The sequence below is a fragment of the Pseudomonas sp. NFACC43 genome (assembly GCF_900119645.1).
GTDB lineage: Bacteria > Pseudomonadota > Gammaproteobacteria > Pseudomonadales > Pseudomonadaceae > Aquipseudomonas.
On record NZ_FPKK01000004.1, the window covers coordinates 228,641 to 284,345 of the forward strand.

Annotated in this window: 59 protein-coding genes (2 of these 59 cut by a window edge); 28 read left to right on the forward strand and 31 right to left on the reverse strand. The window is 61.8% G+C overall.

Annotated features, from left to right (window positions below):
- Positions 1-309, reverse strand: partial view of a fumarylacetoacetase gene (gene fahA / locus BT179_RS09720; protein WP_072430782.1) — the beginning only. The gene continues 996 nt to the left of window position 1, outside the view; 309 of the gene's 1,305 nt are visible here — the first part of the coding sequence; its start codon is at positions 307-309; its stop codon lies off the left edge, out of view.
- Positions 310-312: 3 nt separating this feature from the next.
- Complete coding sequence (hmgA, locus tag BT179_RS09725; protein ID WP_072430781.1) at positions 313-1,617, reverse strand: homogentisate 1,2-dioxygenase; 1,305 nt, start codon at positions 1,615-1,617, stop codon at positions 313-315.
- A gap of 115 nt (positions 1,618-1,732) precedes the next feature.
- Between hmgA and BT179_RS09730 the strand changes: the two genes are divergently transcribed.
- Positions 1,733-2,518, forward strand: coding sequence for an IclR family transcriptional regulator (locus BT179_RS09730; RefSeq protein ID WP_072388291.1), 786 nt, complete (start codon positions 1,733-1,735; stop codon positions 2,516-2,518).
- Positions 2,519-2,706: 188 nt separating this feature from the next.
- On the opposite strand, the gene BT179_RS09735 is transcribed toward BT179_RS09730, so the two are convergent.
- From BT179_RS09735 to BT179_RS09745, 3 genes are all read right to left on the reverse strand, one after another.
- Positions 2,707-5,259, reverse strand: coding sequence for a helix-turn-helix transcriptional regulator (locus BT179_RS09735; protein ID WP_072430780.1), 2,553 nt, complete (start codon positions 5,257-5,259; stop codon positions 2,707-2,709).
- Positions 5,260-5,398: 139 nt separating this feature from the next.
- Positions 5,399-6,766 (reverse strand): DUF1329 domain-containing protein, encoded by a 1,368-nt coding sequence (locus BT179_RS09740; RefSeq protein ID WP_072430779.1) that lies wholly within the window; start codon positions 6,764-6,766, stop codon positions 5,399-5,401.
- A gap of 22 nt (positions 6,767-6,788) precedes the next feature.
- Positions 6,789-8,582, reverse strand: a complete 1,794-nt coding sequence (locus BT179_RS09745) for a DUF1302 domain-containing protein (protein WP_072388297.1) — start codon at positions 8,580-8,582, stop codon at positions 6,789-6,791.
- Between the two features lie 888 nt (positions 8,583-9,470).
- Between BT179_RS09745 and BT179_RS09750 the strand changes: the two genes are divergently transcribed.
- Positions 9,471-10,238 (forward strand): N-acetylmuramoyl-L-alanine amidase, encoded by a 768-nt coding sequence (locus BT179_RS09750; protein ID WP_072388299.1) that lies wholly within the window; start codon positions 9,471-9,473, stop codon positions 10,236-10,238.
- A 41-nt stretch (positions 10,239-10,279) separates the two neighbouring features.
- Here BT179_RS09750 and BT179_RS09755 read toward each other — a convergent pair whose 3' ends face one another.
- From BT179_RS09755 to BT179_RS09770, 4 genes are all read right to left on the reverse strand, one after another.
- The gene (locus BT179_RS09755; protein WP_072388301.1) at positions 10,280-11,191 is read right to left on the reverse strand and encodes an SDR family oxidoreductase; all 912 of its coding nucleotides are present in this window, start codon (positions 11,189-11,191) and stop codon (positions 10,280-10,282) included.
- Between the two features lie 179 nt (positions 11,192-11,370).
- Positions 11,371-12,273, reverse strand: a complete 903-nt coding sequence (locus BT179_RS09760; protein ID WP_072430778.1) for an alpha/beta fold hydrolase — start codon at positions 12,271-12,273, stop codon at positions 11,371-11,373.
- On the reverse strand, positions 12,273-13,055 hold the full coding sequence (locus tag BT179_RS09765; RefSeq protein WP_072430777.1) for a class II aldolase/adducin family protein: 783 nt from the start codon (positions 13,053-13,055) through the stop codon (positions 12,273-12,275). Before BT179_RS09765 ends, BT179_RS09760 begins: the two co-directional genes overlap by 1 nt.
- Positions 13,056-13,208: 153 nt before the next feature.
- Positions 13,209-13,664, reverse strand: coding sequence for a flavodoxin (locus BT179_RS09770; protein ID WP_072388308.1), 456 nt, complete (start codon positions 13,662-13,664; stop codon positions 13,209-13,211).
- Between the two features lie 155 nt (positions 13,665-13,819).
- Between BT179_RS09770 and BT179_RS09775 the strand changes: the two genes are divergently transcribed.
- Together BT179_RS09775 and BT179_RS09780 are read left to right on the forward strand one after the other, a co-directional pair.
- A complete protein-coding gene (locus tag BT179_RS09775; RefSeq protein ID WP_072388310.1) occupies positions 13,820-14,296 on the forward strand; it encodes a PAS domain-containing protein in 477 nt (158 codons plus the stop codon).
- A 54-nt stretch (positions 14,297-14,350) separates the two neighbouring features.
- Positions 14,351-14,956 carry a hypothetical protein gene (locus tag BT179_RS09780; RefSeq protein WP_072430776.1) on the forward strand — a complete coding sequence of 202 codons (606 nt, stop codon included), beginning with the start codon at positions 14,351-14,353 and terminating at the stop codon, positions 14,954-14,956.
- Between the two features lie 99 nt (positions 14,957-15,055).
- Here BT179_RS09780 and BT179_RS09785 read toward each other — a convergent pair whose 3' ends face one another.
- Entirely contained in the window at positions 15,056-16,015 is a 960-nt protein-coding gene (locus BT179_RS09785) for a MerR family transcriptional regulator (RefSeq protein WP_072388314.1), read from the reverse strand.
- Between the two features lie 175 nt (positions 16,016-16,190).
- Between BT179_RS09785 and folM the strand changes: the two genes are divergently transcribed.
- The 6 genes from folM to BT179_RS09815 all read left to right on the forward strand — a co-directional run bounded on the left by folM (position 16,191) and on the right by BT179_RS09815 (position 20,032).
- Positions 16,191-16,901 carry a dihydromonapterin reductase gene (gene folM, locus BT179_RS09790; protein WP_072430775.1) on the forward strand — a complete coding sequence of 237 codons (711 nt, stop codon included), beginning with the start codon at positions 16,191-16,193 and terminating at the stop codon, positions 16,899-16,901.
- A 19-nt stretch (positions 16,902-16,920) separates the two neighbouring features.
- Entirely contained in the window at positions 16,921-17,481 is a 561-nt protein-coding gene (gene folE / locus BT179_RS09795) for a GTP cyclohydrolase I FolE (protein WP_072388318.1), read from the forward strand.
- Positions 17,482-17,862, forward strand: coding sequence for a dihydroneopterin triphosphate 2'-epimerase (gene folX / locus BT179_RS09800; protein ID WP_072388320.1), 381 nt, complete (start codon positions 17,482-17,484; stop codon positions 17,860-17,862).
- 99 nt (positions 17,863-17,961) lie between these two features.
- Positions 17,962-18,258, forward strand: a complete 297-nt coding sequence (locus BT179_RS09805) for a DUF1244 domain-containing protein (RefSeq protein WP_072388322.1) — start codon at positions 17,962-17,964, stop codon at positions 18,256-18,258.
- The gene (locus tag BT179_RS09810; RefSeq protein WP_072388324.1) at positions 18,251-18,589 is read left to right on the forward strand and encodes a HopJ type III effector protein; all 339 of its coding nucleotides are present in this window, start codon (positions 18,251-18,253) and stop codon (positions 18,587-18,589) included. Before BT179_RS09805 ends, BT179_RS09810 begins: the two co-directional genes overlap by 8 nt.
- A gap of 192 nt (positions 18,590-18,781) precedes the next feature.
- Positions 18,782-20,032, forward strand: coding sequence for a 2-aminoadipate transaminase (locus BT179_RS09815; protein ID WP_072430774.1), 1,251 nt, complete (start codon positions 18,782-18,784; stop codon positions 20,030-20,032).
- A gap of 187 nt (positions 20,033-20,219) precedes the next feature.
- On the opposite strand, the gene trxB is transcribed toward BT179_RS09815, so the two are convergent.
- Positions 20,220-21,182, reverse strand: coding sequence for a thioredoxin-disulfide reductase (trxB, locus tag BT179_RS09820; RefSeq protein WP_003205459.1), 963 nt, complete (start codon positions 21,180-21,182; stop codon positions 20,220-20,222).
- A gap of 309 nt (positions 21,183-21,491) precedes the next feature.
- Between trxB and cysZ the strand changes: the two genes are divergently transcribed.
- Both cysZ and BT179_RS09835 read left to right on the forward strand, forming a co-directional pair.
- A complete protein-coding gene (gene cysZ / locus BT179_RS09830; protein ID WP_072430773.1) occupies positions 21,492-22,247 on the forward strand; it encodes a sulfate transporter CysZ in 756 nt (251 codons plus the stop codon).
- 40 nt (positions 22,248-22,287) lie between these two features.
- The gene (locus tag BT179_RS09835) at positions 22,288-23,487 is read left to right on the forward strand and encodes a glycosyltransferase family 4 protein (protein WP_072388331.1); all 1,200 of its coding nucleotides are present in this window, start codon (positions 22,288-22,290) and stop codon (positions 23,485-23,487) included.
- Positions 23,488-23,624: 137 nt separating this feature from the next.
- On the opposite strand, the gene BT179_RS09840 is transcribed toward BT179_RS09835, so the two are convergent.
- The 3 genes from BT179_RS09840 to BT179_RS09850 all read right to left on the reverse strand — a co-directional run bounded on the left by BT179_RS09840 (position 23,625) and on the right by BT179_RS09850 (position 26,014).
- A complete protein-coding gene (locus BT179_RS09840) occupies positions 23,625-24,728 on the reverse strand; it encodes an NADH:flavin oxidoreductase (protein WP_072388333.1) in 1,104 nt (367 codons plus the stop codon).
- Positions 24,729-24,938: 210 nt separating this feature from the next.
- The gene (locus tag BT179_RS09845) at positions 24,939-25,421 is read right to left on the reverse strand and encodes a glutathione peroxidase (protein ID WP_072388335.1); all 483 of its coding nucleotides are present in this window, start codon (positions 25,419-25,421) and stop codon (positions 24,939-24,941) included.
- A gap of 107 nt (positions 25,422-25,528) precedes the next feature.
- Complete coding sequence (locus BT179_RS09850; RefSeq protein ID WP_072388337.1) at positions 25,529-26,014, reverse strand: FKBP-type peptidyl-prolyl cis-trans isomerase; 486 nt, start codon at positions 26,012-26,014, stop codon at positions 25,529-25,531.
- On the opposite strand from BT179_RS09850, the gene BT179_RS09855 reads away from it, so the two are divergent.
- From BT179_RS09855 to BT179_RS09865, 3 genes are read left to right on the forward strand one after another with little or no spacing between them, the layout of a single operon-like run.
- The gene (locus BT179_RS09855; protein ID WP_072430772.1) at positions 25,983-26,321 is read left to right on the forward strand and encodes a DUF3565 domain-containing protein; all 339 of its coding nucleotides are present in this window, start codon (positions 25,983-25,985) and stop codon (positions 26,319-26,321) included. The genes BT179_RS09850 and BT179_RS09855 overlap by 32 nt on opposite strands.
- 53 nt (positions 26,322-26,374) lie before the next feature.
- Positions 26,375-28,474 carry a phosphate acetyltransferase gene (pta, locus tag BT179_RS09860; RefSeq protein ID WP_072388339.1) on the forward strand — a complete coding sequence of 700 codons (2,100 nt, stop codon included), beginning with the start codon at positions 26,375-26,377 and terminating at the stop codon, positions 28,472-28,474.
- Positions 28,475-29,383 carry an acyltransferase gene (locus tag BT179_RS09865; RefSeq protein WP_072430771.1) on the forward strand — a complete coding sequence of 303 codons (909 nt, stop codon included), beginning with the start codon at positions 28,475-28,477 and terminating at the stop codon, positions 29,381-29,383.
- A gap of 201 nt (positions 29,384-29,584) precedes the next feature.
- On the opposite strand, the gene cysN is transcribed toward BT179_RS09865, so the two are convergent.
- The 3 genes from cysN to BT179_RS09880 form a co-directional block, all read right to left on the reverse strand.
- A complete protein-coding gene (gene cysN, locus BT179_RS09870) occupies positions 29,585-31,483 on the reverse strand; it encodes a sulfate adenylyltransferase subunit CysN (protein ID WP_072388344.1) in 1,899 nt (632 codons plus the stop codon).
- 9 nt (positions 31,484-31,492) lie between these two features.
- A complete protein-coding gene (gene cysD, locus BT179_RS09875; protein WP_072388346.1) occupies positions 31,493-32,410 on the reverse strand; it encodes a sulfate adenylyltransferase subunit CysD in 918 nt (305 codons plus the stop codon).
- Positions 32,411-32,658: 248 nt separating this feature from the next.
- Positions 32,659-33,417, reverse strand: coding sequence for a Nif3-like dinuclear metal center hexameric protein (locus BT179_RS09880; RefSeq protein ID WP_072430770.1), 759 nt, complete (start codon positions 33,415-33,417; stop codon positions 32,659-32,661).
- A 104-nt stretch (positions 33,418-33,521) separates the two neighbouring features.
- Between BT179_RS09880 and algW the strand changes: the two genes are divergently transcribed.
- The 3 genes from algW (at position 33,522) to BT179_RS09895 (ending at position 37,804) form a co-directional block, all read left to right on the forward strand.
- Entirely contained in the window at positions 33,522-34,682 is a 1,161-nt protein-coding gene (algW, locus tag BT179_RS09885; protein ID WP_072388350.1) for a Do family serine endopeptidase AlgW, read from the forward strand.
- Positions 34,683-34,965: 283 nt separating this feature from the next.
- A complete protein-coding gene (locus tag BT179_RS09890) occupies positions 34,966-37,071 on the forward strand; it encodes a TonB-dependent siderophore receptor (RefSeq protein WP_072430769.1) in 2,106 nt (701 codons plus the stop codon).
- A gap of 13 nt (positions 37,072-37,084) precedes the next feature.
- Positions 37,085-37,804 (forward strand): DUF4198 domain-containing protein, encoded by a 720-nt coding sequence (locus BT179_RS09895; protein ID WP_072388354.1) that lies wholly within the window; start codon positions 37,085-37,087, stop codon positions 37,802-37,804.
- Positions 37,805-37,888: 84 nt separating this feature from the next.
- Here BT179_RS09895 and hisC read toward each other — a convergent pair whose 3' ends face one another.
- From hisC to BT179_RS09945, 10 genes are all read right to left on the reverse strand, one after another.
- The gene (gene hisC, locus BT179_RS09900; protein ID WP_072388357.1) at positions 37,889-38,941 is read right to left on the reverse strand and encodes a histidinol-phosphate transaminase; all 1,053 of its coding nucleotides are present in this window, start codon (positions 38,939-38,941) and stop codon (positions 37,889-37,891) included.
- A 2-nt stretch (positions 38,942-38,943) separates the two neighbouring features.
- Positions 38,944-40,281, reverse strand: coding sequence for a histidinol dehydrogenase (gene hisD / locus BT179_RS09905; protein ID WP_072430768.1), 1,338 nt, complete (start codon positions 40,279-40,281; stop codon positions 38,944-38,946).
- A gap of 122 nt (positions 40,282-40,403) precedes the next feature.
- Positions 40,404-41,039, reverse strand: a complete 636-nt coding sequence (gene hisG / locus BT179_RS09910; protein WP_047228656.1) for an ATP phosphoribosyltransferase — start codon at positions 41,037-41,039, stop codon at positions 40,404-40,406.
- Positions 41,040-41,294: 255 nt separating this feature from the next.
- The gene (murA, locus tag BT179_RS09915; protein WP_072388363.1) at positions 41,295-42,560 is read right to left on the reverse strand and encodes a UDP-N-acetylglucosamine 1-carboxyvinyltransferase; all 1,266 of its coding nucleotides are present in this window, start codon (positions 42,558-42,560) and stop codon (positions 41,295-41,297) included.
- Positions 42,561-42,586: 26 nt separating this feature from the next.
- The gene (locus BT179_RS09920) at positions 42,587-42,826 is read right to left on the reverse strand and encodes a BolA family protein (protein WP_072388365.1); all 240 of its coding nucleotides are present in this window, start codon (positions 42,824-42,826) and stop codon (positions 42,587-42,589) included.
- Between the two features lie 115 nt (positions 42,827-42,941).
- Positions 42,942-43,247 (reverse strand): STAS domain-containing protein, encoded by a 306-nt coding sequence (locus tag BT179_RS09925; RefSeq protein ID WP_072388751.1) that lies wholly within the window; start codon positions 43,245-43,247, stop codon positions 42,942-42,944.
- An 8-nt stretch (positions 43,248-43,255) separates the two neighbouring features.
- Positions 43,256-43,909, reverse strand: a complete 654-nt coding sequence (locus tag BT179_RS09930; RefSeq protein ID WP_072430767.1) for an MlaC/ttg2D family ABC transporter substrate-binding protein — start codon at positions 43,907-43,909, stop codon at positions 43,256-43,258.
- Positions 43,910-43,919: 10 nt separating this feature from the next.
- Complete coding sequence (mlaD, locus tag BT179_RS09935; RefSeq protein WP_072388369.1) at positions 43,920-44,387, reverse strand: outer membrane lipid asymmetry maintenance protein MlaD; 468 nt, start codon at positions 44,385-44,387, stop codon at positions 43,920-43,922.
- Positions 44,387-45,184 (reverse strand): lipid asymmetry maintenance ABC transporter permease subunit MlaE, encoded by a 798-nt coding sequence (gene mlaE / locus BT179_RS09940; protein ID WP_072388371.1) that lies wholly within the window; start codon positions 45,182-45,184, stop codon positions 44,387-44,389. The genes mlaD and mlaE overlap by 1 nt, the downstream gene beginning before the upstream one ends.
- Positions 45,184-45,993: an ATP-binding cassette domain-containing protein gene (locus BT179_RS09945; RefSeq protein ID WP_072388373.1), complete on the reverse strand. Its 810-nt coding sequence runs from the start codon at positions 45,991-45,993 to the stop codon at positions 45,184-45,186. Before BT179_RS09945 ends, mlaE begins: the two co-directional genes overlap by 1 nt.
- Positions 45,994-46,269: 276 nt before the next feature.
- On the opposite strand from BT179_RS09945, the gene BT179_RS09950 reads away from it, so the two are divergent.
- From BT179_RS09950 to BT179_RS09995, 10 genes are all read left to right on the forward strand, one after another.
- Complete coding sequence (locus tag BT179_RS09950; RefSeq protein ID WP_072388375.1) at positions 46,270-47,244, forward strand: KpsF/GutQ family sugar-phosphate isomerase; 975 nt, start codon at positions 46,270-46,272, stop codon at positions 47,242-47,244.
- A complete protein-coding gene (locus BT179_RS09955) occupies positions 47,244-47,768 on the forward strand; it encodes a KdsC family phosphatase (RefSeq protein ID WP_072388377.1) in 525 nt (174 codons plus the stop codon). The genes BT179_RS09950 and BT179_RS09955 overlap by 1 nt, the downstream gene beginning before the upstream one ends.
- Positions 47,769-47,775: 7 nt before the next feature.
- Positions 47,776-48,345: an LPS export ABC transporter periplasmic protein LptC gene (gene lptC, locus BT179_RS09960; RefSeq protein WP_072388379.1), complete on the forward strand. Its 570-nt coding sequence runs from the start codon at positions 47,776-47,778 to the stop codon at positions 48,343-48,345.
- Entirely contained in the window at positions 48,332-48,877 is a 546-nt protein-coding gene (gene lptA / locus BT179_RS09965) for a lipopolysaccharide transport periplasmic protein LptA (protein ID WP_072388381.1), read from the forward strand. Before lptC ends, lptA begins: the two co-directional genes overlap by 14 nt.
- Positions 48,877-49,602 carry an LPS export ABC transporter ATP-binding protein gene (gene lptB / locus BT179_RS09970; RefSeq protein ID WP_072388383.1) on the forward strand — a complete coding sequence of 242 codons (726 nt, stop codon included), beginning with the start codon at positions 48,877-48,879 and terminating at the stop codon, positions 49,600-49,602. Before lptA ends, lptB begins: the two co-directional genes overlap by 1 nt.
- Positions 49,603-49,757: 155 nt before the next feature.
- Complete coding sequence (locus BT179_RS09975; RefSeq protein WP_072430766.1) at positions 49,758-51,254, forward strand: RNA polymerase factor sigma-54; 1,497 nt, start codon at positions 49,758-49,760, stop codon at positions 51,252-51,254.
- Positions 51,255-51,330: 76 nt separating this feature from the next.
- Positions 51,331-51,639 (forward strand): ribosome hibernation-promoting factor, HPF/YfiA family, encoded by a 309-nt coding sequence (gene hpf, locus BT179_RS09980; protein ID WP_072388387.1) that lies wholly within the window; start codon positions 51,331-51,333, stop codon positions 51,637-51,639.
- A 12-nt stretch (positions 51,640-51,651) separates the two neighbouring features.
- Positions 51,652-52,116, forward strand: a complete 465-nt coding sequence (ptsN, locus tag BT179_RS09985) for a PTS IIA-like nitrogen regulatory protein PtsN (RefSeq protein WP_072430765.1) — start codon at positions 51,652-51,654, stop codon at positions 52,114-52,116.
- A gap of 2 nt (positions 52,117-52,118) precedes the next feature.
- On the forward strand, positions 52,119-52,976 hold the full coding sequence (rapZ, locus tag BT179_RS09990; RefSeq protein WP_072430764.1) for an RNase adapter RapZ: 858 nt from the start codon (positions 52,119-52,121) through the stop codon (positions 52,974-52,976).
- A gap of 15 nt (positions 52,977-52,991) precedes the next feature.
- Positions 52,992-53,267 (forward strand): HPr family phosphocarrier protein, encoded by a 276-nt coding sequence (locus BT179_RS09995; RefSeq protein WP_072430763.1) that lies wholly within the window; start codon positions 52,992-52,994, stop codon positions 53,265-53,267.
- A 230-nt stretch (positions 53,268-53,497) separates the two neighbouring features.
- On the opposite strand, the gene BT179_RS10000 is transcribed toward BT179_RS09995, so the two are convergent.
- The 4 genes in view from BT179_RS10000 to BT179_RS10015 are tightly spaced (at most 27 nt apart) and all read right to left on the reverse strand, a layout consistent with a single transcriptional unit that may run on beyond the window.
- Positions 53,498-54,388, reverse strand: coding sequence for a ZIP family metal transporter (locus tag BT179_RS10000; RefSeq protein ID WP_072430762.1), 891 nt, complete (start codon positions 54,386-54,388; stop codon positions 53,498-53,500).
- Positions 54,389-54,407: 19 nt separating this feature from the next.
- Positions 54,408-55,031 (reverse strand): superoxide dismutase, encoded by a 624-nt coding sequence (locus BT179_RS10005; RefSeq protein WP_072388397.1) that lies wholly within the window; start codon positions 55,029-55,031, stop codon positions 54,408-54,410.
- A 2-nt stretch (positions 55,032-55,033) separates the two neighbouring features.
- Positions 55,034-55,474, reverse strand: a complete 441-nt coding sequence (locus BT179_RS10010; protein WP_072430761.1) for a hypothetical protein — start codon at positions 55,472-55,474, stop codon at positions 55,034-55,036.
- A 27-nt stretch (positions 55,475-55,501) separates the two neighbouring features.
- Positions 55,502-55,705, reverse strand: partial view of a class II fumarate hydratase gene (locus BT179_RS10015; protein WP_072430760.1) — the 3' end only. It continues 1,173 nt past the right edge of the window; only the last 204 of its 1,377 coding nucleotides appear in the window; the start codon falls outside the window, past its right edge; it ends in the stop codon at positions 55,502-55,504.

The window sequence follows — 55,705 nt, forward strand, 5'->3', positions numbered from 1 at the left end:
CTGCGGGCTGTCTTCGCCCAACAGCACCAGCAGCCGCTCGCGCAAGGCCACCCGGGCGCCGCGCCCCAGTTCGAAGAAGGCATTCAACTGGCCCTCGCCCATGGCCTCGACCGCTTCGCGGGCCGCGCCCTCGAACAGGCCCGCCTCAAGGGCGGCCTGCAGGTCCAGGATATGATCGCCGATGGCGACGCCGCTGCGCGGGCCGCCATTGCCGGTGCTGAAGATTCCCAATGGCAGGTTCTGCAGGGGAAAATCGGCATGGCCGTTGGCGGAGGCCACCCAGCTACGGGCAGGGGAAACGTGAGTCATGGGTTATCTCCGGGTCGGGTCGAACGTGACGGGCAGCGAGGCCCAGCAGGCATCGTAGTCGGTTTGCAGTTGCGGGCAGTCCAGGGCGAACCGGCTCGGGCGCAGCACCTGGCTGGTCTCGAACATGAAGGCCATGGTGTTGTCGATCTTCGTCGGCTCGAGCGTGGCATTGATCGCCTTGGTGCAGGTCTCGCCATCCGGGCCATGGGCGCTCATACAGCTATGCAACGAGGCGCCACCCGGCAGGAAACCTTCGGCCTTGGCATCGTAGGCGCCCTGGATCAAGCCCATGAACTCGTTCATCAGGTTGCGGTGGAACCACGGCGGACGGAAGGTCTTTTCCGCCACCATCCAACGCGGCGGGAAGATCACGAAGTCGAGGTTGGCCAGGCCGTGGACACTGGTCGGCGACGTCAAAACGGTGAAGATGGAAGGATCCGGGTGATCGAAGCTGACCGTGCCGATGGTGTTGAAGCGTCGCAGGTCATATTTGTACGGCACGTTGTTGCCATGCCAGGCCACCACATCCAGGGGCGAGTGATCCAGTTCGCACGCCCACAACTCACCGAGGAATTTCTGTACCAGGGTGGTGGGTTGCGCCAGGTTCTCGTAATGGGCCACCGGCGCCAGGAAATCACGCGGGTTGGCCAGGCCGTTGCTGCCGATGGGGCCCAGGTCCGGCAGGCGCAGCGGCGCACCGTGGTTTTCGGCGAGGTAGCCCCGGGCCTGTGGGTCGAGCAATTCGACCCGGAATTTAAGCCCACGAGGCAACACGGCGATTTCCAGCGGAGCCAGCTCCAGCACACCCAGTTCGGTGGCGATTCGCAGTCGTCCCAGTTGCGGCACGACCAGCCATTCACCGTCGGCGTTGAAGAACACCCGCTCCATGGAGCGGTTGGCACGGTAGTGATAAAGGCTGATGCCGGCGGGTTTGTCCTGGCTGGCATTGGCCGCCATGCGCACCAGCCCGTCGATGAAGTCGGTGGGCTCGGCAGGAATGTCCAGCGGGCTCCAGCGCAGGCGATTGGGAGTGATGTCCCCCAGCGGCCCACCGGCCAGCTGACGCTCCAGGCGGGTAAAGGCCGGATGATTGGCCGACGGCCGGATGCGGTACATCCAGGTGCGTCGCGCTTCGCTGCGAGCCATGGTGAAGGCGGTGCCGGAGAATAGCTCGGCGTAGAGACCGTATGGGGCTTTCTGCGGGGAATTCTGGCCGACGGGTAACGCGCCTGGCAGTGCTTCACTGGCAAATTCGTTGCCGAAGCCCGATTGATAGGCCAGGTCCGATGCCGTGGGATCGAGGTTCATGGAGCCTCCTGAACATCTGTTATTTTTATCGTAATCCAATTACGCATAACGTAATTTGCCCGATAGCAACCGTCAAGCTATAAAGACGCCCATTCGCCCCCCAGATCAGGCCTCCATGGAAAACCCGCTCAGTAACGGCAAACAGAAAGTCCGCTCGGCCGAAGTCGGTACCGACATTCTCAAGGCCCTGGCCGAACTCTCTCCGTCCACCTCCCTGTCGCGCCTGGCCGAACACGTGCAGATGCCGGCGAGCAAGGTCCATCGCTACCTGCAAGCCTTGATCGCCAGCGGTTTCGCCGAGCAGAACGCCGCGACCAACCATTACGGCCTGGGCCGCGAAGCGCTGCGGGTGGGCCTCGCAGCGTTGAATGGCATGGATGTGCTGCAGGTGGCCGCCCTGCCCCTGGCAGAGCTGCGGGACGACCTCAATGAAACCTGCTTCCTGGCGGTATGGGGCAATCACGGCGCAACCGTGGTGCGGATCGAACCCGCCGTGCGGGCGGTGACCGTGGTGACGCAACTGGGGTCGGTACTGCCGTTGCTCAGTTCATCCACCGGCCTGGTGTTCAGCGCCTATCTGCCGGAGCGCGAGACAATCGAGTTGCGCCAGCAGGAAGTGAAGAGCAGCCAGGCGCACGCCCTGGCCGACGACCACGCCTATGCCAGCCTGTGCGAGCAGATTCGCAGTCGCGGCCTGCACCATGTGCACGGTTTGCTGATGCCGGGCGTGGACGCCTTGTCCGCCCCGGTCTTCAACGCTGTCGGCCAGGTGGCCGCCGTCATGACCATCGTTGGCCCGACATCGCTGTTCCATGCCGACGAACACGGCCCGGCGGCGCAACGGCTGTTGGCGGCCACCCGGGCCGTGAGCTGGCGGATGGGCTACGAAGGCTCTGTCTGAAAAGCCCTTACTCGGTGAGGCTGCGTTGAAACCGGCTCGTGCGCGAGCCCCATCGCCATGCTCATTCACTCCAGTAAAGTCGCGCGCGACCCCGGCCGTTCCTCGCCTTGCCTGACCCTCGTCTCAGACTTTTCAAACAGAGCCTGAGGCAGGCCCGCCGGAAGCTTGCAAGAAAGCCACGCGCCGTCCTAACTCATGACCCCCATGCCCTTGGCTTTCGCCACCGCTTGAGTCCGTCGCTGCACGCCAAGTTTGCTGTGGATCCGACGGGCGTGGGTTTTCACGGTGTGCAGCGAGATGAACAACTGTTCGGCGATCTGCTGGTTTGAATGCCCTTGTGCGATCAACCCCAGCACTTCCAGTTCACGCTGGCTTAACAAGGTCTCTTCGGCCGCGGTTGCAGGCGGCTCGATAGGGGCCGCCGCCTGCACCCAGCGCAATAGCTGGGGCTGGCGCAGGCGCAATTCACTCAGGGCGTGTTCCGCTCGCCAGCAGGCGACGCGTTCGAATCCCTCCTCCATGAGCGAACGCGCCAGGGCATGGTCGGCGGACAGCCACGCCACTTCGGCCAGGGCCAGGTGCAACTCGGTCTCCTGCCCATGCATGCCACAGCGCTGAGCCTGCTCGATCATTGCCTTGAGCCGTGCCTGTGGCTCCTGCGCCCGCTGCAGGTAGACCTCGGTGAGCACCAGCAAGTATTCGAGCCTGGGGATCAACTCCAGGGTCGCCGGTGGCGCATGCTTGGCCTGGGGCCCATGGAAATGCCGCAGGACCCTGGTAAGGGCTTCATGGGCCAGCTCCGGACGCCCTTGCTGCAACCAGAACTGGCAGCTGGTTTGCAGCAAAACGCCACGGTAGACCGTGTCGGGAATGTGCCGTTGCTGCATGATCCGCTCGGCATCGCGCAGTTGCATGAAAGCTGCGCCGTAATCCCCCAGGTTGACAGCCAGGCTGGCCTTGCCGAGAAACCCGTAGAGCACCTGTTTATCCTGGTAGCGCAAAGCCGTGTCCAGGCCCCGCTGGAATTGCTCGGCGGCCTGGTCGTCAAAGCCCATGCGCAACGCCAGGCGTCCACGACGCAGGGCGATACGCCCCAGCAGCGCGGAAAAATCCTGGCCCGGCTTGTCCAGCAATACTTGCACCGCCCTGAGCAGATCGTCGGCTCGATGGGGCGCGCCGCGCTGTTCCAGGATCTGGGCATGGTCCAGCTCCAGCAACCCTTCGAACACCAGCGAACCCTGGGCCCGGGCCAGGCACAGCGCCTGGCGGCTGGTCCACTGGGCCGAGGCCAGTTCGCCCTTGAGCAATGCCTGCTGCGTCAATCCCGACAGGCACAGCAACTGCAAGGACCAGGCTTGCGGATCCAGGCCGGCCTGGGCCTGGAGGAAGTGCTCGCGTGCCTGTTCGCCGTCGCCCGACAGATGCAGCAGCCACCCCCGCAGGACCTGCCAGCGAGCCACCAGTTGCCGCTGCTGGCAAGCCTGGGGTTGCGGTGCGAACCGGGTCAGTTGCTCGATGCAGGCCGAGGCCTGATCGAAGCGTCCGGCGAACAGCAGCGCGGCAGTGACCAACCCCACCGATTGCGGCGTGCTCAGGGTCAGTGCCTCGCCTTGCTGGTCATGCAGGTCCAGCAACAGCAGTACATTGTCGCGCTGCAAGACGTGCTCGAAACTCAGGTGGCGCAGGAAACTGATGGCCGCTTCGAACTCCTCGGCCTGGATGGCCTGCTCGAACGCCATTTGCCAGTCCTGTTCGGCGGCGAACCACTGGCACGCCCGTCGATGCCAGGAGCGTCCCTGGGGCCAGGGTTCATCACGCACCAGCCGAGCCAGCGGCGGGAAAATCTGCAGCCAGTCCGAGGACTGCTCCCAAGGTTCGATGAAGCATCCCAGCTCCAGCAGCAAGGGCAGGCACTCCGCCCCCACGGTGTCACCGAACAGATGCTCGCAAAGTCGGGCGTTGAAGCGCGGCAGATGCGCCAGCACGCGCCACGCCTGGGCCAGGTCCGCGGTCAACGTGCTGAACAACTCGTACTCGAGGTAGTCCAGCAAGGTGCCGGGCCGCCCTGGCGAGGCGTGACGGCGCGCCCATTCGCACTGTTCGAGCAAGGCGATGCGCACGCCGGCGCACCAGCCGCCACTGCGCTGTATCACCTCCCGGGCGGTTCGGGTTGCCTGGGGCGGGGTCAGATGACCGAGCAAGGGCAGGATATCGTCGGGCGTGAAGACCAGCGCCTTGGCATCGAACTCGTACAGCTCGTCGTCGAGCAGCAGGCGCGTCCAGTTGCAATGCGGACGCCGACGGCCGTTGAGCCACAGATGCAGCAGCGGGCTGCTGGCATTGAGCAGACGGTCGAGCCAGTGGTCCAGGCCGGGGTTCGACACCCGGCAGTAATCATCCAGGAACAGCCAGGTGGGGGTTTGCAGACGGGCCAGATGATTCAGCAGCCCCGCCTCGTCCATCATCGGCAGGCCCAGGGCCTGGGCCAGGCGCTCGCACATCTGCGTCGCATCCAACACGCTGCCTGCCAGGGGCAACCAGTGCACTCGACAATCTTTGGGGGCTTGCAGGAAACACTCGGCGAACAAGGCGCTCTTGCCGCTGCCCGCGGGCGCGCACAGCAACTTCACCCGAGCCCCCGAGGCCAGCAGGGGCTCGCTCAGGGACCTGCGCGGCACATGCGTCGAAGACAGGCGAGGCAGCAATCCAGGACGGTCCGGGCACGGGGACATGGCGGTCATGCGGGCAGGTCCTTTTTATTGTTCTCCCTCCACCCTAGCCCTGTGTCACCCACCTTTGGAGAAGTATTCAGCGCGCTGATCGCAGCCCATAAAAAAAGAGACCGATCGGTCTCTTTTTTCGTAGCGACGGCAGTGGGTGTTACCGAACCCCACTCGACCGCAGCGCCGCCGGGGTGTAGTCGGCCGCACGGGCCTCGAAACCATACACGTAGCTGTGCTTCTCCTCGTTCTTCATGCCCAGGGCGATATAGCGGCCGGCGATGAGGTCGTAGAGTGCCTCGAGGGTGTAGCCCGGGTTCTGGTGATCGTAATAGAACTGGGCATGCCCTTCGGCCACGCGCCACAGTTGCCCACGACCGTCGTAGTGGTCCACCAGCGCGGCCTGCCAACTGTCCTCGTCGATGTACATGTGGCGCTTGGCATAGATATGACGCTCGTTGGGCTTGACCGTGCCGATCACTTCCCAGACGCGATGCAACTCGTAGCGGGTCAGGTCCTGGTTGATGTGACCGGCCTTGATCACGTCGTCGTACTTGAGGTTGGGCGAGTCGAGCTTGTAACTGTTGTACGGGATGTACATTTCCTTCTTGCCCACCAGCTTCCAGTCGTAGCGATCCGGTGCGCCGGAAAACAGGTCGAAGTTGTCGGAGGTACGCAACCCGTCGGCGGCAGTGCCCGGACCGTCGTAGGCCACCTGAGGCGCGCGGCGTACACGCCGCTGGCCAGCGTTGTAGATCCAGGCCAGGCGTGGTTCCTTCACCTGGTCGAGGGTTTCATGCACCAGCAATACGTTGCCGGCCAGACGCGCCGGAGCGGTGACCTCCTGCTTGAAGTAGGTGAGCACGTTGCTGGCCTTTTCTGGATCGGCGTCCTTGATCAGGAACGGCACGGCAATTTCTTCTTCGAAGCGGATCGGCGTGAAACTGCCGTTGGTCTGCGGCGTGGCCTGGGTGATGATGCGCCGCAGGTTGCCACCGTGGTAACGAGTGACGTGGTTCCACAGCACCTCCACGCCGTTCTTGGGAATCGGGAACGCGTAGTAGCGGTTACCGGTGAAATTGGACAGGCCGTTGCCATCGTTGATCGCCGTGACGTTGAGCGCGCTGCGCTTGATCGACTCGTAGATCTCGGGGGGTAGCGACACACTGCGATGGGTCGGATAGACCGGGATCCGGTAGGTTTCCGGGTAGCGCTTGAACATCGCGACCTGGCCTTCGGAAAGCTTGTCTTTGTATTTGTCCACGGTGGCGGCGGTGATGGTGAACAGCGGTTTTTCACTGGCAAACGGATCAGCCAGGAAACCTTTGCTGTCCACCGCCCCGGCATTCTTGGGAATGCCGCCGGTCCAGGCCGGAATCGAGCCATCGGCGTTGCCCGCCTTTTCCGCGCCCACCGGCGTCAGGCTGGTGCCCAGTTTGTTCGCTTCCTCCGGCGAAACCGCCGCCATCACGTTCGCGGCCAGCAGGCTCAGGGCCAGGGCACCGCATTGCAGAATCATCTTGCGCATTGGGTTTTCCTTGTCAGCCAGATCAGAAGTTCACGCCGAAGCTCAGGGCGAGGAAGTCGCGGTCTTCGAGGACGTTGTAGTCGCCGCCGAAAAAGTCGGTGTAGCTCAGGCTGGCGGTGTAGGTGTTGCGGTAGTCGGCGTCGACGCCAACGCTGACAGCCTTCGCGCCCTCGTTGAACAGGCCGTTGGGGCCGTAGCCTGACACGTCGTGAGACCAGGACAGGTTGGGTTTGAAGTTGACGCCGGCGACGACGTTGGAATAGTCGAGAATGGCCCGCGCGCGGTAGCCCCATGAGGTCGAGGTGACGAAACCGTCGGTGTCACCGTTGAAGCCGTACTGGCCGTAGACCGAGTCGCGGCCATAACGCAGCTGGTCCTTGGACTCCAGCCCCCCCACATGCACCACCGCCGCCTCGCCCACCAGGGTCAGCCGATCGGCCCCCAGCACCTGGTCGAAGAAGTGCGTCATGGTGCTCTGGATCTGGGTGATTTCCTTGCGCCGGTAGCCGGTGTTGTCGGCACCCGGCGCGGTCGCGATGGGCGATGCCGCGCCACCGGCAATCGGGTTGACCAGGGCCAGGGTCAGGTCGTTGGTATTGACCTGCACCGGTGCGTTGGGACGGTAGCTGATCTCGCCGGTCCAGGCGGTGCCGGTGGGTAACGTCGTGGAGAAACTGGCGCCGTACAGGCGGATATCTTCCGGGTATTCAAGGTAGTACCCACCACGGCCCAGCATCACGCTTTGCGCAAGGCCCGCACCGCTGCCAGGGACCAGGCCGTTGGCGATCGCGACCATTCCCGGCAACGCCGCCAGCGTCGAAAGCCCCGCCGTGGTGGTCCCGACGGTAGGCGTACGGCTGTGGTAATTCATGAAGTACAGGCCGTACTCGGTATCATCGCCAAGCCAGCGCAACGCCGTGCCCCACTGGCCGGAGTCGCGGGCGTCGCGGTCGCCGCCACGGGGAATGATCACCCCTTCGCTGGACACCTGGATCTCCTGGCCGAATGCCTGGGTCAGGGGCACGAACGGCGCAATCGCCGGACTGCCCACGGTGTAGCCACTGGTGCAACCATCGGCCACCACGTCGTTGCCGAAGAACGTGCCGCAGTTATCCACCACGGTCTGATCCCACTCCAACTGGTAGAAACCTTCGATGGTGAGCTTGTCGGTCAGGCCCTGGGAGGCGAACAGCATGTTCACCGGAATCAGGCCTTCCTTGATTTCCGCACCGGGGCGACGGAAGGCGGACACGTCCACCGGGTTGATGCTGTTGATGGAGTTGCCGATGAAGGTGCTTTCCCCCCAACTGACCACCTGCTTGCCGGCGCGCACAGTGCCCGGCAGATCGGCGATGGAATAGTTGTGATAGACGAAGGCATCGAGAATCTGTGCCCCTGAGGACTTGGCGCCTTCCTTGCGATTGCTGTCGCTGATGTCCTTGAACTCGCGGCCCTCATCCTTGAGCTCGAAGTCATACCAGTACTTGCCACGCACGAACACACCGGTGTCGCCGTACTTGAGTTCGAGGTCGTGCAGTCCTTTGAAGATCTTCGAAAAGGTCTCGCCTTTCTTGAAGTTCAAGCGCCCATCGTCACCGGTGGAAGATTGCCCCCGGCCACCGTTGACCGTCCCCACCAGATCCCTGTCGGCGTCGCGCATGCCCCAGCTCGCGCCAACGGACAGCGAGGAGTCGAACTGGCCTTCGATCTCGCCAATGTTGAATGAAACGGCCTGCGCCTGGGCACAGCAACCCAAGGCCACCGCGACGGCCAGCGCCTGCGGCTTGAAGATGGCGCGCATTGTTATTGTTGTCATGCGTCTTCCCCGGTGAGTGACAGAGACTTCACCCTACTGCCGCCCGGAGCGGGCGATAAGCGCACCAAGGAGGTATTCGCGCTGTCGCTCGAAAGGATTACAGCCTTTGCGAGACGGGCCTTTGCACGACGCATGGATGGACTGGATGACCCATCATCAACGCCACGCATATCCATCGCGGCCATGACACTGTTGCGCGCACTGCAACAGTGCATGTCCGGATCCGGGCTGTTTCCCGACGCGGTCGATCCTTATGCTGGCCGGGCTTGCAGGGTAACGGGCCTGCCAGCAGCCGCCACGGCATCCCTCACGCCTGGCGCACCGTCATTCGGATGGACTGGCGTCATCGGTTCATCATCCCGTGCTTGCGACGTTGATTTGTAGCTCCTTTGCAACGTCATCTTCAGGCCGCTGCTTTTTGCAGCGGCCTTTTTTATTTGGTTTATTCCCAGATGAAATTCTCGACGCTTACATCAATATCGGAAATATCCAACAGCCCGGCCACCTGCTCCAGCGCATTGCTTTCTTTCATTTCCATTGAGTACAACTACGTCAATTGCAATGAACGATGACAAGTGCTCAACATACCGCCATATCACTGATATACCGGCATCCGATATATGCATGGGAAGAACACCCAGGGACTCTTAAACCAACGTAGACCGGAAGCAGCGGCAAAATAGAAACAGGGCACAAGCAAGCCTGAATACCTTACCGGTGACACCAGTTAAGAGCGGCAACTGCCGTACCTCTAACGCCCTGAAGACCAGACGCCAATTCCCACACGAAACCAAGACCTTCACTACATGCCGAACCCACAGTCATTGTTAGCCTGATTTACGTCGAAGCCTGTTGCATCGACCTTCTTCAGTTATCAGTGAGTTTCTTATGTACGCGATCAACTCCACAAGTTACCGATCAAGATATGGCTATAACAATCGGGTTCGTTTCCTCGTCTTTCACTATACCGCCGCCAACTTTTCGTCCTCTGTCAATACATTGACCGGCGCCTCGGTCAGCGCTCATTACCTGATTCCGGATTTCAACGACCCGAGTTATCTGAAGGCTGGGTTCAATGAGCCGCAGATCTTCAACCTGGTGGACGAGAACCAGCGCGCCTGGCACGCAGGGGTGAGCAGCTGGGGAGGCAGGAATAACCTGAACGACACTTCGATTGGCGTCGAAATCGTCAATCTCGCCACGGATAACCAGGGACAATTCACCTTTCCTCCTTATGACCCCCGGCAAATCGAGGCAATCCAATACCTGGCCTCGAACCTGCTCCAGCGCTATCCGGACATCAGCCCGGTCAACGTGGTGGGGCATTCGGACATCGCCGCCGGCAGGAAAAGCGATCCCGGCCCGATGTTCCCGTGGCAGGCGCTATACGCCAAGGGCATCGGTGCCTGGTTCGATGAGTCCACCCAAAGGGCCTGCATGCACGCCTACGAATGCGCCGGCTTGCCTACCCGCGAACAATTGCTCGGGCTGTTCAAGAAATATGGCTATGACACTTCGGCTGCCACGACCAGTATGGGCTTCCAGCGCCTGGTGCGCGCCTTCCAGCTTCACTTTCGCCCGGCCCGGTATGACGGTGTGATGGACATCGAGACCGCCGCGAACCTGGCGGCACTGGTGAAGAAGTATTGTCCGTGACCGACGTTGCCGTCATCGACGGCAACCGGTCTGGCGGCGAGTCAAACGGCGTAGCGTTGCAGATTCGCCATCATCTCCTTCAATGCTTCCAGGTTGTCGTTCGGGTGGACTGCGTCCTTGAAATCACAGATCTGCTGCCAATGGGCGGCGACGTCTTCGGGGGAAAAACCCTTGTTCGGATCGAATCCGGCACCGAGGCTGCGTTCCCAGCGCACCTTGCCCATCCAGCCGCCACCCACCTCGAACAACCCGGAAGTTTCCTGGCAGGCTTCGCTGGCCAGGTACACCACCAGCGGGCTGACCAGTTCGGGCTTGAGCTGTTCGAACACCTGCGGCGGCATCAGGCCTTCGGTCATGCGGGTGCCGCCAGTAGGCGCGATGGCATTGACCAGGATGTTGTTCTTGCGACCTTCAATGGCCAAAGTGCGCGTCAGGCCATACAGGCCGAGCTTGGCCATGCCGTAGTTGGACTGGCCGAAATTGCCATAGATCCCCGAGGTCGAGGCCGTGAAGATCACCCGGCCATAATTCTGCTCGCGCAGGTGCGGCCATGCGGCACGGGTGACTTTGTAGGCGCCCTCGACATGGACGCGATAGACCAGGTCCCAATCGGCATCGTCCATCTTGTGGAAGGTCTTGTCCCGCAGGATACCGGCGTTGTTCACCACCACATCGACCCGGCCGAACACGTCGAGGGCATTCTGTACCAGTTTGTCGCCATCAGTGACCGAGTCGTGGTTTGCCTCGGCAATACCGCCGGCCTCGCGAATCTCAGCCACCACCCGATCCGCCGCCGAGGCGTTGGCCCCCTCGCCCTGGGCGGAACCACCAAGATCGTTGACCACTACCCGGGCGCCTTGCCTGGCGAACAGCAGGGCATGGGCCCGCCCCAGGCCACCGCCAGCTCCGGTGACGATCACCACTTTATCTTCGAAGCGCACAGATTCACTCATGGGCAGAACTCCAGCAGGCCGAATGGATTGCAAAGCCCGAGTGTCGGGCACAGGGAGCATGATCCACAATCAACACGGCTGAGAGTGAATGGTGGGCGATAAGGCGAGGGGATGATGCGTTGGCGCATGACAGGACGCGAATCCGAGCCTGGCTCAACCCGATCCCAAGGCAACAGGCGTCACGAGTACACCACCTGCCGCACCGGCCCAGGGATGCCCGCACGGAACGCCAGGTAATGCTTGAGCACCTGCACCGGTGCCTCCGCCTGCGGATAGTGGCCGATGTCGGGCAGCAGCACCGTATCCGCATTGGGAATCAGCGCCTCGTAGCGCGCTACCATGTGCGCACCGGAAATCGGATCGAACCCACCATCGATGACCCGCATGGGCACTTCGCCGCGCTGCATCGCGTGCACCCAGCGATCGCGCCGCACACGGCGTTCGGGAATGTAGCGGATGAGTTTGTGCATGATCCGTGGGCCGCCGTTGCTGTGCACCAGGCTCCAGTAATCGTCCAGTTCGCTTTCGCTGGGGCCGGTCCATGGCCCGAAGATCCGCCGAAAACTCTTGGCCAGGCCCTCGCGGGAAAAGGCCCGGGCCACCAGCCAGCCCAAAGGACCGAGCAACAACCTTTGCACCAGCACCGGACGATGGGTCTCCGGAAACAGGCCGCCGTTGAGGAACACGCAACTGGCGATGTCGATACGTGCCTCGCAATGACGAGCGATCAGTTCCTGGGCCACGCTGTCCCCATAATCGTGGGCCAACAGGTGAACCGCTTGCCTGACATTCAGGTGCTCCAACAGCGCCTGCTGCAGATCGGCCTGCTCCAGCAGGCTGTAGATGTGATCCACCGGCTTGGCGGAATCACCAAACCCGAGCATGTCGCAGGCAATCACCCGATAGCGCTGGGCCAGGGGTTGCCACAGGTAGTGCCAATCCCAACTGGCGGTGGGGAACCCGTGGATCAGCAGCAACGGTTCACCGTGCCCCGCCGCCCAGTACCGGATGGCATGCCCCCGGAACATGAAGGTCTGGCCGCGCTGGCGCCAGATGCGCAGGGGAACCTGCACCATAGGCATCAGCTTCTATAACCCTGGTCTTGTTGATCGAGCTTGCGCAGCAACGCAGGCCACGCCAGCGCGCCCCCCATGCCCTGGGCACTCCTGGTGACTGCGGCGATCATCGCCTTGGCACCGGCCAGTATCGGCGTATCGATGGCAATCAGCTCGACCCCGCCATTTTGTGCCAGTACCTGGATCTCACAGGCCCGCTGAAAGGTGAACATCATCAGGAAGGTATCGGCGATAGTCCCGCCGCAGGTCAGCAGTCCATGGTTGTGCAGCAACAGGAAGTTGCTGTCGCCCAGGTCTGCCTGCAGACGGGCCTTCTCTTCGTGATTGAGGGCAACGCCCTCATAAGGGTGACAGGCCAGGCTCGACAGCACGAACAGGGATTGCTGGCTGATGGGCAGCACCCCTTGCTTCTGGGCCGATACGGCGACGCCGGCAGCGGTGTGGGTATGCAACACACAGGCTACATCGTGGCGCACTTCGTGCACTGCGCTGTGAATGGTGTAGCCGGCCGGATTGATCTCGTAGGGGCTGTCCATGAGCTTGTTGCCGGCCTGATCGACCTTGACCAGGCTGGACGCGGTGATCTCGTGGAACATCATCCCGAACGGGTTGATCAGGAAGTCCTCGGTGCCGGGAATCTTGGCGGAGATATGCGTGAAGATCAGGTCATCCCAGCCATGCAACGCCACCAGTCGGTAACAGGCGGCAAGATCGACGCGGGTTTGCCATTCGGCGGTGCTGACCTGGTCCTTGATGCTGAGTGTCGATTGGATGGGCGCTACGCTCACGGCTCTGACCTCTGGCTTATCGTTATAAGGTGCAACGGCACGCCGTGCACAAGAGGATGAGTCTAGTCAGCCCTGGCGAGGGCGCTAGTTGCCTTGGCAGCCAGCTTAATGACCGAGCGGGTCACGCCGCCCGTTGCGCCGACGCCCGCTCGATCAACGACGCAGGGCCTCGATCAACTCTCCCAGCCAAGGCTGCGCATCGGTTTCCGGCGTGACGCTTTCGCTGGCATCCAGGCGCAGCATAGGCAGCACCTCGGCCACCCCAAGTTCGGCGAACAATTCGCGCATCTGCTCGCCACCGCCGCAGAAAGTGTCGCCGTAGCTGGCATCTCCCAGGCCGATCACGGCACCTGGCAAACCGCGAAAGAAGGCGGGCAACTGGTCGCGAATGGCCGAATACAAGGGCATCAGGTTATCCGGCAGTTCTCCCATGCCGGTGGTGGACGTCACGGCCAGCAAGGCTTGCGGGGCGAATGCCTGGATGTCCGCCAGGGTCGCCCGGGGGTTGCACAGGGTTTCGAAACCGGCCTCGCCGAGCAGGGTGGCGGCATGGTGGGCGACTTCTTCGGCGGTGCCGTATACCGAACCGCAAAGGATGGCGATTTTCATCTATCTGGTCCTGAACCTGAATAAAAGACTCGGGATAGTAGCAGGCAGAGCCGCCAGTTTGCGATTGGCTCCCAACAACCAGTGATGGCCAGTGGACAGCCCTGCAGATTCTTCTAAAATGCTGTATTTACAGGGATTTGAAAAGGAAGCGGTCCATGATCAATGCGCAGCTGATGCAACTGGTGATAAACGCTTCCAACGACGGAATCGTCATCGCCGAAAAGGAAGGCGACGAGGACAACATCCTCATCTATGTGAACCCGGCCTTCGAGCGGCTGACCGGCTATAGCCGGGACGAGATCCTCTATCAGGACTGTCGTTTCCTGCAATCGGGCGATCGCGACCAGCCCTCGCTCGAGCACATACGCGAGACGTTGAAGCAGGGCGGTGCCTGCCGGGAAGTGCTGCGCAACTATCGCAAGGATGGCACGCCGTTCTGGAACGAATTGTCACTGTCGACGGTTAAGAACGCAGCTGACGGCCACACGTACTTCGTGGGCGTGCAGAAAGACGTGACGGTCCAGGTCAGGGCACAGAACCGCATCGCGCAGCTGGAAAAGGAACTGGCGGACGCCCGGGCCACGATTGCTCGTCTTGAAGCGACGAATGGCACAAACAAAACGGCGAATTAACGGTCAGTCACTACAATCACCAGTGAACACGTAAGAAATCATCTCGAGCACACCATGCAGCGCGACGCCCTTCTGACCCAGGATGAGCTGGATTTCATCCGGACAATGCAGCACAACCCGCAATTGAACGAGCGGGATGTCACGTCGAGCCTGCTGGTCAATGGCGGGTCGCAGATCCGTGACCTGCTGACGCGCCTGGCGGCGAACGAGCAGGTCACGCTGCAAGCCAGTTTCGAAAATCAGCAGATGACGTTCCCGCTGCACCTGGTGGAAGACGAATTTCACGCGATGCACCTGCGCCTGGGCGTACCGAGCATCTACGAGGACGGGCCCAAGGTGCGTCCCTGGCGCTTGGCCCTCGAAGAACCGGTGGCCCTGGAGAACGCCAAGGGCCAGCCAGGGCCTTTGTGGGTTCACGAGGTATCCTGCAAGGGCGTGCTGCTGGAAAACCGCAGCCGCATCAAGCCCCCCAAGCAGTTCGCCTTGTGGTTCAGCCCGTCAGGGTACGAGAGGATTTCGTTGCGCGGCGCCTTCGAACGGGAAACCGATCGGGGCCTGTATGCCTACCATCTGAGCCAGAATGACGAGGACGAGACCGAGCGCCTGCGTCAGTACATCCTTCAACAACATCGGCTGACCCATCCGGCGATGCATCTGTAGGCCACGAAAAGCCTTGATACTCGCTCATGCTGCTTACAGAGCCCAGGCCCTGCCTGTGTCTGCACGATTTCTCGCACAAGCCCAGGCGATCGTCCGGCTTCAGGTGTCCAGGCTTCCCGCCAGCAACTGACGCAAGCGCTGGCTCATCACCGTCCCTTCATTGCCCAGGCAGCCGATCGACGATCCCGCCAGGCAATCCTGCATCAAATCGGAAGCGTCACCCGCCAGCATCAAGGGGCAATCCAGGCTCATCGCCAGTTTGTTCAGGCGCTTGGGCAATTCAGCCCCAGGGGCATGGTTGGACATCAGTACCAGCGCCACCGGTTTCACCTTCTGGCACACCAGGGTCAACTCATCGAACGGCTGGCCCACCGTCAACAGCCTGATGCCCACGTCCGCCTTCGACAGGAACAACGCCGTGACCAATAGCTCCAGTTCGCGGCATTGGCCGGCGATGGCAGTGACCAACAGACGTCGCGAGGGTGAATCACGCTTGAGCAAGAGCCGTTGTGCGACACGCGAACGCAGGAAACCGTCGTAGAACAGCCATTCGCTGGTCTGGCCGAACTCCTGCTGGCGCTGCAACAGCTGCCGCCACAGTGGCATCAATATGTTCTGGAATACGATGGGCACCGCGTAGCTGGAAAATATCTGCCCATAGATGCGGTCCAGCCCCATGTCGTCAAAGTCGCCGATTGCATCGGCCACTTGCTGTTGCCATTGGGCGTAGTCGCTCCTGACCCGACTGGATGGAATCAACGGGGAAACCGATTTCACCGAATCGGTTCTGGCCAGGATCTTGCTCACCTTGCTGACCGCCACCCCCCGTTCGATCCAGGCCAGGATGCTGCGGACCTTCTCGATATCCCCCAGGGAGTACAAGCGATGACCGCTGTCAGTGCGCGTGGGCTGGATCAGACCGTAGCGGCGTTCCCAGGCGCGCAGCGTCACTGGGTTCACGCCGGTGAGGCGGGATACTTCGCGAATGGGAAACAGATCTTCCCGTTCCATGGCGCCTGATGCCTGGAATACGAACTTATCGTCGGTGATTACGCTCATCTCGGAAGAATTCCCATTGGCGAATTGGATCCTATCTTACCCCTTCTAAGTCGTATGATGACAACTACAAACCGTATCGATATGCGCAGTTGTTGTGTCCCTTTATGACGGGCTCGTAGGTACAGGTCGCCGACCGCTGTTATAGTTTTGCTCCTGCCGTGAACCGAGCCGCCCCATGCCCAGTGCCAACGCTCCGATCCTGCTCACCGGCGCAGCCCAGCGCGTCGGCCTGCATTGCGCCCAGCGACTGCTGGACGAAGGTCACGCGGTGATCGCCACCTATCGCACCGAACGTCCCGGCGTACAGACGCTGCGTGATCGGGGGGCGACCGTGCTATACGCCGATTTTTCCAATGAGGCGGGGATCCTGGCCTTCATCGAGCAACTCAAGCAGCACACCGACCGGCTGCGGGCCATCGTGCACAACGCCTCGGCATGGCTGGTCGAAACACCCGGCGACGAAACGGCAGCCTTCAACGCGATGTTCGGCGTACACATGCTCGCGCCCTATCTGATCAACCTGCATTGCGCGCAGCTGCTGCTGCGCTCGAGCCCCGCGGACATCGTGCACATCAGCGATGACGTGACACGCAAGGGCAGCAGCAGGCACATCGCCTATTGCGCCACAAAGGCCGGCCTCGAAAGCCTGACGCTGTCCTTCGCGGCGAAATATGCACCCGCCATCAAGGTCAACGGCATCGCCCCTGCCCTGCTACTGTTCAACCCCGCAGACGACGCGGCGTACCGGGCCAAGGCCCTGGCCAAGTCGGCACTGGGCATCGAGCCCGGTAGCGAAGTGATCTACCAGAGCCTGCGTTACCTGCTGGACAACCCCTATGTCACCGGCACGACCCTGACCGTCAACGGCGGGCGGCACCTCAAATAGCCTGTTTCGAGGATTCATCATGGCGTTATCCCTGCCACAGCATTACCGCGAAATCCTCATCGGCCTGGGGGAAAACCCCGAGCGCGAGGGCTTGCTCGATACCCCGCTGCGCGCCGCCAAGGCCATGCAGTACCTTTGCCACGGCTACGAGCAGAGCGTGGAGCAGATCGTCAACGGCGCGCTGTTCGCCTCGGACAACGATGAGATGGTGATTGTCGCCGACATCGAGCTCTATTCCTTGTGCGAACATCACCTGCTGCCCTTCATCGGCAAGGCCCATGTGGCTTATATTCCTACGGGCAAGGTCCTGGGGCTGTCGAAGATCGCCCGGTTGGTGGACATGTTCGCCCGTCGCCTGCAGATCCAGGAGAACCTCACCCGGCAGATCGCCGACGCGGTGCAGCAGGTCACCCAGGCCGCCGGCGTGGCGGTGGTGATCGAAGCCCAGCACATGTGCATGATGATGCGCGGCGTCGAAAAACAGAACTCGACCATGAATACCTCGGTGATGCTTGGCGCCTTCCGCGAGTCCAGCACCACTCGCCAGGAGTTCCTGCAATTGATTCGACGGAGCAACTAAATGCCACAACTTCAGCCAGCCATGGCGCGCATCCGGGTCAAGGACCTGCGCCTGCGCACCTTCATCGGTATCAACGAGGAGGAGATCCTCAACAAGCAGGATGTGTTGATCAACCTGACCATCCTGTATCCGGCCCAGGACGCGGTTCGCGACAACGACATCGATCACGCGCTGAACTACCGCACCATCACCAAGGCGATCATCGCCCACGTGGAAGGCAATCGCTTTGCCCTGCTTGAACGACTGACCCAGGAGCTGCTGGATCTGGTCATGGCCAATGAGTCGGTGCAGTACGCCGAGGTCGAAGTGGACAAGCCCCATGCCCTGCGATTCGCCGAGTCGGTGTCGATTACCCTTGCAGCAAGCCGGGCTACTTCGTAGCCGCTGCAAGCCTCAAGCTGTAAGCTTCGAGCCTGAGCACCGCAAATCCACTCTTGCAGCTTGAAGCTCGCCCCTTGAAGCTGCCTCGCAGAGACCACCATGAACGATCAACAACGCCTCGAACTCGAAGCCGCCGCTTTCCGTCGGCTGGTTGCCCACCTGGACAGCCGCAAGGACGTGCAGAACATCGACCTGATGAACCTTGCCGGCTTCTGCCGCAACTGCCTCTCCAAGTGGTACAAGGCCGCCGCCGATGAACGCCAGATCGAGGTGAGCCTCGACGAGGCCCGTGAAACGGTCTATGGCATGCCCTATGCCGAATGGAAAGCCCAATACCAGAAAGAAGCCAGCGCCGAACAGCAAGCGGCGTTCGCCAAAGGAAAACCCGATGCCTGACCTGAACACCTTTCGCAGCCAACTCAAGAGCGGCGAGCACGCCTTCGCCGACACCCTGGCCTTTATCGCCGCCGGCTACGATTACCAGCCCCGCGCCTTCAATAACGGCGGCGTGCAAAACGCCGCCGGGCAGAACGAAGGCTCGTGCAAGACCCTGGGCCTGGCCTTGCTCGAAGGATTGAGCGACGAAGAAGCGCTGCTGGCGTTCGGCGAACATTACCGCTCGGTGCTGGCCACGCCCGAAGGCAGTGATCACGGCAATATCCGCGCGCTGATGGTTCATGGGCTGGCAGGTGTGAAGTTCGACGAGTTGCCGCTGCAACGGCGCTGATCGATCCTAGCTGTGTGGTGAGACCTGTGTGGTGAGATCCCCTCGCCACAAGGGTTGCACGCATCCTGAGTTGAAGTACACCTCGCCACATCCCGACTTTTAAGATTGACCCGGCAACTTTATTTCGTTTGCCGGGCCCCTCTGCTCGCGGCTTAGATAACGGAAATTTCTCCTTCGTCCGGGCCGTCATCCATGAGCAGCGAAACCATCAGCCAATCGATTTCCATCGTGCATCCCGTCAGCCTCAGCCACGGCAGGAACGCCGAGGTCTGGGACACCGAGGGCAAACGCTACATCGACTTCGTAGGCGGTATCGGCGTGTTGAACCTCGGCCATTGTCATCCGCGCATTGTCGAGGCGATCCGCGAACAGGCTACGCGGCTGACTCACTACGCGTTCAATGCCGCGCCCCATGTTCCCTACATCGAATTGATGGAACGCCTGACGGCGTTCATGCCGGTGGATTACCCGATCAGCGGCATGCTCACCAACAGCGGCGCCGAGGCGGCGGAGAACGCCCTGAAGATCGTGCGGGGCGCCACGGGCCGTACCGCCGTGATCGCGTTTGACGGCGCCTTTCACGGTCGCACCCTGGCGACCCTCAACCTCAACGGCAAGGTCGCGCCTTACAAACAGAAAGTCGGTGTGCTGCCCGGGCCGGTGTATCACTTGCCCTATCCCAGCCCGGACAACGGCGTGTCCTGTGCCGACGCCTTGAAGGCCATGGAGCGGTTGTTCAGCGTCGAGATCGATGTCAACGACGTGGCCTGTTTCATTGTCGAACCGGTCCAGGGCGAAGCCGGCTTCCTCGCGCTGGACGTATCCTTCGCCCAGGCCCTGCGCCAGTTCTGCGACGACAAGGGCATCGTGCTGATCATCGATGAAATCCAGTCCGGATTCGGGCGTACCGGCCAGCGCTTTGCCTTCTCCCGATTGGGCATCGAACCCGACCTGATCCTGCTGGGAAAAAGTATTGCCGGTGGCGTGCCCCTCGGTGCGGTGGTAGGCCGCAAAGCGTTGCTGGACAACCTGCCCAAGGGTGGCCTGGGCGGTACCTACTCGGGTAACCCCATCGCCTGCGCCGCCGCACTGGCGACCCTGGACGAAATGACCGATGCCAACCTGCACGCCTGGGGCGTGCAACAGGAAGAGGCGATCGTCAGCCGCTACGAATCCTGGCGCAGCCGCGGGCTAAGCCCTTACCTGGGTCGCCTGACCGGCGTCGGCGCAATGCGCGGCATCGAGCTGAGCCAGTCCGACGGCACCCCGGCTTCGGCACAATTGACGCAACTACTGGCCCTGGCACGGGAATCGGGCCTGCTGCTGATGCCCAGTGGCAAGTCGCGACACATCGTGCGACTGCTGGCGCCGTTGACGACCGAGCCGGCAGTGCTGGAAGAGGGGCTGGATATTCTGGAGGCGTGCCTGGCGAAGCTGGCCTGAAACTCAGTGTTTCTGAGCACACAAGAAGCTTGGGGAGCGCGCTTGCTCGCGGCAGCGTCAAATCTGCCGACATCGATGTTGGCCGGTACACCGCCATCGCGAGCAAGCTCGGTCCCACAAGGGTTCAAAGCCAGGTATTCAGGCATTAAAAAACCGGCCGAGGCCGGTTTTCTGGGGGTCTGACGAATCAGAACGAAGCGTTCTGCAGGCCGTCCAGGTAGCGCTCGGTGTCCAGTGCTGCCATGCAACCGGCGCCGGCCGAGGTGATGGCCTGGCGGTAGACGTGGTCGGCCACGTCGCCGGCCGCGAAGATACCTTCGACGCTGGTGGCAGTGGCGTTGCCGTCGCGGCCGCCCTTGACCACCAGGTAGCCGTCCTTGAGTTCCAGCTGGCCTTCGAACAACGACGTGTTCGGAGTGTGGCCGATGGCGATGAACACGCCGTCAACCTTGATCTCGTCGAAGCTGCCGTCGTTGTTCTTCAGGCGAGCACCGGTCACGCCCATGTTGTCGCCCAGCACTTCGTCCAGGGTCGCGTTGAGCTTGAGGATGATCTTGCCTTCGGCGACGCGGGCATTGAGCTTGTCGATCAGGATCTTCTCGGCGCGGAAAGTCTCGCGACGGTGGATCAAGGTCACCGTGCTGGCGATATTGGCCAGGTAGAGAGCTTCCTCTACAGCGGTATTGCCGCCACCGACCACTGCCACCGGCTTGTTGCGGTAGAAGAAACCGTCGCAGGTGGCGCAGGCCGAAACCCCTTTGCCCATGAAGGCTTCTTCCGAAGGCAGGCCCAGGTAACGAGCGCTCGCGCCAGTGGCGATGATCAGGGCATCGCAGGTATAGGTCGCGCTGTCGCCGGTCAGGGTGTAGGGCTTGGCTGCGAAATCCACGGCATTGATATGGTCGAAAACGATTTCAGTCTCGAAACGCTCGGCGTGTTCCTTCATGCGCTCCATCAACGCCGGGCCGGTCAGGCCATGGACGTCGCCCGGCCAGTTGTCGACTTCGGTGGTGGTGGTCAATTGACCGCCGGCCTGCATGCCGGTGATCAGCAGCGGCTTGAGGTTGGCACGGGCCGCGTAGACCGCGGCGCTATAACCGGCAGGGCCGGAACCGAGAATAATCACTCGAGAATGACGGACTTCAGACATGACCTGCTCCTGTTGACCGGCCCCTGCGGACCGGAACGCCGGGTAAGCGGCGGGAATAAAAAAGAACCGTTGATGCACTTGGGGAAGGCTTTGGTTCGACGGTCCTGAAAAAGAATGGGTGCAGCGTATCGAGGGAGCGAAGATTAAGGAAATACGGTTTAACAATCCAGCTCATAGGTGAGTTCTATCCCAGGTAGACCTCTCGATAGGAGCCACTGTCCGGCAAACCTGTTACAGGCCATGTAGACGCTTTCCCGTACGCCGCAAAGCCGGTAAGGTCGGCGCGTTCATCTTCGTTCGGAGCATCCCATGCCTGCCCCCGTCCTGTCGGGCCCGCAATATCTGCAAGAAGGTCTCAAGCTGGTCCTGAGCCCGGGCCTGCGCCTGTTCGTCCTGCTCCCGCTGGCCATCAACCTGCTGCTGTTCATCGGCCTGATCTACCTGGCCGGCCATCAATTCAGCCTGTGGGTCGACACCCTGATGCCATCGCTGCCGGACTGGCTGAGCTTTCTCAGCTACATCCTCTGGCCGCTGTTCGTGGTCCTGGTGGTGCTGATGGTGTTCTTCACGTTCACCATGCTCGCCAATATCATCGCCGCCCCCTTCAACGGCTTCCTCGCGGAAAAAGTCGAAGTGGTGATCCGGGGTACCGATGATTTCCCGGCCTTCAGCTGGGGCGAACTGGTGGCCATGATTCCCCGAACCCTTTCCCGGGAAGCCCGCAAGCTCGGCTACTTCCTGCCCCGTGCCCTTGGCCTGTTCGTGCTGTCGTTCGTGCCGGTGCTCAATCTGGTGGCCGCGCCGCTGTGGCTGTTGTTCGGCGTGTGGATGATGGCCATCCAGTACATCGACTACCCGGCGGACAACCACAAGCTGGGCTGGAACGAAATGCTCGCCTGGCTGCGGGAAAAACGCTGGCAGAGCCTGGGCTTTGGCGGCAGCGTATACCTGGCGCTGCTGATCCCGGTGGTCAACATCCTCATGATGCCGGCGGCAGTGGCCGGGGCGACCCTGTTCTGGGTGCGCGAGCAAGGCGCCGAGACCGCACTGGCCCGCCAGGGCTGAGCCGGTCACGAATCCGTCATCAAGACGACACAATGACGAAATGACCCCGGTCGACACTGGGGTCATGACCACACCTCTGCACGTTACCCTCATCACCGAAACCTTCCCGCCGGAAATCAATGGCGTGGCCAACACCCTGGGCCGTCTGCACGACGGCTTGCGTGCCCGCGGGCATCGGGTCGAACTGGTACGTCCGCGCCAGGGGGGCGACCCGCGCCAGGCCGGTGACGAACATCTGTTGCTGTGTCGGGGCTGGCCATTACCGGGCTACCCAGGGCTGCAATGGGGCCAGGTGTCCATGCACAAGCTGCTGCGCCGGTGGAAGCGCCATCGGCCGGACGTGCTCTATATCGCCACCGAAGGGCCGCTGGGCCTGTCGGCGTTGCGGGCGGCGCGGCGCCTGGGCATCGCGGTGGTCAGTGGGTTCCATACCAACTTCCAGCAGTACACCCAGCAGTACGGCCTCGGGCTGCTGAGCCGCGCGCTGACTCATTATCTGCGCTGGTTCCATAACCGCTCCGCCGTGACCCTGGTGCCGAGCCTGAGTCAGCGGCTGGAACTGGAGCGTCGCCATTTCGAACGGGTGGCGTTGCTGTCCCGTGGCGTGGACAGCCAGCTGTTTCATCCCATCAAGCGCTCGGCCTCCCTGCGCGAGGCCTGGGGCCTGGGTGAGCACGACATTGCGGTGATCCATGTGGGGCGCCTGGCGCCGGAGAAGAACCTCGGGCTGCTCAAGCGCAGTTTCGACACGCTGCGCAGCGCTTTTCCGGAGCGACGGCTCAAACTGGTGGTGATCGGTGATGGCCCGCAGCGCTCGGCACTAGAGCAGGACCTGCCCGAAGCGGTCTTTTGTGGCGCCCAGCGTGGCGAGGCGCTGGCCAGCCACTATGCGTCCGGGGATGTGTTCGTCTTTCCAAGCCTGACCGAAACCTTCGGCAACGTCGTGCTGGAAGCCCTGGCGTCCGGGCTGGGTGTGGTGGCCTACGATCAGGCCGCGGCGGCACAGCATATCCGCCATGGCTATAACGGCGTGCTGGCCATGCCGGGGGATGAAGAGGCATTCTGCGATGCCGCCCGTTGGCTGCTGGAGGAGCGCGAGACCTTGCGTTGCGTGCGGCTCAATGCGCGCCAGCATGCCAGTCGCCAGGGCTGGGCGGCGGTGATCGAGCAATTTGAAGCGCAGTTGCGAGGGGCTTGCGTGGGTGAGCAGGTAATGCCTGTTGCGCCCACTGTGCGCTGACTGTTCGGTGATTTTCAGGCCGCGATCGTGAGCAAGCTCGCCCCCACAAGTGGATTCTGGCCGGACACCGATAGGCGTCCGCCAAGGATCCAATGGGGGAACAGGCTTGCTCGCGACAGCGTCAGTCAGGACGCCGCTTAAACCAAAGTCATCAGCGCCTCTCGGCTGAACGGCAGGATCTCCTGCTCACGCCCTTCACGGACTTTCTGCGCCCAGTCCGGATCCACCAGCAGTGCACGGCCCACCGCCACCAGGTCGAACTCATCGTTGTTCAGCCGCTCCAGGAGTTTTTCCAGGCTGGCGGGTTGGGCGACCTTGTCGGTATTGACCATGAACTGCAGGAACTCGCCATCCAGGCCGACGCTGCCAACGGTGATGGTCGGCTTGCCGGTCAGCTTGCGGGTCCAGCCCGCCAGGTTCAGTTCCGAGCCTTCGAATTCCGGTTCCCAGAAGCGCCGCGTCGAGCAGTGGAAAATATCCACGCCGGCTTCGGCCAACGGCTTGAGGAATTCGCCCAGGGCCTCGGGAGTCTGCACCAGGCGTGCCGTGTAGTCCTGCTGCTTCCATTGGGAGAAACGGAAAATGATGGGGAAGCCCTCGCCCACTGCCGCACGCACGGCACGGATCAACTCGATGGCGAAACGCGAACGATTGGCCAGGCTGCCACCGTAGCCGTCGGTACGCTGGTTGCTGCCTTCCCAGAAGAATTGATCGATCAGGTAACCGTGGGCACCGTGAATCTCCACACCGTCCATGCCGATGCGCTGGGCGTCCTTGGCCGCCTGGGCAAAGGCCGCGATGACCTCATCGATATCCGCCTGGGTCATGCCGTGCACCACTACCTGGCCGTCCTTGAGCTTCTCCGACGGGCCATAGCCCGGCACGCTGGCATCCGGCTCGGTGCCGAGGCGGCGCACATTGCCGACATGCCACAACTGCGGAACGATCTTGCCACCCTCGGCGTGAACCGCATCGACCACCTGCTTCCAGCCTGCCAGCGCAGCTTCGCCGTAGAAGTGCGGCACGTTCGGATAACCGTTGGAGGCCTTGTGTCCGACCGTGGTGCCCTCGGTGACGATCAGGCCGACCCCGGCCGCCGCGCGACGACGGTAGTACTCCACCACCTTGGCATTGGGCACGCCACCCGGCGAAAAGGAACGGGTCATCGGCGCCATCACCACCCGGGTCGGCAGTTCGAACGCGCCGAGCTGGAAAGGTTTGAACAGGGCTTTTACAGACATGGGGCACTCCACGGGCATGGGATCGCTGATCAATATGACGGCGATAATATGTGGCCCGGGAAGGCTCGGGTAGCACTATTGATTGGAATGATTAAGGATCAAAAGCGAGCCGAGAGAATCGCGGTCGGGTGAATGAACCGATCCGCAGCCGGGGGGCGAAATCTGTGGCGAGGGATTTCTCCCCTCGCCACAATGTTGTCGTGCCTGGCTTCAACCCAGGGCTTTTTCGATGGCCTGGATCACCGTGGGATCATCCGGTGCGGTGCGTGGCGAGAAACGCGCCAGCACGCGACCGTCCTTGCCCAGCAGGAACTTCTCGAAATTCCAGGTGATGTCGCCGGGAAACTCCGCCCCCTCGCCGGCCAACAGGCGGTACAACTGGTGGCGGTCGGGACCGTTCACGTCCAGCTTGCTGGACAGCGGGAAGGTCACGCCATAGTTGAGGCTGCAGAATGCCTGGATTTCCTGCTCGGTCCCCGGTTCTTGCCCGGCGAACTGATTGCACGGCAGGCCCAGCACACTGAACCCCTTGTCCTTGTATTGCTGGTAGAGATTCTCCAGCGCCGCGTACTGAGGCGTCAGGCCACATTTGGAGGCGACGTTGACCACCAGCACGACATGCCCCTTGAAGGGTGCCAGCGCCAGCTCCTGACCATCCAGGGCTTTGAGTTTAAGGTCGTGGAAAGCACTCATGACGAACTCCAGGTTTACCGATCTTTCGAAACAGCCATGGACGATGCTACCGACAAAAAAGGCGCCACGGGGCGCCTTTTTCGTTTCATTTGAGCGTAGCGCAGAAATCAGTGGTGATGGCCGCCTTCGCCATGGACGTGACCATGGGCGATTTCTTCCTGGCTGGCGTCACGGATGTCAACGATCTTGACCTTGAAGTTCAAGCGCTGACCGGCCAGTGGATGGTTGCCGTCAACAGTGACGTCGTCGCCTTCCAGGTCACGAATGGTGACGATCTGCATCTGGCCATCGGGCGCCGATGCGTGGAACTGCATGCCCACTTCCAGCTCGTCCACACCTTCGAACATGCTGCGGCTCAGGGTGCTGACCAGCTCGGCGGAGTACTCGCCATAGGCGTCTTCCGGTTCAACGGCAACGTTCAGCTCGTCACCGGTGGTTTTGCCTTCCAGGGCTTTTTCCAGGCCCGGGATGATATTGCCTGCACCATGCAGGTAGACCAGCGGAGCGCCGCCGGCAGAGCTGTCGATGACCTCACCAGCGTCGTTGGTCAGGGTATAGTCGATGGAGACAGCCTTATTGGCGGCGATCAGCATGGGGCGAGACCTTTTGCATAAGAATGAAGAACGGACAAGTCTAAACAAGGATTTGCCCGAAAGCGAACGGAACCCGGACAAACGGGCTCGTTCGAACAGACCGACGGTCACCGGTTTCCATCAGGACGAGGATGGGCACTGGGTAGTCGAGCTGTCCTGCGGGCACACCCAGCATCTGCGCCACCAGCCACCGTGGCAGGCCCGGGCCTGGGTCCTGGACGCCGCGCAACGTATTGAAAAAATAGGCCAGCCCTTTGGTTGCGGCTGGTGCGCGCAGGCCCCCGTTAGCGATAACCTTGGCGACTGAATTCGACGGTAGACACAGACCGCGCCCTTGCCATGCACCCTTAGAGAATCCGCATGCAAACTTTTTTTATCGCGCCCACCGACTTTGGTGTGGGTCTGACCTCCATCAGCCTCGGGCTGGTGCGTACCCTTGAACGGGCCGGGCTGAAAGTCGGCTTTTTCAAACCCATTGCCCAGCCTCACCCCGGCGACACCGGACCGGAACGCTCCACCGAACTGGTGGCCCGCACTCACGGTCTCAAGCCGCCCCAGCCCCTGGGCCTGGCCCATGTCGAACGGATGCTCGGCGACGGCCAGCTCGACGAACTGCTGGAAGAGATCATCACCCTTTACCAGCAGGCCGCGATCGGCAAGGACGTCCTGGTGGTGGAAGGCATGGTCCCGACCCGCAGCGCCAGTTACGCCGCCCGGGTCAACCTGCACCTGGCCAAGAGCCTGGACGCCGAGGTTATCCTGGTGTCGGCCCCGGAGAACGAAGTACTGACCGAGCTTTCCGGGCGGGTGGAGTTGCAGGCACAGCTGTTCGGCGGCCCCAAGGATCCGAAGGTCCTCGGGGTGATCCTGAACAAGGTCCGCACCGATGAAAGCATCGAGGCGTTTTCCGCGCGCCTGAAGGAACATTCGCCCTTGCTGCGCAGCGGCGACTTCCGCCTGCTGGGCTGCATTCCGTTCCGGCCGGAACTCAACGCCCCGCGCACCCGCGACGTGGCCGACCTGATGGGCGCGCAGGTGCTCAACGCCGGCGACTACGAAACCCGGCGCATGAGCAACATCATCATTTGCGCCCGCACCATGCGCAACACGGTGGAATTGCTCAAGCCCGGCGTACTGGTGGTGACTCCCGGCGATCGCGACGACATCATCCTGGCCGTGAGCCTGGCGGCTATCAACGGCGTGCCCCTGGCCGGCCTGCTGCTGACCAGCGACACCCTGCCAGACCCGCGCATCATGGACCTGTGCCGAGGCGCCTTGCAGGCCGGCCTGCCGGTGCTGTCGGTCAGTACCGGCTCCTATGACACCGCCAACCTGCTCAACAGCCTGAACAAGGAAATCCCGATCGATGACCGCGAACGCGCGGAAATCATCACCGATTTCGTCGCCAGCCACCTGGATGCCCAGTGGCTGCACCAGCGCTGTGGCACGCCACGGGAAATGCGCCTGTCCCCCGCCGTGTTCCGCTACCAACTGATCCAGCGCGCCCAGGCCGCCAACAAGCGCATCGTGCTGCCGGAAGGCAGCGAGCCGCTGACCGTACAGGCCGCCGCCATTTGCCAGGCCCGGGGCATCGCCCGTTGCGTGCTGCTGGCCAAGCCGGCCGACGTCGAGGCGGTAGCCCGTGCCCAGGGCATCGAACTGCCGCCGGGGCTGGAGATTCTTGATCCGGACGCGATTCGCGAGCGCTACGTCGAACCGATGGTCAGCCTGCGCAAGAGCAAGAGCCTGAACGCACCGATGGCCGAGCAGCAGTTGGAAGACACCGTGGTGATCGGCACCATGATGCTGGCCCTGGATGAAGTGGACGGGCTGGTTTCCGGCGTGATCCATTCCACCGCCAATACCATCCGCCCGGCCTTGCAGTTGATCAAGACTGCGCCCGGCTGCTCTCTGGTGTCCTCGGTGTTCTTCATGCTGTTTCCCGAAGAAGTGCTGGTCTATGGCGACTGCGTGATGAACCCGCACCCCAGTGCGGCGGAGCTGGCGGAGATTGCCTTGCAAAGCGCCGATTCGGCCGCCGCGTTCGGCATCACCCCGCGGGTGGCGATGCTCAGCTATTCCAGCGGCGAGTCGGCCAGCGGCGAGGAAGTGGAGAAGGTCCGCGAAGCCACGTTGCTGGCCCATGAGGCGCAGCATGGCTTGCTGATCGACGGACCGTTGCAGTACGACGCCGCCGCCAACGAAGCCGTGGCGCGGCAACTGGCGCCCAACAGCCAGGTGGCCGGCCGTGCGACGGTGTTCATCTTCCCAGACCTCAACACCGGCAACACCACCCACAAGGCCGTTCAGCGCAGCGCCGATTGCGTCAGCCTCGGCCCCATGCTGCAAGGCCTGCGCAAACCGGTGAACGACTTGCCTCGCGGCGCCCAGGTCGATGACATCGTGTACACCATCGCCCTGACCGCCATCCAGGCCGCCAACCGACCCATGGATATCTAAATGCTGGACTTTCTGCCCGCCCCCTTGCGGGGCGTCATCGCTTCACTGCTGTTGGCCCTGAACACCGTCGTGTGCTGCACGCCGCTGTTCATCGTGGCGATCTTCAAGTTGCTGTTGCCCTTCCCCGCCGCCCAGCGCCTTACCGACTGGCTGATGAGCCATATCCACGAGGCCTGGATCAGCAACAACAAGGGCTGGATGAACCTGCTGCGCCGTACCCGCTGGCACCTCAGCGGCCTGGAAGGCCTGGACTACCAGCATTCCTACCTGATCACCAGCAATCACCAGAGCTGGGTCGACATCATGGTGCTGCAATACGTGCTGAACCGGCGGATCCGCCCGTTGAAGTTCTTTCTCAAGCAGGAGCTGATCTGGGTGCCGGTGATCGGCCTGGCCTGGTGGGCCCTGGGCTTTCCCTTCATGAAGCGCTACTCCAAGGCGTACCTGGAGAAGCATCCGGAAAAGAAAGGCAAGGACCTGGAAACCACTCGCAAGACTTGCGCGAAGTTTCGCAACAACCCCGTGGGCATTTTCAACTTCGTCGAAGGCACACGCTTCACCGAAGGCAAGCATGCCCAGCAACAGTCACCGTTTCGCTACCTGCTCAAACCCAAGGCCGGAGGCATTGCATTCGTGCTCGACGCCATGGGCGAGCAACTGGAATCGATCATCAACGTAACCATTCACTACCCCGGCGGTCGCCCGGGATTCTGGGACCTGCTGTGCGGCAAGGTTGGGGAAGTGGTGGTGCATTTCCAGGAGCTGAAGCTACCGCCGCAATTCATCGGCAAGAGCTACGACCAGGACGGCGCCTATCGCCTGGAGTTCCAGGGCTGGATCAACCAGCTGTGGCAGGACAAGGACGCGTTGCTCGAACAGATGCACCACGAGTATCCCGGCAAGTCTTGAGGTGTCGGTACGGGCCTCATCGCGAGCAAGTTCGCTCCACAGGTGATGTGGGATGAGTTCCGGTACTGTGTCCGCTGCTCCCCCCTGTGGGAGCGAGCTTGCTCGCGATAGCGTCCTTCGACAATAAAAAAGCCCGCAGATGATCACTCATCTGCGGGCCTTTGCTTGCCGCTTGAAGCTAGAAGCTCACAGCGACTTGCCTTAGATCGCCCCACGCTTGCGCAGCAGATCCAGCACCTGCTTGACACCCTCTTCCAGGGTCAGCGCCTGGGTGTCGATCACCAGGTCGGCATCCAGCGGCACGTCATACGGGAAGGACTCGCCGGGAATATTGTCGCCAGCGGCGGCGTACAGCCCCTGCGGATCACGCTGGGCACACACTGTCGGCGAAGCCTGGACATAGACCGTCAGCAGACGATCACGCCCGATCAGGTCCTTGGCCTGCTCACGCCCTTCGGCACTTGGCGCAACGAACGCGGCGAGGGTCAACAGGCCGGCTTCGTTGAACTGCCGGGCGACGTGGGCCGCACGGCGCCAGTTCTCGGTGCGCCCGGCACGGTCCTGTGGCAGGCCCTTGTTCAGGTCATGACGCAGGTTCTGGCCATCGAGCACGAACACCGCACGCCCCATGTCGAACAACTTGCGCTCCACCGCATAGGCCAGGGTGCTCTTGCCAGCGCCGGACAGGCCGCTGAACAGCACCGTGGCCGGTTGCTGGCCGAAGCGTTGGGTGCGCTCTTCCACCGACACATGGGCCAGCTTGCCGTGGTGCGTGCTGCTGCCGTGGGTCAGCGGCTGGGCGACGATCATGCCGGCACCGACCGTGCCATTGGTCAAACGATCGATGACGATGAACGCGCCGGTGGTGCGGTTGCTCTCGTAGCCGTCCAGGGCGATCGGCGCGTCCAGCGCGATTTTCACCTTGCCGATTTCGTTGAGCTGCAAGGCACTGGCCGGCCCTTCTTCCAGGGTATTCACATCGACCCGGTTGACGATGCTGGCAATCGAGCCAGGCACGTAACTGGTGGCGCGCTTGATGTCGTATTTCTTGCCGGGCAGCATCGGCTCCTCGGCCATCCATACCAGCATCGCCTCGAAGCTGTCGGTGACCGGCGGAACGTTGTCGGCATGCACCAGCAGGTCGCCACGGGAGATGTCGATCTCGTCTTCCATGGTCAGCGTCACGGCCTGGCCGGGGCCGGCGTGTTCCAGCTCGCCCTCGAAGGTGACGATGGATTTCACGCGGCTGCTCTTGCCCGATGGCAGCACCACCACTTCGTCGCCCTTGTGCACGATGCCGCTGGCCAGGGTGCCGGCGAAACCGCGGAAGTTCAGGTTCGGACGGTTGACGTACTGCACCGGGAAACGCAGGTCGGTGAAGTTGCGGTCGCCCGCCACTTCCACGGTTTCGAGGATCTCCATCAGCGACTGGCCGGTGTACCACGGCGAGCGCTCGGACTTGTTCACCACGTTATCGCCCTTGAGGGCGGACATGGGCACGAAATGCAAGGTGGTGGGCTTCATCTTCAAGCCCTCGGCGAACTTCAGGTAGTCGGCCTTGATCGACTCGAACACACCCTGGTCGAAGTCCTTGAGGTCCATCTTGTTGATCGCCACGACGATGTGCTTGATGCCCAGCAGCGAGGCGATGAAGCTGTGGCGACGGGTCTGGGTCTGCACGCCGTAGCGGGCGTCCACCAGGATGATCGCCAGGTCACAGGTGGAAGCACCGGTGGCCATGTTGCGGGTGTACTGCTCATGGCCGGGAGTGTCGGCGATGATGAACTTGCGCTTGGCGGTAGAGAAATAGCGGTACGCGACATCGATGGTGATGCCTTGCTCGCGCTCGGCCTGCAGGCCATCGACCAGCAGTGCCAGGTCGATATCGTCACCGGTGGTGCCGACTTTCTTCGAATCGCGGGTGATGGCTTCCAGGTGATCCTCGTAGATCATCTTGGAGTCGTGCAGCAGGCGCCCGATCAGGGTGCTCTTGCCGTCGTCGACGTTGCCGCAGGTCAGGAAACGCAGCAGTTCCTTGCGCTCGTGCTGGCCCAGGTAGGCGAGGATGTCCTCGCTGATCAAATCAGATTGGTGCGACATGACAACCCCTTAGAAATAACCCTGACGTTTCTTGTCTTCCATCGAGCCTGCGCCATCGTGGTCGATGACCCGGCCCTGGCGCTCGGAAGTTCGCGTCAGGAGCATTTCCTGAATGATGTCCGTCAGGCTCTCGGCCTCGGACTCCACCGCGCCCGTCAACGGGTAGCAGCCAAGGGTACGGAAACGCACTTTCTTCTTGACGATGCGGGCCTTTTCTTCCTCGGACAGGTGCTCGAGGATGCGCTCATCGTCGATCATGATCAGCGTGCCGTTCTTCTCGATCACTTCGCGCTCGGCGGCGAAGTACAGCGGCACGATCGGGATGCCTTCGAGGTAGATGTACTGCCAGATGTCCAGTTCGGTCCAGTTCGACAGGGGGAACACGCGGATCGATTCGCCCTTGTTGACCTTGCCGTTGTAGACGTTCCACAGCTCGGGACGCTGGTTCTTCGGGTCCCAGCGATGCTTGCTGTCGCGGAACGAGTACACGCGCTCCTTGGCGCGGGACTTTTCTTCGTCGCGACGGGCACCGCCGAACGCGGCGTCGAAACCATACTTGTCCAACGCCTGCTTCAGGCCCTGGGTCTTCATGATGTCGGTGTGCTTGGCACTGCCGTGGGTGAACGGGTTGATGCCCTGCGCCACGCCATCCGGGTTCACATGAGTGATCAGCTCCAGGCCCAGCTCTTCGACCATGCGGTCGCGGAACTTGTACATTTCCTGGAATTTCCAGCGGGTGTCGACGTGCATCACCGGAAACGGCAGCTTGCCGGGAAAAAACGCCTTGCGTGCCAGGTGCAGCATCACGGCGGAATCTTTACCGATGGAGTACAGCATCACCGGGTTATCGAACTCGGCGGCCACCTCGCGGATGATGTGGATGCTTTCCGCCTCCAGCTGTTTCAGATGCGTCAGTTTGTCGACCATGGCTACTCACGAAAACTTTCTTATGAACGGCCAGCGGGCCGTGTTCGAGCGAGGAATCCTAGCACAGCGACCTCTTCTAATCAGGGCGCCAACTAGATCGAAACAGCATATGGATATGCCTGGTGGTTCGGCCGCTATGGCTCTTTGTGGGAGCGAGCTTGCTCGCGATAGCGTGTGCTCAGGCGCATTAATGCTGGCTGATCCGCCGCTATCGCGAGCAAGCTCGCTCCCACAGAGGTTATAAGCAGTCAAATGGGATTCGGGCAATCGATGAAGATGTGCTCCAGGGCAAACCGGCGTGCCAGGTAATCACCCAAGGCCTGGACGCCGTAGCGCTCGGTCGCGTGGTGCCCGGCGGCGATGAAGCTGATGCCGTTTTCCCGGGCGCTGTGGAACGTCTGCTCGGACGCTTCGCCGCTGAGGTACAGGTCGACCCCGGCCAACACCGCCTGGTCGATATAGCCCTGGCCGCCTCCGGTGCACCAGCCGACCCGGCGGATCATCTGCTCGCCTTCGATCAGCAACGGCTCGCGCCCCATGACTTCCTGGACCTTGCGCGCGAAATCACGAGCCGTCATGGGTTCGGACAAGGAACCCACCAGCCCGACGACCTTGGGATTATCCGGGTCCAGTGGTCCTTCGACGGTGATGTCCAACTGACGGGCCAATTGCACGTTGTTGCCAACGTCGGGGTGCAGGTCCAGCGGCAGATGATAGGCCAGCAAGCTGATGTCGTGCTTGAGCAAGGTCTTGAGCCGCCGCTGCTTCATCCCGGTGACGCAAGGGTTTTCGCCCTTCCAGAAGTAACCGTGGTGGACCAGCACCAGGTCGGCCTCGGCTTGCACCGCGGCATCCAGCAGGGCCTGGCTGGCGGTGACACCGCTGACGATGCGCATCACCTGGGGCGCGCCTTCGACCTGCAGGCCATTGGGGCAATAATCGGCGATCCGGCTGCTCGCCAGGTAACGGTCCGCTTCTTCGACCAGGGTGCTCAGGGCTACGGCCATGAAAAGACTCCTAAATATCCCGTTCAGAGGCACGCGCGGCCTCGTATAATGCGCGACATTATGGGCGGTCTTATCCCGCCCGCAACCTTCGTAGGACGTGCTTAATGCTCAAGGCGCTGCGTTTTTCCGGCTGGCCGCTGTTGGCTGGCGTGCTTGTCGCTCTACTGATTATCCAGCGCTACCCGGAATGGGTCGGCCTGCCAAGTCTTGACGTCAACCTGCAGCAGGCGCCGCAAACCAAGGCCCTGCAGCAGGGCCCGGTGTCCTATGCCGATGCCGTGACCACCGCCGCGCCAGCCGTGGTCAACCTCTATACCACCAAGGTCGTCAACAAACCCAGCCATCCGCTGTTCGAAGACCCGCAGTTCCGGCGTTTCTTCGGCGACAACTCGCCCAAGCAGAAGCGCATGGAGTCGAGCCTGGGTTCGGGCGTGATCATGAGTCCGGAAGGCTATATCCTGACCAACAACCACGTCACCAGCGGCGCCGACCAGATCGTGGTCGCCCTGAAGGATGGCCGTGAAACCCTGGCACGGGTGATCGGCAGCGACCCGGAAACCGACCTGGCGGTGTTGAAGATCGACCTGAAGAACCTGCCTGCCATCACCATCGGCCGCTCGGACAGCATCCGCATCGGCGACGTCGCCCTGGCCATCGGCAACCCGTTCGGTGTCGGCCAGACCGTGACCATGGGCATCATCAGCGCCACCGGTCGCAACCAGTTGGGGCTCAACAACTACGAAGACTTCATCCAGACCGATGCCGCGATCAACCCCGGCAACTCCGGTGGCGCGTTGGTGGATGCCAACGGCAACCTCACCGGGATCAATACGGCGATCTTCTCCAAGTCCGGCGGCAGCCAGGGCATCGGCTTCGCCATTCCGGTGAAGCTGGCGATGGAGGTGATGAAATCCATCATCGAACACGGCCAGGTCATTCGCGGCTGGCTGGGTATCGAAGTACAGCCGCTGACCCAGGAGCTGGCCGAGTCCTTCGGCCTGTCCGGGCGGCCAGGCATCGTGGTGGCGGGAATCTTCCGCGACGGACCGGCGCAGAAGGCCGGCCTGCAACTGGGCGACGTGATCCTGAGTATCGACGGCGAGCCGGCCGGCGATGGCCGTCGCTCGATGAACCAGGTGGCACGCATCAAGCCTACCGACAAAGTCGCCATCCAGGTGATGCGCAACGGCAAGGAGCTCAAGCTCACCGCCGAGATCGGCCTGCGGCCACCACCGGCACCGGTGGTGCCCAAGGAAGAGCAGTAACTGAGGGGCGCATCCTCGTTGGCCTGACACAACCCTGTGGCGAGGGGATTTATCCCGCCGGGTTGCGCAGCAACCCGCAATCAGACACCGCGGTCCATCAGATGAACCGTACCGGCTGGTCTACGGCTGCTGCGCAGCCGAACGGGGATAAATCCCCTCGCCACTAGAAATCCTACCGGCACTTCCACTGTGATCCTTTCCAGATTTCACTTGAAATACAGATAGCAGAAATTCTCATTAGTAGTGTTATATTGTTTCAATTATAAATTTGGAACAATATAACATGCCATCCTTGAAACGGCTCTCCCTCGCCAGCCTGGCCCTGGGTCTGCTGGGCGACCCGGCCTTCGCCGAAGAAGTGCAACCGGTGGAACTGGACGCCATCAGCGTGAGATCCGATTACGAATCCCCCACCGGGCCCGTGGCCGGCTATCGAGCGACCCGCTCTGCCAGTGCGACCAAGACCGACACGGCCCTGAGGGATATCCCGCAATCGATCAGTGTGATCCCCGCCAGCGTACTCAAGGATCTGGGCAGCACTGAGGTTGAACGGGCACTGGAGTTCGCTGGTGGGGTATCGAAACAGAACAATTTCGGCGGGTTGACGCTATACGAGTACAGCGTGCGCGGGTTCACGACGTCGGAATTCTACAAGGACGGCTTCAGCGCCAACCGCGGCTATCCGAGCACGCCGGATACGGCCAACATCGAACGCATCGAGGTGCTCAAAGGCCCGGCCGCCAGCCTGTACGGCCGAGGCGATCCGGGTGGCACGGTGAACATCGTCACCAAAAAACCCCAGCCCGATGCCTTTACCACCCTTCAGACAAGCGCCGGCAGTTGGGATCGCTACCGCACGGCCCTGGACGTCAACACGCCCCTGGATGCCGAAGGCAACCTGTTGTCGCGAATCAATCTGGCGGTGGAAGACAACCACAGCTTTCGCGACCACGTCGACAGCCAGCGTGTTTTCGTCGCGCCTTCCATCAGCTGGCAGCTGAACCCAGATACGCGGCTGTTGCTGGAAAGCGAAATCGTGCGCCACAGCTCGACGTTCGACCGCGGCATCGTCGCCCCGAACAACCGCTGGAGCGGAGTTTCCCGTTCCACGTTCCTGGGCGAACCCGACGATGGCGACATCGACAACCACAACAACATGCTCCAGGCCGCGCTCGAACATCAGCTCAACGACGCCTGGCAACTGCGCCTGGCCAGCCATTACAAGCAGGGCGAACTCTGGGGGTTCGCCTCCGAAGCGCGCCCGTTGAACGCCGACGGGCGTACTGTCAACCGTCGTTACCGCGAGCGGGACAACGATTGGCATGACAGCATCACCCAGCTGGAACTGCGCGGCCTGTTCGACCTCGGTCCCTGGCAGCACGAACTGTTGATCGGCAGTGAATATGAGGACTACCGCAAGAACGAGCGCGTGACCACCATCACTGGCGGTCCCTACCCCATCGACATCTATCAGCCGATCTACGGCCAGCCAAAACCCGACGGCCTGCGTACCGGCACGGACTTCTTCGAGCATGTGCAAAGCCGTGCGCTGAACCTTCAGGACCAGATCGTCTTCACCGACAAGCTGCGAGGCATGCTGGGCGTACGTTACGAGCACTTCGAACAGAGCATCGACGATCACACCCGCAACGCCACCGACCGCCAACGTCACGAGGCCCTGACGCAACGCGCCGGCCTGCTGTATCAGCTGACGCCCGAAGTCGGGCTGTTCGCCAACGCATCCACCTCGTTCAAGCCCAACAACGGCCTGGATGCCACCGGCAAGTCCTTCGATCCGGAAGAAGGCGTGGGCTACGAAATCGGAATCAAGAGCGAGCTCTTCGACGATCGCCTGAGCAGCACCCTGGCGGCATTCCATATAGAGAAGGAAAACGTCCTCGCACTGGACCCGGCTACCGACACCAACCGGGCCATGGGCAAGGCCCGCAGCCAGGGGCTGGATCTGCAGGTGACCGGACAGGTGACCGATGCCGTACGGGTGATCGGCGCCTTCGCCTACATCGATGCGCAAGTGACCCAGGGGGACAAGGCCATTCCCACGGGCAGCCGGATCCTGGGCGTTGCAAAGCACAGCGGCAGCCTGTTGGGGGTATATGAATTCCAGGACGGCCGCCTGCGTGGTTCGGATGTCGGCGCGGCGCTGACCTACGTTGGGGATCGTTCCGGACAGGCCGGCAGCGATTTCGAATTGCCGGCGTACCACACCGTGGACCTGCTGGCGCATTACAAGGCCAGCGACAACGTCACCCTGGGCCTGAACCTGAATAACGTCCTCGACGAAAAATACTACGAACGCTCCTACAGCAATTACTGGGTCACCCCCGGCGACCCGCGCAATTTCACCGTCAATCTCACCCTTGATCTATAAAAAGGAAAAACCCATGAAATGCCCCAAGACAGTCGCCCTTCTCGGCTTGCTCCTGGCGACTCAAGCCTCGGCCCATGGCCTGTGGACCGAACAGCGGCGTGGCAACATCGAAGTGATCTATGGTCACGGTGCCGAAGATAATGCGTTCAAGGCGCAGAAAGTCAGCGGTGCCTGGGCCTATGACCTGGGCGGCAAGATGATTCCGGTGACCGTGGAACGCCTCCCGGACCACGCCCGCCTGCAACCACTCAAGCCGCCCGCCGTGCTGGCAGTGGCGCTGGATAACGGCATGTGGTCCCAGACCGCCGACAAGAAGTGGATCAACGAAGGCCGCAGCAAGGTGCCAGGGGCAATCGAGTCGACCCACACGTTCAAATACAGCCTGGCGATCTACGAACCCGGGGCCAGGCTGCCAAAGCTCGACGAGATAAAGTTCGTGATTCGCCCGCAAGTCGACCCGCTGACCGTAGGGCCGGGCCAGTCGTTGCCGGTCCAGGTACTGCTGGACGGCAAGCCGGCGGCAGGCGTGAAGCTGGTGGGGGACTATCGCAGCGCGCCGGACACCGTCTCGGCTGAAACCGATGCCGATGGCCGGGCCAACGTCGTGGTGCGCAATGAAGGGTTGAATGTGATCGCCGCGCAGATGGAAATGGCCCTCAAGGACAACAAGGACGTGGCCACCCGAGGCGTATTCACCTCACTGACCTTCGTCGGCGAGCCGCATCACGATTAACACGCCGGGCACAGTCAGTCGCATGGATGCCGACTGACTGAGCCATCGCGAACAGGCTCGCTCCCACAGGTTCAGCGCCAGGCTTCAGAGTTCGCCGAGGGCTTCCACCAGCGCCTGGTTCTGTTCCGGCGTGCCGATGCTGATCCGCAGGAACTGGGCAATGCGTTCCTGCTTGAAGTGCCGCACGATCACGCCCTGTTCCCGCAGTTTCGCCGCCAGCCCCGCCGCATCGTGCCGTGGGTGGCGAGCGAAGATGAAGTTGGCGGCCGAAGGCAGGACTTCGAACCCCTTGCCCTGCAGTTGCGCCACCACCCACTCCCGATGCTCGATGACCAGCCGACAGGTCCGGTCGAAGTACTCCCGGTCGTCGAACGCCGCCGCGCCGCCGACGTTCGCCAGGCGATCGATGGGGTAGGAGTTGAAGCTGTTCTTGATCCGTTCCAGCGCTTCGATCAGGTCAGGGTGACCCACCGCCAGGCCCACCCGCAGCCCGGCCAGCGAGCGAGACTTGGACAGTGTCTGGGTGACCAGCAGGTTCGGGTAACGACCCACCAGGCTGATGGCCGTCTGGCCGCCGAAATCGATATAGGCTTCGTCGACCACCACCACCGACCCCGGGTTGGCCTGGAGAATCCCCTCGACCGCCTCCAGCGCCAGCAGGCAGCCGGTCGGCGCATTCGGGTTGGGGAAGATGATCCCGCCATTCGGCCTGGCATAGTCGGCCGGGTCGATCCGGAACTGCTCATCCAGAGGCACGGCCTCGAACCGGATGCCATACAACCCGCAATACACCGGGTAGAAGCTGTAGCTGATGTCCGGGAACAGCAGCGGCAGGTCGTGCTGCAGCAGGCCATGGAAAATGTGCGCCAGCACTTCGTCCGAACCGTTGCCCAGGAATACCTGGTTGGTCTGCACGCCGTAGTATCGGGCCACGGCGCCTTTGAGCAGGTCGCTGTTGGGATCCGGGTACAGGCGCAGGCTGTCGTTCAGTTCGGACTGCATCGCCGCCAGGGCCTTGGGCGACGGGCCGTAAGGGTTTTCGTTGGTGTTGAGCTTGACCAGACGGGTCAGCTTCGGCTGCTCGCCCGGGACGTAGGGGACCAGGTCCTTGACGAACGGGCTCCAGAATTTACTCATGTTCAGTTCCCCTGCCTGTCAATGGAAGGCTCGTCAAGGATGCGATATTCGGCACTGCGAGCGTGGGCGCTCAGGGATTCGCCACGGGCCAGCACGGAAGCGGTCTTGCCCAGTTCGGACGCCCCCTGCTCGGAGCAGAAGATGATCGACGAACGTTTCTGGAAGTCGTACACCCCCAGCGGCGACGAGAAACGCGCCGTGCCGGAGGTAGGCAATACGTGATTGGGACCGGCGCAATAGTCGCCCAGCGCCTCGCTGGTGTGGCGTCCCATGAAAATCGCCCCGGCGTGACGGATCTGCGGCAGCCAGGCCTGCGGATCGGCGACCGACAGCTCAAGGTGCTCCGGCGCGATGCGGTTGGCGACCTCGATGGCCTGCTCCATGTCACTGACCTTGATCAGCGCACCACGGCCGTTGATCGACGTGTTGATGATCTCGGCGCGGTCCATGGTCGGCAGTAGCTTGTCGATGCTGGCGGCGACCCTGTCGAGGAATTCGGCATCCGGGCTGACCAGGATCGCCTGGGCGTCTTCATCGTGCTCGGCCTGGGAGAACAGGTCCATGGCGATCCAGTCCGGATCGGTCTGGCCGTCACATACCACCAGGATCTCCGAAGGACCGGCGATCATGTCGATGCCGACCTGGCCGAACACATGACGCTTGGCGGTGGCCACGTAGATGTTGCCCGGCCCGACCACCTTGTCGACCCTCGGCACGCTTTCGGTGCCATAGGCCAGGGCGGCCACGGCCTGGGCGCCGCCAATGGTGAACACCCGGTCCACCCCGGCGATACAGGCGGCGGCCAGCACCAGTTCATTGATTTCGCCCCGCGGGGTCGGCACGACCATCACCACTTCGGCAACGCCGGCGACCTTGGCCGGAATGGCGTTCATCAATACCGAAGACGGGTAGGACGCCTTGCCTCCCGGCACGTACAGGCCGGCGCGGTCCAGCGGCGTGACTTTCTGGCCCAGCACCGTACCGTCGGCCTCGGTGTAGCTCCAGGAGTCCTGTTTTTGCCGCTCGTGATAGCTGCGCACCCGGGAAGCAGCCTTTTCCAGGGCTTCGCGCTGGGGCACGGTGATGCGGGTCAGGGCCAGTTCCAGGCGCTCGCGCGGCAGGATCAGGTCGGCCATGGACGCCGCTTGCAGGCCATCGAATGCCTGGGTGAATTCCACCAGGGCAGCATCGCCACGCTCGCGAACGGCCTTGATGATATCCAGCACCCGCTGATTGACCGAGTCGTCAGACACACTTTCCCAGCTCAGCAGATGATCCAGATGATGCGCAAAATCCGGGTCGGCAGCGTTGAGTCGGCGAATCGAGGTGGGAGCGGTCATAGCGAGGGCCTCATAAATGGCAAATGCTCAGGCGCCCTAAGCTACCAGTCCATTCGCGTGGGCACCTGAGAAAATTGGCTATGACGCGGATAGACGGGCGCGACCGAGGCCGCGCGGGTGAATCAGCCGCGGTGTCGCGATTCCACTGCCTTGCGCAGGGTATCGATCAAGGCCTGGATACGGGCGTGCTGCATTTTCATCGATGCCTTGTTGACGATCAGCCGAGAGGTGATGTCCGCGATGAAATCCTGGGGCTCCAGGCCGTTGGCCCGCAAGGTGTTGCCGGTGTCGACCACGTCGATGATCTTGTCCGCCAGACCGATCAGCGGCGCCAGCTCCATCGAACCGTACAGTTTGATGATATCGACCTGACGGCCCTGCTCGGCGTAATAACGCTTGGCAATGTTGACGAACTTGGTCGCCACCCGCAGGCGCCCCTTGGGCTCTGGTGCGCCGACCTTGCCGGCGGTCATCAGCTTGCAGCGGGCGATTCGCAGGTCAAGGGGTTCGTAGAGGCCCTGGCCACCGTATTCCATCAGCACGTCCTTGCCGGCGACCCCCAGGTCGGCGGCGCCATGCTCCACATAGGTCGGCACGTCGGTGGCACGCACGATCAGCAAGCGCACGTCGGCCTGGGTCGTGGGGATGATCAGCTTGCGGCTCTTGTCCGGATTCTCGGTCGGCACGATGCCCGCTTCAGCCAGAAGCGGCAAGGTGTCGTCAAGGATGCGGCCCTTGGACAGTGCGATGGTCAACATGGAAACGTCAGTCCTTATCAAGGTACTCATGCCCGGTCGCAAGCGGCGCCGGACACACATCGAGGGTGCAAACACCCTCGACCTGAAACGAAATCAACGGGCACATCCTTGTGCCCACGCAAAGTGCCTGCGCGACAATCATACTGCGTTGAAAACAGGCTCGGATGCTCATTGACAACCAGTCAAGTCGGGCGCGACCCCGGCCGTTCCTCGCCTGTTTTCGCCTTGCCTGATCGCCCCGCAATCACTTTCCAACTAGCCCGGCACGCGGCGGATCTTGGCGCCCAGCATCTGCAGCTTCTCTTCGATGCATTCGTAGCCACGGTCGATGTGGTAGATGCGATCGATCAGGGTATCGCCTTCGGCGACCAGGGCCGAGATGACCAGGCTGGCCGAGGCCCGCAGGTCGGTGGCCATCACTGGTGCACCCTTGAGTTTCTCGGTGCCGGTCACGATGGCGGTGTTGCCTTCGACCTGGATCTTGGCGCCCATGCGGTGCAGTTCATAGACGTGCATGAAGCGGTTCTCGAAGATCGTCTCGATCACCGCGCCCGTGCCTTCGGCAATCGCGTTGAGGGAGATGAACTGCGCCTGCATGTCGGTCGGGAACGCCGGGTATGGAGCGGTCCGCACGTTGACAGCCTTGGGCCGCTTGCCGTGCATGTTCACCTCGATCCAGTCTTCGCCGCAAGTGACTTCGGCGCCGGCTTCCTTGAGCTTCTCAAGGACGGCCTCGAGGATGGTCGGATCGGTGTCCTTGACCTTGACGCGGCCACCGGTGACCGCAGCGGCCACCAAGTAGGTGCCGGTTTCGATCCGGTCCGGCATCACTTTGTAGGTCGCCGAGTGCAGGCGCTCGACACCATCGATGGTGATGGTATCGGTGCCGGCACCGCTGATCTTAGCGCCCATGGCGATCAGGAAGTTCGCCAGGTCCACCACTTCGGGCTCGCGGGCGGCGTTTTGCAGCACGCTGCGACCACGGGCCAGCGCGGCAGCCATCATGATGTTCTCGGTACCGGTCACGCTGACGGTGTCGAAGAAGAAGTGCGCACCGCGCAAGCCACCTTCAGGTGCCTTGGCCTTGATGTAGCCGCCTTCGACGTCGATGACCGCGCCCATGGCTTCCAGGCCACGGATGTGCAGGTCCACAGGACGCGAGCCGATGGCGCAGCCACCCGGCAGGGCGACTTCGGCTTCGCCGAAGCGGGCGACCATCGGGCCCAGCACCAGGATCGAGGCCCGCATGGTCTTGACCAGCTCATACGGGGCGACCAGGGTCTTGATGGTGCGCGGATCGATCTCGACGCTGAGTTTCTCGTCGATGACAGGCTCGATGCCCATGCGGCCGAACAGCTCGATCATCGTGGTGATGTCGTGCAGGTGCGGCAGGTTGGCCACGGTCACCGGGCCATCGCACAGCAGGGTCGCGGCCAGGATCGGCAGGGCGGAGTTCTTTGCCCCGGAAATACGGATTTCGCCATCGAGACGAACGCCGCCGGTAATAATCAGTTTATCCATTAAGAAGAATCTCGAGGCCCGTGGGCTCAGGTGCGATCGGCCCAGGCCGCGCTGCTGAAAAATTTCATCGTGACCGCGTGGATGCTGCCATCGGCGATCCATGGGTTCAAATGGGCATAGATGCTCTGCTGGCGCTTCACCGGGGTCAACGCCGCCAGTTCATCGCTGATAACGTTCAACTGGAAGTTGCAGCCTTCGCCTTCCACTTCCACCTGCGTACCTGGCAGCTTTCCCTCAAGAAAGTGCTTCACTTCGTAAGCCTGCATGCTCAACCTCAATCGGCGCCCAGTGCGCGCGGGTCGCACATCATACAAAAAAGCCCCGCGCCTGCGAACCCCGCGAAGCCGGACTCTGACGGGGGGCTTGTTTCCAGGGTGTGTCTCAGGAATGTACCAGCAACTCGGTCAGTTCGCTGACCTGGGCGATCTCACGCATGTCATCGGGCATGCCACGGATGCTCCAGGCCTTGCCGGCCGCCTGGGCGTCCCGCATGAAGCACAGCAGCAGGGACAGCCCGACGCTGCTGGACTTGTGCACCGCCGAGCAGTCGAAGACCAGTTCGGTGGCGCTGGCGGACTTGATCAGCGCCTGGCCCTGCTTGCGCAGGGCCGGGCCGGTGCGGTAATCCAGCACGCCGCTGAGCAGCAATTCACCACCCTCGCCCAGACGGACGGCCGACTCGCTCACCGTCTCGTTCATTGTTCCTGCTTCTCTTTGGCTTCTTCGGCCACTTCCTTGGCCTTGGCGACTTCACCGGCCCAGCCGTTGATGGTCTTGTCCAGGTCGTTGCCATTGCGCTGCATCGCGTCGGCGAACTGTTCGCGGAACAGCTTGCCGATATTGATGCCGTTGATGATCACGTTACGCACCTTCCACTCGCCGTTCAGCTTCTCGAGCGTATAGGACACCGGGTAGATCGCACCGTTGTTGCCCTTGACCTGCATGTCGACGCTGGTACGGGTGCCGCTTTCGTCCTTGGCCGGCGAAACGGTGATGCCCTGGTTGTTGTATTCGAGCAGCGCGTTGCCATAGAACTGCATCAGGCTGCGCTTGAAGTTTTCCTGGAAGCGGGACATCTGCTCCGGGGACGCCTTGCGCGAGTACTTGACGGTCATGATGCTGCGGGAGATACCGTCGGCGTCCACCACGGGACCGACGATGCCATTGAGCGCGTCATAGAAGGCGCCAGGATCCTGCTTGTATTTTTCCTTGTTGGCCGAAAGGTCGGCCAACAACCGGTTCGTGGTGTCCTGGATGATGTCGTGCGCCGAAGGCGCCGCCACGGCATTGGCCATCAACGGCAAGGCCGCCAGCAGGACCAACAGGGTGCGTCGCAGGATGGAAATCATCGAAAGCTCCTTATTTGGCTTCTTTGCTAACGGTATTGAGCAGGAATTTCCCGATAAGATCCTCAAGCACCAACGATGATTGCGTATCGTGGATGGTGCCACCGTCCTTGAGCAGGGTTTCTTCCCCGCCCACGCTGATACCGATGTATTTCTCGCCCAGCAGGCCGGCAGTGAGGATCGATGCAGTGGAGTCGGTCGGCAGGTTGTCCACCCGCTTCTCCAGTTGCAGGGTCACCCGGCCGGTGAACGTGTCGCGATCCAGATCGATTGCCGTGACCTTGCCGATGGTCACACCGGCCATGGTCACTTTGGCTCTGACCGTCAAACCGGCGATATTGTCGAAATAAGCATAGAGTTTATAGGTATCGGTGTTGGCGGTCGGCGCCAAGCCACTGACCCGCAAGGCCAGCAGCAGCAAAGCCAGGATGCCAGCCAGCAGGAAAAGGCCGACACCGATTTCCAGGGTGCGGTTTTGCATCAGAAATCTCCAAACATCAAGGCGGTCAGAATAAAGTCAAGGCCCAGGACGGCCAGCGAGGCGTACACCACGGTCTTGGTTGTGGCACGGCTGATCCCCTCTGACGTGGGCTCACAGTCATAGCCTTGAAACACGGCGATCCAGGTCACCACGAAAGCGAACACCGCGCTCTTGATGATGCCGTTGAGCACGTCATCGAGAAAATCGACGCTGTTCTGCATATTGGACCAGTAGGAACCTTCATAGACCCCCAGCCAGTCGACGGCGACCCAGGAGCCACCCCAGATCCCGACGACGCTGAAGATCATCGCCAGCACCGGCAGGGAAATGAATCCGGCCCACAGGCGTGGGGCGATAATGTACTTGAGCGGGTCGACACCGATCATTTCCAGGCTGGACAGTTGCTCGGTGGACTTCATGTTGCCGATCTCGGCCGTCAGCGCCGAACCCGCGCGCCCGGCGAACAGCAGCGCGGTGACCACGGGGCCGAGCTCGCGCAGCAGCGTCAGGGAAACCATCTGCCCCACCGCCTGCTCCGAACCATAGCTGGACAGGATATTGAAGCCCTGCAGCGCCAGCACCATGCCGATGAAGATCCCGGAGACCACGATGATCACCAGGGACATCACGCCTACCGAATGCAATTGCTTGACCAGCAGGCCAAAACCACCGCCTGTCGAGTTGCGCCCGAACAAGGCATGGACCAGGAACAGCGTCGAGCGGCCCAGCACCGCCAGTACGTCGATGCCGGAGCGCCCGAACAGGCGAATTCTTTCTATCAGCGATTTCTTGCGCATCAGCGCTTCCCCAGCAGATCGGTACGGTAATCCGTGGCCGGAAAATGGAACGCCACCGGGCCGTCCGCATCACCCTTCATGAATTGGCGAATGCGCGGGTTGTCCGAGGCCTTGAGTTCCTGGGGCGTGCCCTGCCCCAGGACCTGGCCATCACCGATCACATAGATGTAGTCCGCGATACTGGCGGTTTCGGCCAGATCGTGGGAGACCACGATACTGGTGATACCCAGCGCATCGTTGAGCAGGCGGATCAGCCGTACCAGCACGCCCATGGCGATGGGGTCCTGGCCGACGAAGGGCTCGTCATACATGAGGATCTTCGGGTCGAGGGCAATCGCCCGCGCCAGTGCCACACGGCGCTTCATGCCGCCGGACAGCTCGTCCGGCATCAGATCGATGGCCCCCCGCAGCCCGACCGCCTGCAACTTGAGCAGCACGATGTCGCGGATCATCTCTTCCGGCAGGTCGGTATGGACCCGCAGCGGGAATGCCACGTTCTCGAACACATCCAGATCGGTGAACAATGCGCCGCTCTGGAACAGCACGCCCATGTGCTTGCGCGCATCGAACAGGTCGCTGCGCGAAAGCTTCGGAATATTCTGGCCATTGACCCAGACTTCGCCGGCACTGGGGCGCAGCTGGGCTCCCATCAGGCGCAGCAACGTGGTCTTGCCGCACCCGGAAGGCCCCATGATGCCGGTTACCTTGCCGCGCGGGATACGAATATCGATATCATTGAAAATGCTGCGCGTCCCTCGCTTGAAGGACAGCCCCTTCAGCTCGACCGCGTAGGCGTTGTCGGCACTCATCTAAACTCCTTGCGATGCAGCCTCACATCCGGATGCCCTGGCCAGCCGGCCAGATGTCGGTACTGCCGGGCATTCGAATCGGCGGCGAACTATAGCACTGCAACACCCAAGCGCCCAAGGGTTACCCCCCTGCGGTTAAGCGTGGATTAAGGTAGAAGCCCCAGGTTTATGACAAACCTGGCGAGGTCTTCGCATAAAGCGTGACGAACTAGCGTGAGTGAATTGTTCATTGCCGCTATAATCGCCGCCTTTTCATCGGGCTATACGATTTCTGACATGAGCCAATCCAGCGACCTGATTCAATCGGCACAACGTACCATCCGCCTCGAGCTCGAAGCCGTGCAAGGCTTGCTGCCCCATATCGACGCTGATTTCGTACGCGCCTGCGAGATGATTCTGGCCAGCAAGGGCCGCGTCGTCGTGGTCGGCATGGGCAAGTCCGGACATATCGGCAACAAGATCGCCGCCACCCTGGCCAGCACCGGCACCACGGCATTTTTCGTCCACCCGGCCGAGGCCAGCCACGGCGACATGGGCATGATCACCCGGGACGATGTCATCCTGGCCCTGTCCAACTCGGGCTCGACCAATGAAATCCTCACGCTGTTGCCGCTGATCAAGCGCCTTGGCATCCAGATGATCAGCATCACCGGCAATCCGGCTTCGCCCCTGGCCAAGGCCGCCGAGGTGAACCTCAACGTGCATGTCGAGCACGAAGCCTGCCCGTTGAACCTTGCCCCGACCTCCTCCACCACCGCGGCGCTGGTCATGGGTGACGCCCTGGCCGTGGCCTTGCTGGAGGCCAGGGGCTTCACCGCCGAGGATTTCGCGTTCTCCCATCCCGGCGGAGCCCTGGGCCGTCGCCTGTTGCTGAAAGTCGAAAACGTGATGCACGCCGGGGAAGAGCTGCCTCGAGTCCAGCGCGGTACGCTCCTCAAGGACGCTCTCATGGAAATGACCCGCAAAGGGCTTGGCATGACGGTGATTCTCGAAGCCGACGGCAAGCTCGCCGGAGTCTTCACTGACGGCGACCTGCGCCGCACCCTTGACCGCGCCATCGACATCCGCAATGCCACTATCGATGAGGTCATGACCCTCCACGGCAAGACGGCCCGCGCCGACATGCTCGCCGCCGAAGCCTTGAAGATCATGGAAGACCACAGGATCAATGCACTGGTGGTCGTGGATGACGAGGACCGCCCGATCGGCGCCTTCAATCTGTCCGACCTGCTGCGTGCCGGAGTAATGTAATGACGACCGACCTGCTGCAACGCGGTAAAGATATCAAGCTCGCCGTTTTCGACGTTGACGGCGTGCTCACCGATGGCCGCCTGTACTTCCTGGAAGATGGCAGCGAATTCAAGACCTTCAATACGCTCGACGGCCAAGGCATCAAGATGCTGATGGCCGCCGGCGTGCAGACCGCCATCATCAGTGGCCGCAAGACCCCGGTGGTCGAGCGACGCGCGAAGAACCTCGGCATCCCCCATCTATACCAGGGACGCGAGGACAAACTGGTGGTGCTGGACGAGCTTCTGGGCCAACTCAACCTAAGCTATGAACAGGTGGCCTACCTCGGTGACGACCTGCCGGACCTGCCGGTGATCCGTCGGGTCGGCCTGGGCATGGCGGTGGCCAACGCGGCCAGCTTCGTACGTGAGCATGCCCACGGCGTCACCACGGCACGGGGCGGCGAAGGCGCGGCCCGTGAATTCTGTGAACTGATCCTGCGCGCCCAGGGCCGCCTCGAAGCGGCCAACGCCGCGTACCTGTGAGCCATTTATGCTGAGTAAGAAGATTCGCACCATCGTGGTGTTCGGCTGTATCGCGGCGATTTTCGCGGCGGTGGGCTATTGGAACATCAGCCCGGAACGCTTCCTCGACCAGCCTGCGGCCCAGGTCGAGGAAAAGATCGACTGGTATGCGACCAACACGCACACCCTTCAGTACCTGCCCGATGGCAAGGTGCAATACGAAATGACGGCCGACAAGGTCGATCACGTCAAGGCCACCGACATCACGCTGGTGACCACGCCGGACCTGAACATGTTTCGTGGCACCGATTTCCCGTGGCATGTGCAAAGCAAGCGTGCCGAAGTCAATTCCGGCGGCACCGAAGTGGAGCTCATCGATTCGGTACGCGTGGCTCGCACCGATGAGAAGAACCGTACGACCATCATCACCAGCAGCCGGATGACAGTGTTCCCGCAGCAAGAATATGCGCAGACCGAGCAACCCGTTAGAATCGACGGCGCCGGCGGTGTGTCGACCGGCACTGGAATGAAAGCGTATCTGAAGGAAAGCAGGATACACCTGCTATCGAACGTAAGAGGACAGTATGAAGCTCGCTAAAACCCTCCCTATTTTGCTCAGTCTGGGCGCAGCACTGGGAAGCGCGAGCGCCTGGTCCCTCCCCAACGACCGCGATCAGCCTATCCGCATCCAGGCCGACGACGCCCAGCTGGACGACAAGAATGGCGTGGCCACCTACAAGGGTGACGTGATCATTACCCAGGGTTCGATGAAGGTGACCGGCAATACCGTGACCATCACCCGCACCCAGTCCGGGGATATCGACGTGGTGACCTCGGTGGGCAACCTGGCCTATTTCGAACAGCTGCAGACCGCGGGCGACACCAAGCCTGTCCAGGGCTACGGCGTGACCATCCAGTACCATGCCTCCCAGGACCGCGTCGTGCTGATCGACCGAGCCAAGGTCATCGACAAGGATGGCAACACCACCCAGGGCGAAAAGATCGTCTACGACACGAACAAGAAACTCGCCAGCGCGGGTCGCGCCACCGGTAACAAGGTGACCGAGCAGCGCCCACGGATCGACATGGTCATCCAGCCGAAAAAGAAAACCGAGCAGAAGGCCCAGTAATGGCAACTCTGAAAGCTCAGCACCTGGCCAAGAGCTACAAGGGCCGCCAGGTCGTGCGTGATGTCAGCCTGTCCATCGATAGCGGGCAGATCGTCGGCCTGCTTGGCCCCAACGGCGCAGGCAAGACCACCTGCTTCTACATGATCGTCGGCCTGGTCCAGGCCGATCAGGGCCGCGTACTGATCGACGACCTGGACGTCAGCCACCAGCCCATGCATGGTCGGGCGAAAGCCGGCATCGGCTATCTGCCGCAGGAAGCGTCGATCTTCCGCAAGCTGTCGGTCGCCGACAACATCATGGCGATCCTCGAGACCCGCAAGGACCTCGACAAGGCAGGCCGCCGCCAGGAGCTGGAGAGCCTGTTGCAGGAATTCCACATCAGCCACATCCGCGACAACCTGGGCATGAGCCTGTCCGGTGGCGAACGACGCCGGGTGGAAATCGCCCGCGCCCTGGCCACCTCACCGAAATTCATCCTGCTCGACGAACCGTTCGCCGGCGTGGACCCGATTTCGGTAGGCGACATCAAACAGATCATCCACCACCTCAAGGCCAAGGGGATCGGCGTACTGATCACCGACCACAACGTGCGCGAGACCCTGGACATCTGTGAAACCGCCTACATCGTCAATGATGGGCAGCTGATCGCCGAAGGCGACGCTACCACCATCCTGGCCAACGAACTGGTCAAGGAAGTGTATCTGGGTCATGAGTTCCGCTTGTAAGCACAAGGTGCCTGGCAAATTGGCCCGGCACCGCTAATTTTATTGCTAGGCAAACACTTCAGTTTCAGGCATATAATTTGCTTAAGGTTTGGCGCTCCGGCGCCATGTAGTGGATGGCGCATGTGCGCCGGCGAATAAGGTGTTAAGCCCCTGCCATGAAACCATCGCTAGTCTTGAGAATGGGCCAGCAGCTGACGATGACACCGCAGCTGCAACAGGCCATCCGCCTGCTCCAATTGTCGACCCTGGACCTGCAACAGGAAATCCAGGAGGCCCTGGAGTCCAATCCGATGCTCGAACGCCAGGAAGAAGGCGACGACTTCGATAACTCCGACCCACTGGCCGACAACGTCGAACAGAAAACCAGTACCGAGATCCAGGAACCGTCCTATCAGGAGGAGTCCGCCCCCACGGTGGATAACCTGGAGGATGGCGAATGGAACGAACGCATCCCCAACGACCTCCCCGTGGACACGGCCTGGGAAGATGTCTACCAGACCAGCGCCAGCAGCCTGCCCAGCAGCGATGACGACGAGTGGGACTTCACCACCCGTACGTCCGCCGGCGAGAGCCTGCAAAGCCATCTCTTGTGGCAGCTGAACCTGGCGCCGATGTCCGATACCGATCGCCTGATCGCGGTGACCCTGATCGACTGCATCAACAACCAGGGTTACCTGGACGAGACCCTCGAAGAAATCCTCGAGGCCTTCGACCCCGAGCTGGACATCGAGCTGGATGAGATCGAAGCCGTTCTGCATCGCATCCAGCAGTTCGAACCGGCCGGCATCGGCGCCCGCAACCTGGGCGAATGCCTGTTGCTGCAGCTGCGTCAGTTGCCCGCCAAGACCCCTTGGCTGGCCGAAGCCAAGCGACTGGTCAGCGACTACATCGACTTGCTGGGCGGCCGTGACTACAGCCAGTTGATGCGGCGCATGAAACTCAAGGAAGATGAACTGCGCCAGGTGATCGAACTGGTCCAGAGCCTGAACCCGCGTCCAGGCTCGCAGATCGAGACTACCGAGCCAGAATACGTAGTCCCCGACGTGATCGTGCGCAAGCACAACGATCGCTGGCTGGTGGAGCTGAACCAGGAAGCGGTCCCCAAGCTGCGGGTCAATGCCCAGTACGCCGGATTCGTGAGGCGCGCCGACACCAGCGCCGACAACACCTTCATGCGCAACCAGTTGCAGGAGGCGCGCTGGTTCATCAAGAGCCTGCAGAGCCGCAACGAGACCCTGATGAAGGTTGCCACCCAGATCGTCGAACATCAGCGCGGTTTCCTGGACTACGGCGACGAAGCGATGAAGCCGTTGGTCCTGCATGACATCGCCGAGGCGGTGGGCATGCACGAATCGACGATTTCCCGGGTGACCACCCAGAAATTCATGCATACCCCACGGGGTATCTATGAACTGAAATACTTTTTCTCCAGCCACGTCAGCACCTCCGAAGGCGGCGAATGCTCGTCCACGGCCATCCGCGCGATCATCAAGAAACTGGTGGCAGCGGAAAATCAGAAAAAGCCGTTGAGTGACAGCAAGATCGCTGGTTTACTGGAGGCACAAGGCATTCAGGTGGCCCGCCGTACCGTCGCCAAATACCGTGAATCCCTCGGGATCGCGCCTTCGAGCGAACGCAAGCGGTTGATGTAACAGGCCACGCCACAGCGTTCCAGTGGCAGGCATTTCTGCCTGCCGCTTTATGCACTGGCAACGAAGGAGAAGCTGTATGCAAGTCAACATCAGTGGACACCAACTGGAAGTGACCAAGCCTCTGCGCGAGTACGTCGAGCTCAAGCTCAAGAAACTCGAAGGGCATTTCGACAAGATCACCAACGTGCAAGTCATCATGACGGTCGAGAAGCTTCTGCAGAAAATCGAAGCCACGCTGCATATCCCCGGCGGAGAAGTCGTTGCCAACGCGTCGCATGACGACATGTATGCCGCGATTGACCTGCTGACCGACAAGCTGGATCGCCAACTCAAAAAGCATAAGGAAAAGACCCAGAGCCTCCTCCAGGGCGCAACCGGTCGTTAATCCCCCCAATCCATGATCCGACTAGAAACCATCCTGACCCCCGGCCGTTCCCAGGTGAACGCGCCGGGTGGCAGTAAAAAGAAAGCCCTCGAACAAATTGCCAACCTGATCCACCGTGAAGTCGGGGATCTGGAAATGCAGGACGTCTTCGAGGCCCTGGTTGCCCGTGAGAAACTCGGTTCCACCGGTTTCGGCAACGGCATCGCCATTCCCCACTGCCGCCTCAAGGGTTGTACCGCACCGATCAGTGCGCTGTTGCACCTTGAAGCCCCCATCGATTTCGACGCCATCGACGGCGCACCGGTCGACCTGCTGTTCGTGCTGCTGGTCCCGGAAGCCGCCACAGACGCGCACCTCGAACTGCTGCGCCAGATCGCCAGCATGCTGGACCGCAAGGAAGTGCGTGACAAACTGCGCAGCGCACCGAGCAACGAAGCCTTGTATCAGGTTGTCCTGGACGAACAGAACGGTCATTGAACATGCGCCTGATCATCGTCAGTGGCCGTTCCGGCTCCGGTAAAAGCACAGCCCTCAACGTGCTCGAAGACAATGGCTACTACTGCATCGACAACCTGCCGGCCGGGCTGCTGCCGGAGCTGGCCGAGCGGGCCCTGATCCATACCGAGCTGGCGCAGCCGCTGGTGGCGGTCTCCATCGATGCACGCAACCTGCCCAGCCACCTGTCGCGTTTCCCTGAGCTGCTCGAGGAAGTTCGCAACAAGCACATCCAGTGCGACGTGCTGTACCTGGACGCCGATGAAGAAACGTTGCTCAAGCGCTTTTCCGAAACCCGTCGGCGCCACCCACTGAGCAATGCCAATCGCTCCCTGGCCGAAGCCATCCACGACGAAAGCCAGTTGCTGGGGCCGATCGCCGACCTGGCGGACCTGAAGGTCAACACCACGCACCTGAACCTGTATCAGTTGCATGACACCATCAAGCTGCGCCTGCTGAACCAGCCCGAGCCGGGCACGGCGTTTTTGCTCGAGTCGTTCGGGTTCAAGCGCGGCATGCCGGTGGACGCCGACCTGGTATTCGATGTGCGCTGCCTGCCCAATCCCTACTGGAAACCGGAACTGCGCGAGCAGTCCGGGCTGGACCAGCCGGTGATCGACTACCTGGCCGCCCAGCCGGATGTCGAGGACATGTTCCAGGACATCTCTGCCTACCTGCTTAAGTGGCTGCCCCGCTTCGCCGCGAGCAATCGCGCCTATGTGACCATCGCCATCGGCTGCACCGGTGGTCATCATCGTTCCGTCTACCTGACCGAGCGCCTGGGTCGTCTCCTGCAACCCACCCTGAAGAATGTCCAGGTTCGCCACCGCGACCTCAGCTAAAGGATTCACATCGCGATGCCTGCTCAGGAAATTGAAATCATTAATAAATTGGGTTTGCATGCCCGCGCGTCAGCGAAATTCGTGGGTGTCGCGGGTAAGTTTCCAGATACCACGATCAGGGTCGGGCGCACGCCAGAGTCAACTGTCGATGGCAAGAGCATCATGGCGATGATGATGCTGGCTGCGGGCAAAGGCACCAGGATCCATCTGAGCACGGAAGGTGAACAGGCCCAGGAAGCGATGGATGCGCTGGTTGCCCTGATCAACAACTACTTCGACGAAGGGGAATAGTCCCCCCTATGGTGAGGGATCCGCTGGTGAGTGGATTTAGCGAATCGTCGCACTGCCCCGCCAGGTTGCGAAGCAGCCCCCAAAAAGAGCTCAGTCGACCTGATGCTCGGCGGTGACAGATATCAGGACTGCTTCGCAGCCCAGCGGGGATAAATCGCCTCGCCACCGATTGATTCCGGCCGCCACTGATTGATCCCTGCCCCACCTACCTGCCCCGCAGGTTCCCCCTGTCACGCCAACGCCGTATCCAGCACCATCATCAGGCAAAACCCCACCAACAATCCCAGGCTCGCCAGTTTCTCGTGACCATTGCGACGGGATTCGGGAATGACTTCGTGGGTCACCACCAGCAGCATCGCCCCTGCCGCCAACGCCAGGCCCAGGGGCAAGAGCATCTCGGCCAGGCTCACCAACCAGGCGCACAGTAGCGCGAACACCGGCTCGACCAGCCCAGACGCCGCGCCAATCAGGAACGCCTTGACCCGCGACATGCCCGCCGTGGCCAGCACCAGCGCGATCACCAGTCCTTCGGGGACATCCTGCAAGGCGATCCCCATCGCCAGGCTGTCGGCATCGGGCATGCCGCCCCCGGCCGACACGCCCACCGCCATGCCTTCTGGAATGTTGTGGGCAATGATGGCGAACACGAACAACCAGATCCGCGGCGCGATGATCGGACGTCCTGGCGCTGCCACCAGCCTCTCGGGGCTGGCCGAGACCTTGCGGTCCACCAGGTACAGCCCTAACGCCCCCGACAGAATGCCAAAGCAGATAAGGCCACTGGCGGCCCAAGGCGTGAACCCCAATTGCTCCGCTGCGGCAATGCCCGGCACGATCAGCGAAAACGCCGTGGCAGCGAGCATCACCCCGGCACCGAAGCCCAGCAGCGAATCGCTCACGGCCCGGGGCATACGCCGGATGACCAGCACCGGCACGGCCCCGAGCGCGGTGCCCAAGGCACAGAGTCCGCCGCCTTGAAGGGCTCGCAGCAACCTGGCCTCCAGGTCCAGCCACGCCAGGCCCTGGGCCGCCAGCAACGTCATCCCGGCCAACAACAGCAATGACCCCAAGGCATAGCGGAACATCCGTCCGCTTCCAATCGCCAGTGTTTGAGTATCCATAGTCAGCCTTGGAGGGGGTTCATGAAGGACTCGATGCCAGCGCCGCCTGATAGCGCCGGGCGACTTCAGGCCAGTTGATCACGTTGTAGAAAGCGTTGATGTATTCCGGCCGACGGTTCTGGTACAGCAGGTAGTACGCGTGCTCCCACACGTCCAGGCCCAGGATCGGCGTATTGCCGTTCATCAGCGGGCTGTCCTGGTTGGCGCTGCTTTCCACCACCAGGGCCTTCTGCGGGGTCACGCTCAGCCAGGCCCAGCCGCTGCCGAAGCGGCTCAGCGCAGCCTTGGTGAACGCTTCCTTGAATCGCTCCAGGCCCCCCAGCTGTGTCTCGATCGCTGCGCCAAGCGCACCGTCCGGTTGACCGCCACCCTCTGGGGACATCACTTCCCAGAACAGGGAATGGTTGGCATGGCCACCGCCCTGATTGATCACCGCCGCCCGCAGGTTCTGCGGCAACTGCTCCACGCTGGCCAGCAGTTTTTCGATGGGCCATTGGGCGTACTCGCTGCCCTCCACCGCGGCGTTGAGGTTATTGATATAGGTCTGGTGGTGTTTCGTGTAGTGGATCTCCATGGTTTTCGCATCGATGTGCGGCTCCAGGGCATCGTAGGCGTAAGGCAGCGCAGGCAAGGTAAAAGCCATTTTCAATGAACTCCATAATGAAGAGGGGCATTGCGGTGCAAGAGTGATGTGTCTTTGCTTTGGAGCAACCGTTGGGTGCGGGGGTACTCGCCATGTTCACTGATGAAACCCAGCAGTTCGACATAAGTCCTGTGGCTCTGGCGCATCGCGGCCGCACGCAGCGCTGTCGGCATGCGCTCGTCCTGCAGGGTCTGCAGCAACCGTTGATGGATGGCGCACAAGTATTCGGCGCTTTCCTCTGGCTGGTTCAGGCGCAGGTGCAAGTCCGCCAGGTTGTGGTGGGAGACGACGCAGGCGGCCACGGCCTCGTCGGCGTCAGGCCAGCGCTCATACAGCACCTGCGCCAGGGCCAGGGCTTGCAGGTAGGCTTCGCGGGCATCCACCAGTTCGCCCAGCATGAAATGACGATTGGCTCGTTCGATCGTGCGTTTCCAGTGCTCCATGATGAGTCCTCCACACAGGGATCGGAATTACACACCGCCCGCCGTGAGCTTCTCGGGGTCCAGCAAGACCTCCAGTTCGCTACGCGACAGGTCGGTGTGTTCCAGGGCGACATCGATGACCGGGCGGCTTTGTTGATAAGCCGTCTTGGCGATTTGCGCGGCTTTCTGGTAACCGATGATCGGATTCAATGCTGTAACCAGGATCGGGTTGCGCGACAACGCCTCCTTGAG

Bases quoted from the DNA above. Each gene is read 5' to 3' on its own strand.
- folE (WP_072388318.1), top strand. From the start codon at position 16,921: ATGGCGTTATCCCTGCCACAGCATTACCGCGAAATCCTCATCGGCCTG.
- BT179_RS09745 (WP_072388297.1), bottom strand. From the start codon at position 8,582: ATGACAACAATAACAATGCGCGCCATCTTCAAGCCGCAGGCGCTGGCC.
- BT179_RS09845 (WP_072388335.1), bottom strand. From the start codon at position 25,421: ATGAGTGCTTTCCACGACCTTAAACTCAAAGCCCTGGATGGTCAGGAG.
- hpf (WP_072388387.1), top strand. From the start codon at position 51,331: ATGCAAGTCAACATCAGTGGACACCAACTGGAAGTGACCAAGCCTCTG.
- BT179_RS09975 (WP_072430766.1), top strand. From the start codon at position 49,758: ATGAAACCATCGCTAGTCTTGAGAATGGGCCAGCAGCTGACGATGACA.
- mlaE (WP_072388371.1), bottom strand. From the start codon at position 45,184: ATGCGCAAGAAATCGCTGATAGAAAGAATTCGCCTGTTCGGGCGCTCC.
- BT179_RS09770 (WP_072388308.1), bottom strand. From the start codon at position 13,664: ATGAAAATCGCCATCCTTTGCGGTTCGGTATACGGCACCGCCGAAGAA.
- algW (WP_072388350.1), top strand. From the start codon at position 33,522: ATGCTCAAGGCGCTGCGTTTTTCCGGCTGGCCGCTGTTGGCTGGCGTG.
- BT179_RS09865 (WP_072430771.1), top strand. From the start codon at position 28,475: ATGCTGGACTTTCTGCCCGCCCCCTTGCGGGGCGTCATCGCTTCACTG.
- lptB (WP_072388383.1), top strand. From the start codon at position 48,877: ATGGCAACTCTGAAAGCTCAGCACCTGGCCAAGAGCTACAAGGGCCGC.
- folM (WP_072430775.1), top strand. From the start codon at position 16,191: ATGCCCAGTGCCAACGCTCCGATCCTGCTCACCGGCGCAGCCCAGCGC.
- BT179_RS09930 (WP_072430767.1), bottom strand. From the start codon at position 43,909: ATGATTTCCATCCTGCGACGCACCCTGTTGGTCCTGCTGGCGGCCTTG.
- rapZ (WP_072430764.1), top strand. From the start codon at position 52,119: ATGCGCCTGATCATCGTCAGTGGCCGTTCCGGCTCCGGTAAAAGCACA.
- ptsN (WP_072430765.1), top strand. From the start codon at position 51,652: ATGATCCGACTAGAAACCATCCTGACCCCCGGCCGTTCCCAGGTGAAC.
- hisD (WP_072430768.1), bottom strand. From the start codon at position 40,281: ATGACCGCTCCCACCTCGATTCGCCGACTCAACGCTGCCGACCCGGAT.
- BT179_RS09920 (WP_072388365.1), bottom strand. From the start codon at position 42,826: ATGCAGGCTTACGAAGTGAAGCACTTTCTTGAGGGAAAGCTGCCAGGT.
- hmgA (WP_072430781.1), bottom strand. From the start codon at position 1,617: ATGAACCTCGATCCCACGGCATCGGACCTGGCCTATCAATCGGGCTTC.
- lptC (WP_072388379.1), top strand. From the start codon at position 47,776: ATGCTGAGTAAGAAGATTCGCACCATCGTGGTGTTCGGCTGTATCGCG.
- trxB (WP_003205459.1), bottom strand. From the start codon at position 21,182: ATGTCTGAAGTCCGTCATTCTCGAGTGATTATTCTCGGTTCCGGCCCT.
- BT179_RS09785 (WP_072388314.1), bottom strand. From the start codon at position 16,015: ATGAGCGTAATCACCGACGATAAGTTCGTATTCCAGGCATCAGGCGCC.
- cysD (WP_072388346.1), bottom strand. From the start codon at position 32,410: ATGGTCGACAAACTGACGCATCTGAAACAGCTGGAGGCGGAAAGCATC.
- BT179_RS09775 (WP_072388310.1), top strand. From the start codon at position 13,820: ATGATCAATGCGCAGCTGATGCAACTGGTGATAAACGCTTCCAACGAC.
- hisC (WP_072388357.1), bottom strand. From the start codon at position 38,941: ATGAGTAAATTCTGGAGCCCGTTCGTCAAGGACCTGGTCCCCTACGTC.
- BT179_RS09950 (WP_072388375.1), top strand. From the start codon at position 46,270: ATGAGCCAATCCAGCGACCTGATTCAATCGGCACAACGTACCATCCGC.
- BT179_RS09880 (WP_072430770.1), bottom strand. From the start codon at position 33,417: ATGGCCGTAGCCCTGAGCACCCTGGTCGAAGAAGCGGACCGTTACCTG.
- mlaD (WP_072388369.1), bottom strand. From the start codon at position 44,387: ATGCAAAACCGCACCCTGGAAATCGGTGTCGGCCTTTTCCTGCTGGCT.
- lptA (WP_072388381.1), top strand. From the start codon at position 48,332: ATGAAGCTCGCTAAAACCCTCCCTATTTTGCTCAGTCTGGGCGCAGCA.
- BT179_RS09815 (WP_072430774.1), top strand. From the start codon at position 18,782: ATGAGCAGCGAAACCATCAGCCAATCGATTTCCATCGTGCATCCCGTC.
- BT179_RS09735 (WP_072430780.1), bottom strand. From the start codon at position 5,259: ATGACCGCCATGTCCCCGTGCCCGGACCGTCCTGGATTGCTGCCTCGC.
- BT179_RS09955 (WP_072388377.1), top strand. From the start codon at position 47,244: ATGACGACCGACCTGCTGCAACGCGGTAAAGATATCAAGCTCGCCGTT.
- cysN (WP_072388344.1), bottom strand. From the start codon at position 31,483: ATGTCGCACCAATCTGATTTGATCAGCGAGGACATCCTCGCCTACCTG.
- hisG (WP_047228656.1), bottom strand. From the start codon at position 41,039: ATGTTGACCATCGCACTGTCCAAGGGCCGCATCCTTGACGACACCTTG.
- BT179_RS09750 (WP_072388299.1), top strand. From the start codon at position 9,471: ATGTACGCGATCAACTCCACAAGTTACCGATCAAGATATGGCTATAAC.
- BT179_RS09835 (WP_072388331.1), top strand. From the start codon at position 22,288: ATGACCCCGGTCGACACTGGGGTCATGACCACACCTCTGCACGTTACC.
- BT179_RS09840 (WP_072388333.1), bottom strand. From the start codon at position 24,728: ATGTCTGTAAAAGCCCTGTTCAAACCTTTCCAGCTCGGCGCGTTCGAA.
- BT179_RS10005 (WP_072388397.1), bottom strand. From the start codon at position 55,031: ATGGCTTTTACCTTGCCTGCGCTGCCTTACGCCTACGATGCCCTGGAG.
- BT179_RS09850 (WP_072388337.1), bottom strand. From the start codon at position 26,014: ATGCTGATCGCCGCCAATAAGGCTGTCTCCATCGACTATACCCTGACC.
- BT179_RS09755 (WP_072388301.1), bottom strand. From the start codon at position 11,191: ATGAGTGAATCTGTGCGCTTCGAAGATAAAGTGGTGATCGTCACCGGA.
- BT179_RS09890 (WP_072430769.1), top strand. From the start codon at position 34,966: ATGCCATCCTTGAAACGGCTCTCCCTCGCCAGCCTGGCCCTGGGTCTG.
- BT179_RS09810 (WP_072388324.1), top strand. From the start codon at position 18,251: ATGCCTGACCTGAACACCTTTCGCAGCCAACTCAAGAGCGGCGAGCAC.
- folX (WP_072388320.1), top strand. From the start codon at position 17,482: ATGCCACAACTTCAGCCAGCCATGGCGCGCATCCGGGTCAAGGACCTG.
- BT179_RS09780 (WP_072430776.1), top strand. From the start codon at position 14,351: ATGCAGCGCGACGCCCTTCTGACCCAGGATGAGCTGGATTTCATCCGG.
- BT179_RS09730 (WP_072388291.1), top strand. From the start codon at position 1,733: ATGGAAAACCCGCTCAGTAACGGCAAACAGAAAGTCCGCTCGGCCGAA.
- BT179_RS09740 (WP_072430779.1), bottom strand. From the start codon at position 6,766: ATGCGCAAGATGATTCTGCAATGCGGTGCCCTGGCCCTGAGCCTGCTG.
- BT179_RS09895 (WP_072388354.1), top strand. From the start codon at position 37,085: ATGAAATGCCCCAAGACAGTCGCCCTTCTCGGCTTGCTCCTGGCGACT.
- cysZ (WP_072430773.1), top strand. From the start codon at position 21,492: ATGCCTGCCCCCGTCCTGTCGGGCCCGCAATATCTGCAAGAAGGTCTC.
- BT179_RS10010 (WP_072430761.1), bottom strand. From the start codon at position 55,474: ATGGAGCACTGGAAACGCACGATCGAACGAGCCAATCGTCATTTCATG.
- BT179_RS09805 (WP_072388322.1), top strand. From the start codon at position 17,962: ATGAACGATCAACAACGCCTCGAACTCGAAGCCGCCGCTTTCCGTCGG.
- BT179_RS09945 (WP_072388373.1), bottom strand. From the start codon at position 45,993: ATGAGTGCCGACAACGCCTACGCGGTCGAGCTGAAGGGGCTGTCCTTC.
- pta (WP_072388339.1), top strand. From the start codon at position 26,375: ATGCAAACTTTTTTTATCGCGCCCACCGACTTTGGTGTGGGTCTGACC.
- BT179_RS09855 (WP_072430772.1), top strand. From the start codon at position 25,983: ATGGAGACAGCCTTATTGGCGGCGATCAGCATGGGGCGAGACCTTTTG.
- BT179_RS10000 (WP_072430762.1), bottom strand. From the start codon at position 54,388: ATGGATACTCAAACACTGGCGATTGGAAGCGGACGGATGTTCCGCTAT.
- BT179_RS09995 (WP_072430763.1), top strand. From the start codon at position 52,992: ATGCCTGCTCAGGAAATTGAAATCATTAATAAATTGGGTTTGCATGCC.
- murA (WP_072388363.1), bottom strand. From the start codon at position 42,560: ATGGATAAACTGATTATTACCGGCGGCGTTCGTCTCGATGGCGAAATC.
- BT179_RS09760 (WP_072430778.1), bottom strand. From the start codon at position 12,273: ATGCCTATGGTGCAGGTTCCCCTGCGCATCTGGCGCCAGCGCGGCCAG.